The 57,671-nt window shown below is 33.2% G+C and carries 58 protein-coding genes and 2 pseudogenes (1 of these 60 running past the window's edge); 40 read left to right on the forward strand and 20 right to left on the reverse strand.

From position 1 onward, the window contains the following. The 6 genes and pseudogenes from ACQY56_RS08555 to ACQY56_RS08580 all read left to right on the forward strand — a co-directional run. Nucleotides 1-148, forward strand: a pseudogene (locus ACQY56_RS08555) (dTDP-glucose 4,6-dehydratase); the annotation flags it as partial. Further along, nucleotides 148-1,107, forward strand: coding sequence for a glycosyltransferase family 2 protein (locus ACQY56_RS08560; protein WP_428738927.1), 960 nt, complete (start codon nt 148-150; stop codon nt 1,105-1,107). The pseudogene ACQY56_RS08555 and the gene ACQY56_RS08560, both read left to right, overlap by 1 nt. A 6-nt stretch (nt 1,108-1,113) precedes the next feature. Then, entirely contained in the window at nt 1,114-2,052 is a 939-nt protein-coding gene (locus ACQY56_RS08565; RefSeq protein WP_428738926.1) for a hypothetical protein, read from the forward strand. Between the two features lie 58 nt (nt 2,053-2,110). After that, nucleotides 2,111-2,362 carry a ComEA family DNA-binding protein gene (locus tag ACQY56_RS08570; RefSeq protein ID WP_428738925.1) on the forward strand — a complete coding sequence of 84 codons (252 nt, stop codon included), beginning with the start codon at nt 2,111-2,113 and terminating at the stop codon, nt 2,360-2,362. 128 nt (nt 2,363-2,490) lie between these two features. After that, nucleotides 2,491-3,534 carry a hypothetical protein gene (locus tag ACQY56_RS08575; protein WP_428738924.1) on the forward strand — a complete coding sequence of 348 codons (1,044 nt, stop codon included), beginning with the start codon at nt 2,491-2,493 and terminating at the stop codon, nt 3,532-3,534. 2 nt (nt 3,535-3,536) lie between these two features. Then, nucleotides 3,537-4,733 (forward strand): capsule biosynthesis protein, encoded by a 1,197-nt coding sequence (locus ACQY56_RS08580; protein WP_428738923.1) that lies wholly within the window; start codon nt 3,537-3,539, stop codon nt 4,731-4,733. On the opposite strand, the gene recO is transcribed toward ACQY56_RS08580, so the two are convergent. Next, on the reverse strand, nt 4,728-5,345 hold the full coding sequence (recO, locus tag ACQY56_RS08585; RefSeq protein WP_428738922.1) for a recombination protein RecO: 618 nt from the start codon (nt 5,343-5,345) through the stop codon (nt 4,728-4,730). The genes ACQY56_RS08580 and recO overlap by 6 nt on opposite strands. Nucleotides 5,346-5,524: 179 nt before the next feature. Between recO and gltB the strand changes: the two genes are divergently transcribed. The 13 genes from gltB (at nt 5,525) to ACQY56_RS08650 (ending at nt 21,824) form a co-directional block, all read left to right on the forward strand. Continuing rightward, nucleotides 5,525-9,964: a glutamate synthase large subunit gene (gene gltB / locus ACQY56_RS08590; RefSeq protein WP_428738921.1), complete on the forward strand. Its 4,440-nt coding sequence runs from the start codon at nt 5,525-5,527 to the stop codon at nt 9,962-9,964. A 1-nt stretch (nt 9,965) separates the two neighbouring features. Continuing rightward, the gene (locus tag ACQY56_RS08595) at nt 9,966-11,351 is read left to right on the forward strand and encodes a glutamate synthase subunit beta (protein ID WP_428738920.1); all 1,386 of its coding nucleotides are present in this window, start codon (nt 9,966-9,968) and stop codon (nt 11,349-11,351) included. A 113-nt stretch (nt 11,352-11,464) separates the two neighbouring features. Then, the gene (gene accD / locus ACQY56_RS08600) at nt 11,465-12,310 is read left to right on the forward strand and encodes an acetyl-CoA carboxylase, carboxyltransferase subunit beta (protein WP_428738919.1); all 846 of its coding nucleotides are present in this window, start codon (nt 11,465-11,467) and stop codon (nt 12,308-12,310) included. A 9-nt stretch (nt 12,311-12,319) separates the two neighbouring features. Beyond that, entirely contained in the window at nt 12,320-12,883 is a 564-nt protein-coding gene (locus ACQY56_RS08605) for a thiamine phosphate synthase (RefSeq protein WP_428738918.1), read from the forward strand. Continuing rightward, entirely contained in the window at nt 12,880-13,338 is a 459-nt protein-coding gene (locus tag ACQY56_RS08610) for a 23S rRNA (pseudouridine(1915)-N(3))-methyltransferase RlmH (protein ID WP_428738917.1), read from the forward strand. The genes ACQY56_RS08605 and ACQY56_RS08610 overlap by 4 nt, the downstream gene beginning before the upstream one ends. Before the next feature lie 16 nt (nt 13,339-13,354). Then, a complete protein-coding gene (gene dksA / locus ACQY56_RS08615) occupies nt 13,355-13,708 on the forward strand; it encodes an RNA polymerase-binding protein DksA (protein WP_428738916.1) in 354 nt (117 codons plus the stop codon). Nucleotides 13,709-13,718: 10 nt separating this feature from the next. Continuing rightward, nucleotides 13,719-14,741: a hypothetical protein gene (locus ACQY56_RS08620; RefSeq protein WP_428738915.1), complete on the forward strand. Its 1,023-nt coding sequence runs from the start codon at nt 13,719-13,721 to the stop codon at nt 14,739-14,741. 8 nt (nt 14,742-14,749) lie between these two features. After that, nucleotides 14,750-15,703 carry a tRNA dihydrouridine synthase DusB gene (gene dusB / locus ACQY56_RS08625; protein WP_428738914.1) on the forward strand — a complete coding sequence of 318 codons (954 nt, stop codon included), beginning with the start codon at nt 14,750-14,752 and terminating at the stop codon, nt 15,701-15,703. Next, complete coding sequence (locus ACQY56_RS08630; protein ID WP_428738913.1) at nt 15,703-16,842, forward strand: hypothetical protein; 1,140 nt, start codon at nt 15,703-15,705, stop codon at nt 16,840-16,842. The genes dusB and ACQY56_RS08630 overlap by 1 nt, the downstream gene beginning before the upstream one ends. 64 nt (nt 16,843-16,906) lie before the next feature. Beyond that, nucleotides 16,907-17,704 (forward strand): HAD-IIB family hydrolase, encoded by a 798-nt coding sequence (locus tag ACQY56_RS08635; RefSeq protein ID WP_428738912.1) that lies wholly within the window; start codon nt 16,907-16,909, stop codon nt 17,702-17,704. Next, complete coding sequence (locus ACQY56_RS08640) at nt 17,694-18,863, forward strand: glycerate kinase type-2 family protein (RefSeq protein WP_428738911.1); 1,170 nt, start codon at nt 17,694-17,696, stop codon at nt 18,861-18,863. Before ACQY56_RS08635 ends, ACQY56_RS08640 begins: the two co-directional genes overlap by 11 nt. Nucleotides 18,864-18,866: 3 nt before the next feature. Continuing rightward, the gene (locus tag ACQY56_RS08645) at nt 18,867-20,081 is read left to right on the forward strand and encodes a glycosyl transferase (RefSeq protein ID WP_428738910.1); all 1,215 of its coding nucleotides are present in this window, start codon (nt 18,867-18,869) and stop codon (nt 20,079-20,081) included. Between the two features lie 9 nt (nt 20,082-20,090). Continuing rightward, nucleotides 20,091-21,824: an alpha-amylase family glycosyl hydrolase gene (locus ACQY56_RS08650; RefSeq protein ID WP_428738909.1), complete on the forward strand. Its 1,734-nt coding sequence runs from the start codon at nt 20,091-20,093 to the stop codon at nt 21,822-21,824. A 3-nt stretch (nt 21,825-21,827) separates the two neighbouring features. On the opposite strand, the gene ACQY56_RS08655 is transcribed toward ACQY56_RS08650, so the two are convergent. From ACQY56_RS08655 to ACQY56_RS08665, 3 genes are read right to left on the reverse strand one after another with little or no spacing between them, the layout of a single operon-like run. After that, the gene (locus ACQY56_RS08655; protein WP_428738908.1) at nt 21,828-22,754 is read right to left on the reverse strand and encodes a hypothetical protein; all 927 of its coding nucleotides are present in this window, start codon (nt 22,752-22,754) and stop codon (nt 21,828-21,830) included. Next, the gene (gene fliN, locus ACQY56_RS08660) at nt 22,751-23,062 is read right to left on the reverse strand and encodes a flagellar motor switch protein FliN (protein ID WP_428738907.1); all 312 of its coding nucleotides are present in this window, start codon (nt 23,060-23,062) and stop codon (nt 22,751-22,753) included. The genes ACQY56_RS08655 and fliN overlap by 4 nt, the downstream gene beginning before the upstream one ends. Beyond that, a complete protein-coding gene (locus tag ACQY56_RS08665) occupies nt 23,055-23,483 on the reverse strand; it encodes a chemotaxis protein CheX (protein WP_428738906.1) in 429 nt (142 codons plus the stop codon). Before ACQY56_RS08665 ends, fliN begins: the two co-directional genes overlap by 8 nt. A gap of 115 nt (nt 23,484-23,598) precedes the next feature. Here ACQY56_RS08665 and ACQY56_RS08670 point away from each other — a divergent pair, with 115 nt between their 5' ends. Genes ACQY56_RS08670 through ACQY56_RS08690 form a run of 5 tightly spaced genes read left to right on the forward strand, consistent with a single transcriptional unit; the run spans nt 23,599 to nt 30,602 of the window. Further along, entirely contained in the window at nt 23,599-24,336 is a 738-nt protein-coding gene (locus tag ACQY56_RS08670) for a sulfite exporter TauE/SafE family protein (RefSeq protein ID WP_428738905.1), read from the forward strand. Next, nucleotides 24,329-27,154 (forward strand): excinuclease ABC subunit UvrA, encoded by a 2,826-nt coding sequence (gene uvrA / locus ACQY56_RS08675; protein WP_428739656.1) that lies wholly within the window; start codon nt 24,329-24,331, stop codon nt 27,152-27,154. The genes ACQY56_RS08670 and uvrA overlap by 8 nt, the downstream gene beginning before the upstream one ends. Nucleotides 27,155-27,202: 48 nt before the next feature. Continuing rightward, nucleotides 27,203-28,219, forward strand: a complete 1,017-nt coding sequence (locus tag ACQY56_RS08680) for an HD domain-containing phosphohydrolase (RefSeq protein WP_428739549.1) — start codon at nt 27,203-27,205, stop codon at nt 28,217-28,219. Between the two features lies 1 nt (nt 28,220). Beyond that, nucleotides 28,221-29,645, forward strand: coding sequence for an ATP-binding protein (locus ACQY56_RS08685; protein ID WP_428739551.1), 1,425 nt, complete (start codon nt 28,221-28,223; stop codon nt 29,643-29,645). A 27-nt stretch (nt 29,646-29,672) separates the two neighbouring features. Continuing rightward, nucleotides 29,673-30,602, forward strand: coding sequence for a manganese-dependent inorganic pyrophosphatase (locus tag ACQY56_RS08690; RefSeq protein WP_428739548.1), 930 nt, complete (start codon nt 29,673-29,675; stop codon nt 30,600-30,602). 100 nt (nt 30,603-30,702) lie between these two features. On the opposite strand, the gene ACQY56_RS08695 is transcribed toward ACQY56_RS08690, so the two are convergent. Beyond that, a complete protein-coding gene (locus ACQY56_RS08695) occupies nt 30,703-32,373 on the reverse strand; it encodes an AMP-binding protein (protein ID WP_428739655.1) in 1,671 nt (556 codons plus the stop codon). Between the two features lie 64 nt (nt 32,374-32,437). On the opposite strand from ACQY56_RS08695, the gene ACQY56_RS08700 reads away from it, so the two are divergent. Next, the gene (locus ACQY56_RS08700; RefSeq protein WP_428739392.1) at nt 32,438-34,213 is read left to right on the forward strand and encodes a YgiQ family radical SAM protein; all 1,776 of its coding nucleotides are present in this window, start codon (nt 32,438-32,440) and stop codon (nt 34,211-34,213) included. A 247-nt stretch (nt 34,214-34,460) separates the two neighbouring features. Here the strand turns inward: ACQY56_RS08700 and ACQY56_RS08705 are convergent. The 6 genes and pseudogenes from ACQY56_RS08705 to ACQY56_RS08730 form a co-directional block, all read right to left on the reverse strand. Further along, nucleotides 34,461-34,563: pseudogene (locus ACQY56_RS08705) on the reverse strand (hypothetical protein); the annotation flags it as partial. A gap of 142 nt (nt 34,564-34,705) precedes the next feature. Continuing rightward, the gene (locus tag ACQY56_RS08710) at nt 34,706-36,733 is read right to left on the reverse strand and encodes a sensor domain-containing diguanylate cyclase (RefSeq protein WP_428739393.1); all 2,028 of its coding nucleotides are present in this window, start codon (nt 36,731-36,733) and stop codon (nt 34,706-34,708) included. Nucleotides 36,734-36,801: 68 nt separating this feature from the next. Continuing rightward, entirely contained in the window at nt 36,802-37,167 is a 366-nt protein-coding gene (locus ACQY56_RS08715) for a hypothetical protein (protein WP_428739394.1), read from the reverse strand. A gap of 230 nt (nt 37,168-37,397) precedes the next feature. Then, complete coding sequence (locus ACQY56_RS08720) at nt 37,398-38,798, reverse strand: MBL fold metallo-hydrolase RNA specificity domain-containing protein (protein WP_428739395.1); 1,401 nt, start codon at nt 38,796-38,798, stop codon at nt 37,398-37,400. Further along, complete coding sequence (locus ACQY56_RS08725) at nt 38,798-39,706, reverse strand: AraC family transcriptional regulator (RefSeq protein ID WP_428739396.1); 909 nt, start codon at nt 39,704-39,706, stop codon at nt 38,798-38,800. Before ACQY56_RS08725 ends, ACQY56_RS08720 begins: the two co-directional genes overlap by 1 nt. Before the next feature lie 5 nt (nt 39,707-39,711). Next, complete coding sequence (locus tag ACQY56_RS08730) at nt 39,712-40,155, reverse strand: MarR family winged helix-turn-helix transcriptional regulator (RefSeq protein WP_428739397.1); 444 nt, start codon at nt 40,153-40,155, stop codon at nt 39,712-39,714. A gap of 100 nt (nt 40,156-40,255) precedes the next feature. Here ACQY56_RS08730 and ACQY56_RS08735 point away from each other — a divergent pair, with 100 nt between their 5' ends. Together ACQY56_RS08735 and ACQY56_RS08740 are read left to right on the forward strand one after the other, a co-directional pair. Beyond that, nucleotides 40,256-40,861, forward strand: a complete 606-nt coding sequence (locus tag ACQY56_RS08735; protein ID WP_428739398.1) for an FAD-dependent oxidoreductase — start codon at nt 40,256-40,258, stop codon at nt 40,859-40,861. Nucleotides 40,862-40,871: 10 nt separating this feature from the next. Next, nucleotides 40,872-41,615 (forward strand): SDR family NAD(P)-dependent oxidoreductase, encoded by a 744-nt coding sequence (locus ACQY56_RS08740; protein ID WP_428739399.1) that lies wholly within the window; start codon nt 40,872-40,874, stop codon nt 41,613-41,615. Nucleotides 41,616-41,621: 6 nt separating this feature from the next. Here ACQY56_RS08740 and ACQY56_RS08745 read toward each other — a convergent pair whose 3' ends face one another. Further along, nucleotides 41,622-42,644: a methyltransferase domain-containing protein gene (locus ACQY56_RS08745; protein WP_428739400.1), complete on the reverse strand. Its 1,023-nt coding sequence runs from the start codon at nt 42,642-42,644 to the stop codon at nt 41,622-41,624. Between the two features lie 217 nt (nt 42,645-42,861). Between ACQY56_RS08745 and ACQY56_RS08750 the strand changes: the two genes are divergently transcribed. From ACQY56_RS08750 to ACQY56_RS08760, 3 genes are read left to right on the forward strand one after another with little or no spacing between them, the layout of a single operon-like run. Further along, nucleotides 42,862-43,932: an alpha/beta hydrolase gene (locus tag ACQY56_RS08750; RefSeq protein ID WP_428739401.1), complete on the forward strand. Its 1,071-nt coding sequence runs from the start codon at nt 42,862-42,864 to the stop codon at nt 43,930-43,932. 11 nt (nt 43,933-43,943) lie between these two features. After that, nucleotides 43,944-44,384 (forward strand): cupin domain-containing protein, encoded by a 441-nt coding sequence (locus tag ACQY56_RS08755; protein ID WP_428739402.1) that lies wholly within the window; start codon nt 43,944-43,946, stop codon nt 44,382-44,384. 5 nt (nt 44,385-44,389) lie between these two features. Then, nucleotides 44,390-45,538: an iron-containing alcohol dehydrogenase gene (locus ACQY56_RS08760; protein ID WP_428739403.1), complete on the forward strand. Its 1,149-nt coding sequence runs from the start codon at nt 44,390-44,392 to the stop codon at nt 45,536-45,538. Nucleotide 45,539: 1 nt separating this feature from the next. On the opposite strand, the gene ACQY56_RS08765 is transcribed toward ACQY56_RS08760, so the two are convergent. From ACQY56_RS08765 to ACQY56_RS08800, 8 genes are all read right to left on the reverse strand, one after another. Further along, entirely contained in the window at nt 45,540-46,643 is a 1,104-nt protein-coding gene (locus ACQY56_RS08765; protein ID WP_428739653.1) for a metallophosphoesterase, read from the reverse strand. Nucleotide 46,644: 1 nt separating this feature from the next. Beyond that, complete coding sequence (locus tag ACQY56_RS08770; RefSeq protein ID WP_428739405.1) at nt 46,645-47,541, reverse strand: class I SAM-dependent methyltransferase; 897 nt, start codon at nt 47,539-47,541, stop codon at nt 46,645-46,647. Beyond that, nucleotides 47,532-47,801 carry a hypothetical protein gene (locus ACQY56_RS08775; protein ID WP_428739406.1) on the reverse strand — a complete coding sequence of 90 codons (270 nt, stop codon included), beginning with the start codon at nt 47,799-47,801 and terminating at the stop codon, nt 47,532-47,534. The genes ACQY56_RS08770 and ACQY56_RS08775 overlap by 10 nt, the downstream gene beginning before the upstream one ends. A gap of 1 nt (nt 47,802) precedes the next feature. After that, entirely contained in the window at nt 47,803-48,210 is a 408-nt protein-coding gene (locus tag ACQY56_RS08780) for an arsenate reductase ArsC (protein WP_428739652.1), read from the reverse strand. Next, the gene (locus ACQY56_RS08785) at nt 48,203-48,514 is read right to left on the reverse strand and encodes an ArsR/SmtB family transcription factor (RefSeq protein ID WP_428737913.1); all 312 of its coding nucleotides are present in this window, start codon (nt 48,512-48,514) and stop codon (nt 48,203-48,205) included. Before ACQY56_RS08785 ends, ACQY56_RS08780 begins: the two co-directional genes overlap by 8 nt. Before the next feature lie 62 nt (nt 48,515-48,576). Continuing rightward, nucleotides 48,577-49,797, reverse strand: coding sequence for a 1-acyl-sn-glycerol-3-phosphate acyltransferase (locus ACQY56_RS08790; RefSeq protein WP_428737912.1), 1,221 nt, complete (start codon nt 49,795-49,797; stop codon nt 48,577-48,579). Then, nucleotides 49,790-50,173 (reverse strand): hypothetical protein, encoded by a 384-nt coding sequence (locus ACQY56_RS08795; protein ID WP_428737911.1) that lies wholly within the window; start codon nt 50,171-50,173, stop codon nt 49,790-49,792. Before ACQY56_RS08795 ends, ACQY56_RS08790 begins: the two co-directional genes overlap by 8 nt. After that, nucleotides 50,170-50,472 carry a hypothetical protein gene (locus ACQY56_RS08800; RefSeq protein WP_428737910.1) on the reverse strand — a complete coding sequence of 101 codons (303 nt, stop codon included), beginning with the start codon at nt 50,470-50,472 and terminating at the stop codon, nt 50,170-50,172. Before ACQY56_RS08800 ends, ACQY56_RS08795 begins: the two co-directional genes overlap by 4 nt. Before the next feature lie 196 nt (nt 50,473-50,668). On the opposite strand from ACQY56_RS08800, the gene ACQY56_RS08805 reads away from it, so the two are divergent. The 10 genes in view from ACQY56_RS08805 to ACQY56_RS08850 are tightly spaced (at most 48 nt apart) and all read left to right on the forward strand, a layout consistent with a single transcriptional unit that may run on beyond the window. After that, on the forward strand, nt 50,669-50,914 hold the full coding sequence (locus tag ACQY56_RS08805) for an RNA-binding S4 domain-containing protein (RefSeq protein WP_428737909.1): 246 nt from the start codon (nt 50,669-50,671) through the stop codon (nt 50,912-50,914). Further along, nucleotides 50,915-51,901: an anthranilate phosphoribosyltransferase gene (trpD, locus tag ACQY56_RS08810; RefSeq protein ID WP_428737908.1), complete on the forward strand. Its 987-nt coding sequence runs from the start codon at nt 50,915-50,917 to the stop codon at nt 51,899-51,901. Then, nucleotides 51,898-52,317, forward strand: a complete 420-nt coding sequence (tsaE, locus tag ACQY56_RS08815) for a tRNA (adenosine(37)-N6)-threonylcarbamoyltransferase complex ATPase subunit type 1 TsaE (RefSeq protein WP_428737907.1) — start codon at nt 51,898-51,900, stop codon at nt 52,315-52,317. The genes trpD and tsaE overlap by 4 nt, the downstream gene beginning before the upstream one ends. Further along, nucleotides 52,305-53,027 carry an LPS export ABC transporter ATP-binding protein gene (lptB, locus tag ACQY56_RS08820; RefSeq protein WP_428737906.1) on the forward strand — a complete coding sequence of 241 codons (723 nt, stop codon included), beginning with the start codon at nt 52,305-52,307 and terminating at the stop codon, nt 53,025-53,027. The genes tsaE and lptB overlap by 13 nt, the downstream gene beginning before the upstream one ends. Nucleotides 53,028-53,036: 9 nt before the next feature. Next, nucleotides 53,037-54,314 carry an RNA polymerase factor sigma-54 gene (locus tag ACQY56_RS08825; protein WP_428737905.1) on the forward strand — a complete coding sequence of 426 codons (1,278 nt, stop codon included), beginning with the start codon at nt 53,037-53,039 and terminating at the stop codon, nt 54,312-54,314. Continuing rightward, nucleotides 54,311-55,054 carry a TIGR02757 family protein gene (locus tag ACQY56_RS08830; RefSeq protein ID WP_428737904.1) on the forward strand — a complete coding sequence of 248 codons (744 nt, stop codon included), beginning with the start codon at nt 54,311-54,313 and terminating at the stop codon, nt 55,052-55,054. Before ACQY56_RS08825 ends, ACQY56_RS08830 begins: the two co-directional genes overlap by 4 nt. A gap of 9 nt (nt 55,055-55,063) precedes the next feature. Continuing rightward, complete coding sequence (locus ACQY56_RS08835) at nt 55,064-55,510, forward strand: hypothetical protein (protein ID WP_428737903.1); 447 nt, start codon at nt 55,064-55,066, stop codon at nt 55,508-55,510. Between the two features lie 48 nt (nt 55,511-55,558). Next, complete coding sequence (locus ACQY56_RS08840) at nt 55,559-55,990, forward strand: CoA-binding protein (protein ID WP_428737902.1); 432 nt, start codon at nt 55,559-55,561, stop codon at nt 55,988-55,990. Between the two features lie 9 nt (nt 55,991-55,999). Then, on the forward strand, nt 56,000-57,199 hold the full coding sequence (gene ilvA / locus ACQY56_RS08845; RefSeq protein ID WP_428737901.1) for a threonine ammonia-lyase: 1,200 nt from the start codon (nt 56,000-56,002) through the stop codon (nt 57,197-57,199). Nucleotides 57,200-57,201: 2 nt separating this feature from the next. Then, nucleotides 57,202-57,671 carry the 5' portion of a WD40 repeat domain-containing protein gene (locus ACQY56_RS08850; protein WP_428737900.1) on the forward strand. 1,660 nt of this gene lie beyond the right edge of the window, so only the first 470 of its 2,130 coding nucleotides appear in the window; it begins with the start codon at nt 57,202-57,204; its stop codon lies beyond the right edge, outside the window.

Raw genomic sequence — 57,671 nt, forward strand, 5'->3', positions numbered from 1 at the left:
TTTCGTTGAAGATAGAGCTGGACATGACAGACGTTATGCTATTGATGCTACAAAACTGGAAAATGAGCTTGGTTGGAAAGCGGATGAGAACTTTGACAGTGGAATTGTTCTTACTGTTGATTGGTATTTGAAGAAGTATAAAAAGTAATGAATACTGAACCAACTATAGCTGTTTTACTTGCCACATATAATGGGGAGAAATTTTTAAAACAGCAGTTGGATTCTATTTTTGAACAAACATATACAAATATCAAAATATATATTTGTGATGATAATTCAGTAGACACAACCTTTTCAATTTTACAAAAATATCAAAAAGAATATCCAAAGCAAATAATGCTTTTCAAAAATGAGCATAATTTAGGTTATGTAAAAAATTTTGAAAAACTTTTAAACTTTTCTCAGGAAAAATACATAGCGTTTTGTGATCAAGATGATATCTGGTTTAAAAACAAACTTGAACTTCAAATAAAAGAGATGCTTGTATTAGAAAACGCTCATAAAGATACGCCATGTATGGTCCATAGTGATTTAAAAATGATAGATGAGAACAATAATATTTTAGAAAAATCTTATTTTGAATATCGATCATATAAGCTTAAACAGAATAAAGATCTTGGGCATATTTTAGGACCTAATGGAGTGATGGGTAATACAATGTTATTTAATGAGAAATTAAAAGCATTAGTATTACCATTCCCAGAAAAACTTGATTTACATGATTATTGGGTCTCTGTAAATAATGAATTGTTTGGTATACGAAGAACAATATATGATCCACTCGTAAAATATAGAATTCATACATACAATATAAGTAATTCTAAAAAAACTTTACAAAAACAACAATCTATTTTTTTCAATCGAAATATAAAGCTACCAAATATTGAAACAACTAGAAAATTTTTTTTAACTCAACTACTACAAGATGTAGAGAGTAATGATAAAAAGATTCTAGAAACTTATTTAAATTATTTGAATTTTCGTGGAAATAGATTCAACATCTATTTTTCTTTATTAAAATTTTCATTAATTAAAAGAGATATTTTGATAAGGATAAATATATTTTTTAAAATTCTTCTCACAACTAGATATAAAAGTAAAGTATAATCTTGTATGAACTTTAAAAAAATGAATATGTCTGGATATATTTATAATATTATTCAACTTTTTACATCAAAAGATTTTAAAGGTTGGGGGAGAAAAAATACAGGTCTTTTTGCGCAGTGGTGTTACAATAGATTTGGTGGTAGTTTGACATTGCAAGAAGATGGTTTTATTCGCTCACTAGGTTTAGGAGTAGATGATTCGCCTTCTTTTAGTTTTGTGGAAGATAATATTGGAATCTACTATGATGCCACAGTTCCAAGTAAACTTGAAAATATTTTAAACAGCTATGATTTTTCTAGTAATGCTCAGTTGGTAAAAAATGCCACTCTGGCAATAGAACTTATAAAAAAATATAACATTTCTAAATATAATAATGCTACAAAGGTATCTGAAGATTATTTTTCTAAAGAAGATGAACAAAGAGTTCTTGTGATTGCACAAACTGCTGGTGATTCTTCTTTGAAGTATGGGATGTTAGAGCCTTTTACGACAGAAGATATGATTCATACTGCTATCGAAGAAAATCCACAAGCCACTATATACCTTAAGATGCATCCCGATGTATTAAGTGGGAAAAAAAAGTCAGATATAAATGTTGAGAATTTAGACTCCCGTGTACATGTAATCACAGAAAATATAAATTCTATCTCATTGTTAAAACATTTTGATAAAGTCTATACCAAAACATCTGGTATGGGATTTGAAGCATTGTTAGTTGAATGTGAATGTGTTTGTTTTGGAATGCCATTTTATGCAGGGTGGGGTGTTACAGATGATCGAAGTAGTTGTAATCGCAGAAAAAGAGTGTTGAGTGTAGCGGAAATTTTCGCTGCAGCATATATACTCTACACACATTATTACAACCCATACACAAACAAACCAAGCGATATATTTGATACTATAGAAACTATTGTATATCATCAACGAAATCAAAAGATATATTAACTCTTTATTTAACATAAAATACTATAATAATGTTAAATTTTATTTTTAGGAGTTTTATATGAAGTTTTTATGGTCTCTTTGTTTAGTATTTGGTTTGGGTTTTGCAAGTGTGGATATTAACACTGCAAATGCTGACTCTTTAGCATCTTTAAAAGGTGTAGGTGAGAAAAAGGCTAAAGCTATTGTTATGTATAGACAAACACATGGTTGTTTCAAAAATATAGATGCATTGCAAAATGTAAAAGGGATAGGTGAAAAAACTATTGCTGAAAATAAAAGTGATTTAACTGCAAGCGTTTGTAAAAAATAGGCACTGTATTTCCATTCTCTTGTTTGAATTATGTTACAATTTGCATAATTTAAAAGTGAGGGGATACAATTAAAAAAATAGCTACAAAATCTTACTTTTTTGGTTTTTCAAGATGGAAACACAGTTTTATGAGACCTTTTTTTTCTGAATACGAACCACATAACATACATTTTATAAATCCTCTCTGGTCAACACCTTTAAATCTTGCTCGTAAAAAAGGGCTTAAAAATGAGTCACATATATATTTTTGGGGAAGAAAAAGTTTTCCTGAAGTTGAGGAGTTCGCACAAAACAACAATATAAAAATTTTTCGTGTTGAAGATGGATTTATACGCTCAGTAGGACTTGGTTCTGATTTAACACAGCCTTACTCTCAAGTGATTGATACTCGTGGAATATATTTTGACCCAACTGTAGAAAGTGATCTTGAAAACTTACTACAAAACTATGATTTCTCAAGTAACAAAGAGTTGCTAGAACGTGCCAAAAACATGCAAAATGAGATCATTAAAAATAAACTTTCAAAATACAACTTTGATGCTATAAAATCTCTAAATTTTCCAAAAGATAAAACTATAGCACTTGTCACTGGTCAAGTAGAGGATGATGCTTCTATACAATATGGTGCAAATGGAAAGACAAATTTAGAACTTCTACAAGCTGTCAAACAAAAATATCCAGATAGATACATAGTATTTAAACCACACCCAGATGTGTTGAGTGGAAATAGGATAGGGAATATTTCTAATGATGAGGCTTTAAAGTATTGTGATGAGATAGTAAGCGATGTTTCAATGGCTAGTGTGCTTGAAGCCGTTGATGAAGTGCATACTCTAACTTCTTTAACTGGTTTTGAAGGACTAGTCTATGGAAAAAAAGTTTTTACATATGGTCTACCATTTTATGCTGGATGGGGACTTACTATTGATGAACAAAAGTGTGAGCGAAGAACAAAAAAGTTAATGTTAGAGGAGTTGATTGCTACAACATATTTATTATACCCTAGATATATTTCTCCAAAAAACAAAGAGTTATGTGAGGTTGAAGAAGTGATAAAAGAGTTAAAAAAGCAAAAAGATGCACTAAAAAACTCACAATATTTACGCATTAAGTTTACAGTTTATAATTTTTGTAGTAGAATTTTGCAAAAACTTTTATCGATGGTGGCGTAGAATTGCAAATATTTGAAATAATTGGTGATGTAAAAGGAAAGAATATTCTTCTTTTGCAAGGTCCTATGGGAGATTTTTTTAATACTTTAGATCATAAATTTATGGACCATGGAGCTAAAACTTTTCGTATAGGGCTCAATGCTGGTGATGAGTTTTTTGCCGATGTTAATCATTTTACTCCATTTAAAGGGCGTATAGAAGAGTGGGAAAGTTTTATCTCTGAGTTTTATGCTACACATGAAATTGATATGATTTTTGTTTTTGGAGATTGCCGTTTTTACCAAAGTCAAGCAATAAACATAGCTAAAAAAATGAATATAAGAGCTTTTGTTTTTGAAGAAGGGTACATTCGTCCAGATTTTATAACTTTGGAAGAAAATGGTGTGAATGACAATTCTTCAATACCAAGAGAACGACAGTTTTATGATGCTTTAGGTTACAATGAAACAAAAATGTGCAATAAGAAAAATGTGCTACATATCGGTAATACATATTTGAAAATGGCGAAACAAGCGAGTGCATATTATTTTATATCTAATCTTTTCTTTTTTCGTTATCCATATTATCAGCATCATAGAAGTTTTTCAAGTTTTCATGAACATTTATATGGATGGAGAAATTTTTTTAGAAAATATTTGTATAAAGTATTAGAGTGGAATCAAGAACAATTTTATAAGACAACAGTATCTAAAAAATACTATTTTGTTGCACTCCAAACTTTTGAAGATTTTCAAATTATCAAGCATTCTGATTATAACTCTATAGAAGAGTTTATATTAGAAGTTTTAGAGTCATTTGCACATAACGCTCCAAAAGATACTTATTTGGTTGTTAAACATCATCCAATGGATCGTGGGAAGAGAAATTATAAACACTTTGTTATGTTACACGCAGAAACATTAAACTGCGAAAAAAGAGTAAAAGTAGTGTATGACTTACATTTACCAACACTATTACAAAATGCAATAGCTACTATCACTATTAACTCAACTGTAGGTATTTCCTCGCTTTATCATAATACACCAGTGATTTGTATGGGAAGAAGTTTTTATGATATAGAAGGGCTTACTTCAAAAGATATGAAGTTAGATGATTTTTGGGATAATTATAAAGAGATTGATAGGGAGCTTTTTCAAAAGTTTCGATGTTACCTGATAGAAAAGACTCAAATAAATGGAAATTTTTATAAAGCTTTATAACCCCTCTAGTAAAACATTCCAAAGTCTATCTATCTCTTTATCATTTAAAAATAAAGAGTTTTTATTTGTATAAAGTTCTTGAAGCCCTTTTTTATTTATAGTTATTGTTTTATTACAGTGAAAATGTGTAGGTAAAAATGCTCGAATTACAGATGGATCTTCATCGATTTTTTGTGAGCATAAAAAACATATTTGTTGATGATGTAAACGTCCTTCAAATTCAAGTAGCTTTATATAAAGTTCTATAGCAATTCTTTTTGGATTTTGTTTATCCCATGCTAAAGAGGCTTCTTCTAGAAGATCGAAGTAAAAAGAGCTTAGTTCTTCAGCTTCACTGAGATGTTGGTAAAAGAGCGATGTAAACTGTTGCCATAGATGCAATTTTTTGTGATTATTGATCCATTTATAACCTATATGGATAACGTCTTTAAGTCTCGAAATAGTAGATTTGGATGAGCCTTCAACCTCATAATCAATTTTAAAACCAATATTGATAGATCCATGACGTGCACCATAAAATCTATAAAGGGTGTCTAAGCTTGATTTAGATATTATAGTAACTATTAAATCTTCCTCTTTAACACGATTAAGATTTATGATAAAACCTTGCATAAACTGCTTCCTAACGCTACATATTTTTAAAATTATACAAAAATTATTCCATTTATAATAAAATTTTAATCAATAATTCAGTACAATATAAAGCTTAAATCTCTAAATAAGATAATCTTTCTTAAAAAGAGATTAAATTTATACTTTTTTGTGTAAAATTTAAGAATTTTGGAGTAAAAATGGTAAAACATCATGATTTATTACGATCATTTAAAGATAATTGTGGATTTGGTCTTGTTGCGAACATAAAAAACAAACCATCACGTAAAGTTTTAAATGATGCAATTACAGCTTTAGAGCGTATGATGCACCGTGGTGCAGTAGCAGCTGATGGAAAAACTGGAGATGGAAGTGGACTTTTACTTTCTATGCCAGAGGAGTTTATCCGAAAAGAAGCAGATAAAAATGGTGTAGAGTTACCAAAACAGTTTGCAGTAGCATCTGTCTTTACAAAAGATTTAAAACATTTAGATGTAGTAGAAGATGTTTGTTTAGCAAATGATTTAAAAGTTGTTCTTCGTCGTGAAGTACCTGTAAATACACAAGCTTTAGGTGAACAGGCATTAGAGTCATTACCAAATATAGTACAACTTTTTATCGTTCCAAATTCAATAATGGCAACAAATAGATTTGACGCTCTTTTATATCTTTCTCGTAAAGAGGTAGAGCATAAACTCATTGATGATAGAAATTTTTATATAGCATCTATGAGTTCAAAAGTTTTATCATATAAAGGTCTTGTTATGCCGACGCATATCAAAGAGTTTTATAAAGATTTGACAGATGAAGCTTTTAAAATTTCATTTTCACTTTTTCACCAAAGATTTTCTACAAACACACTTCCTGAATGGCGTTTAGCACAACCTTTTCGCGCTGTAGCACATAATGGTGAGATCAACTCTGTAGAAGGAAATCGTATAAATGTTGAAATTAAATCAGAATCTATCACTTCAGAAGTTTTTAGTAATGAAGAGATTCAAAGATTACTCCCTATCTTGCAAAAAGGTTCTTCAGATAGTGCTAGTGCAGATAACTTTTTAGAGTTTTTACTTGTTAATGGTATGGACTTTTTTAAAGCTGTTCGTGCAGTTATCCCATCAGCTTGGCAAAATGCTCCACATATGGACCCTGAACTTCGTGCATTTTATGAGTATCACTCAACTGTATTTGAAGCATGGGATGGTCCTGCGGCATTTTCTGTAACTGATGGTCGCTATATTGGTTGTGCACTTGATCGTAATGGTCTTCGTCCATCAAAATATATCGTTACAAAAGATGACAACTTACTTATCGCTTCAGAATATGGTGTTATTGATATTGCAGAAGAGGAGATCAAGGAGCGTGGTCGTTTACAATCTGGTCAAATGATCGGACTTGATCTTAAATATGGAAAATTACTTAAAAGTGATGATATTGATAACTATCTAAAATCTTCAAATCCATATATGAAATGGCTAAACGAGCATATGATTTATCTTCAAGAACATGTTGAAGATCAATATGCAAATGTTGAAATTATTGAGAGTGAAGAGCTTATTAAAAAACAAAAGTTTTTCAATATCACACAAGAGTTGATTGAGCAAGTAATAGAGCCTATGATGAAAGAGGGTAAAGAAGCTGTTGGTTCTATGGGTGATGATACTCCACTTGCAGCTTTTTCTGAAAAACAGAGAAACTTTACAGACTTTTTCAAACAAAAATTTGCTCAAGTAACAAACCCACCGATTGATCCAATCCGTGAAAAAGTGGTTATGAGTTTAAATACTGGGTTTGGTGAAATTCACAATATCTTAAATGAGATACCATCTCATGCACATAGATTAAAATCTATTTCACCAATTATTACAGCCGAAAAACTTGAAGTATTAAAATCTTTTGGTGATGAAAAATCTCCAAGTTTCCAAAGTTTTTATAAAAATAAAACTTTTTCAACTGCATATACAGGGGCACTCAGAGGTGCTTTACAAACTTTAGTTGATACTATTATAGATTCTGTGAAAAATGAGGGTACTAGAATTGTCATACTTGATGATGCAGAGTTTAATGAAAACAATAAAATCATTCCAATGGCAATGGCAGTAGGGCGTGTAAACTTTGCTCTTTTAAAAGCAAAAATCCGTCATTTAGTTTCAATTGTCGCTGTATCTGGTGAGATTACAGATTCTCACTCATCTGCGGTACTTCTTGGTTATGGTGCAAGTGCTGTATATCCAAACTTACTTTTTGCTACAGTTTCAGATCAATTAACTCGTAATAAAAACAAAGATATTGAACAAGCAGATGCTTTTAAAGCTGTGCATTCAGCACTTAATGGTGGTCTACTTAAAATTATGTCAAAAATGGGTATTGCTACAATTGCATCGTATAGAAACTCTGGGTTATTTGATGTTATGGGGCTTTCAACTGAGATCGTTGAAGAGTGTTTTGAAACTTCAAATGTTGCAATTCCTGGTTTAACGTATGAAGATATTGATGCTAGAGTTGAAAAATTTCATAAATCAGCATTTAAAGATGGTGGTTTCAAGAAAATTTTCCCACTGAACATCGGAGGATTTTACAAGTTTTATACAGGTCAAGAACACCATGATTTTGGTCCAGCAGTTATCCATGCTATACATGCAGCAGTGCATAGTGGAAAAACTGAAGATTTTGAAAAGCTAAAAACACTTGTAAATAAACGTGGTCTGAAATTTATTCGTGATTTCTTTGAATTAAAATCTGATAGAGAAGCGATTGATATCTCTGAAGTTGAGCCAAAAGAGGCAATATTTAAACGTTTCGTTTCAGCTGCAATGAGTCTTGGTTCAATCTCACCAGAAGCTCATGAGACACTTGCACAAGCTATGAACACTATCGGTGGTCAATCTAACTCTGGTGAGGGTGGTGAAGACAAAGCACGATATGGAACAAATAAGGTTTCTAAAATCAAACAAGTTGCATCTGGACGTTTTGGGGTAACTCCTGAGTATTTAAGAAGTGCAGAAGAGATTCAGATCAAAGTTGCGCAGGGTGCAAAACCAGGTGAAGGTGGTCAGTTACCAGGTCATAAAGTAACTGGACTTATCGCCAAACTTCGCCATACTGTTCCTGGTGTTACACTTATTTCACCTCCACCACACCACGATATATACTCGATCGAAGATTTAGCACAGTTGATTTTCGATCTAAAACAAGCAAATCCAAAAGCTAGAATAGCGGTAAAACTTGTTTCAACTATCGGTGTTGGAACAATTGCAGCAGGTGTAGCCAAAGCATATGCGGACAAGATCATTATCTCTGGTGGTGATGGTGGTACAGGGGCAGCTCCACTGACATCAATTAAGTTTGCAGGGAATCCTTGGGAGTTAGGTCTTTCAGAAGCTCATAATGCTTTGAAAGCAAATAATTTACGTGGTTTAGTTGAAGTTCAAACTGATGGTGGACTTAAAACTGGTTTAGATGTTGTAAAAGCTGCACTTCTTGGTGCTGAGTCTTATGCATTTGGTACAGGTGTTTTAGCGATTATTGGTTGTAAAATGCTTCGTATCTGTCATGTAAATAAATGTTCAGTTGGTATTGCAACACAAAACGAAAAACTTCGTTCAGAGTTCTTTAAAGGGAAAGTTGAAGAGGTTATTAATTATTTTACACTTCTTGCTGAGGATATCCGCGCTATTATGGCTGAACTTGGTTTTAAAACTATGGAGGAGATGATTGGTCGTGTAGACTTGCTTAAAGTAAAAGAGGATAAATTTGCACAAAAATTTGACTTCTCAGCAGTACTGCATCAAGAAGAGGGTGTAAATACTTGTCAACAACCAACGAATCCACCATTTGATGATAATAGTTTTGAAAAAGATATCTTAAAACAAGTAAGAGATGCGATCAAACATCCAGAACATCCAATTAAAATAGATACAGAGATAACAAATATCAATAGAAGTTTTGGAACACTCATCTCTGGAGAAATTGCTGAGTATTATGGGGATGAAGGGCTTAAACCTGATACGATTAAACTAAACCTTAACGGTGTTGCTGGTCAAGCGCTTGGAGCATTTTTAAATAATGGTGTGTCTATCTATCTTCAAGGTGTAGCAAATGATTACATTGGTAAAGGGATGCATGGCGGTAAAATCATCATCACTTCTAAAAATGAAGGTGAAGCATTTGGTGCTGGTGGAAATACATGTTTATATGGCGCTACTGGTGGAAAACTTTATATCTCTGGAAGTGTAGGGGAGCGTTTTGCAGTTAGAAATTCTGGGGCTTTAGCTATAGTTGAGGGTACTGGGGATAATGCTTGTGAATATATGACTGGTGGGGTTATCACTATTCTTGGCAAAACTGGTATCAACTTTGGTGCTGGTATGACAGGTGGTGTTGCATTTGTTTATGATGAAGAGCATCAGTTTATAGAAAATGTAAATCATGAACTTGTTGAAGCTGTAAGAATCGATACAGATGAAGGAGATGAGGCAAGACATTACCTTAAACGTTTACTCAAAGATTACGTAGTAGAAACAGCAAGTGAGAAAGCAAAAGCAATTTTAGAAAGTTTTAGAGTTGAAGTGAGAAACTTCTGGTTAGTAAAACCAAAAAACTTAACAAAACTTCCTCTTAACTTAGAGAATGGAGATTAATATGAGAGAATTTTTATCAGTTGAAAGACTTGATCCTACAAAAAGATTAGTAGTTGAGAGAACAAAAGATTTTAAAGAGATTTACGAAGTTTTCAGTACTAATGATGCAACGAGTCAAAGTGATAGATGTATCCAATGTGGTGATCCGTATTGTTTAAATAAATGTCCATTACATAATTACATTCCACAATGGTTAAAAGCTGTAAGTGAAAAAGATTTAGAGTTTGCATTTAAACTTTCAAATGAACCATCTCCATTCCCAGAAGTTATGGGGCGTGTTTGCCCACATGATAGACTTTGTGAGGGTGATTGTACACTGAATGATGGTCATGGTGCAATTACCATCGGTTCTGTTGAAACACATATCAATGAAGAGGGGTTTAAAGCTGGATTTAAACCAGATTTTCCAGGAATCATAACAGATAAAAAAGTAGCAGTTATTGGAAGTGGTCCTGCTGGTCTTTCTGCTGCAACATATCTGCTTCGCTCAGGAATTGCAGTCACTATGTATGAAAAAGCTGATCGTGCTGGTGGACTTTTGACATATGGTATACCGAATTTTAAACTCGATAAAAAGATAGTTGAGCGTCGTGTAAAACTACTTCAAGAAGCTGGTTTAGAATTAGTTTTAAACTGTGAAGTGGGTAAAGATATCACTTTTGAAGAGATCGCTAATAATCATGATGCTATGTTTATAGGGATTGGTGCAACAAAGGCGAAAAATGCAAAGATTGCTGGTGAAAAAGCACCAAATGTATATGCTGCTATGGATTACTTGACAAATATTCAAAAGAAAAACTTTAATGCTGCGTATGATAAAAAGTTTGACTTTAAAGACTTAAATGTTGTGGTAATTGGTGGTGGAGACACTGCAATGGATTGTTTACGTACTGCAAAACGTGAGGGTGCAAAGTCTGTTACATGTTTGTATCGTCGTGATGAGCACAATATGCCAGGAAGTAAAAAAGAGTATAAAAACGCTGTAGAAGAGGGTGTAGATTTTGCATTCCAAGTTTCACCAAAAGAGATCATTGTAAATGATAGTGGCAAAGCTATTGCTGTAGAGGTTATAAAAACTTCTCTTGGTGTAAAAGACGCATCTGGTCGTCAAAGAATGGAAGAGCTAAAAGGGAGCGAATACCGTGTAAATGCAGATGTAATTATCATGTCTTTAGGTTTTGATCCAGTTGTTCCATCATTTTTAGCAGAAAATGGGATCGAAACAAACTCTTGGGGCGGAATCATTATCAATGATGAAACGCATGAAACAACAACATCTGGTGTCTTTGCTGGAGGAGATTGTTTCCGTGGAGCTGATCTTGTTGTAACTGCTGCTTACGATGGTCGTGAAGCAGCACGTAGCATCGTAGAATCTCTTTTAAACTAAATATATCTCCATTTTTGGAGATATACATTTTTGTAAACTTCCTTTATATAAATTTCAGTTATTAAGTATAAATTTGTTATAATTCGCAACTATTATAATTTAAGGATATATTTTTGAATTTATTAAACCTTTTTACTAGATCATCACAGACAAAAGAACCTGAAAAAGTTGAAGCATCTGCTCAATGGATAAAATGTAAATCTTGTCACTCTTTAATGTACTATAAAGAGGTTGAAAATCAAAACTATGTATGTCCTAAATGTGGTTTTCATATCCGTATAGGTGTAAAGGAGCGTATAGCACTTTTAGCTGATGAAGGCACATTTGTAGAACATGATGCTAACCTTGAACCAATCGATCCACTAAAATTTGTTGACTCTAAACCTTATACAAAACGTATAGCTGAAGGTGTTGCAAAAACGGGAAGAAAATCTTCAGTGGTTAGTGGAAGCTGTGAGATGAACGGTGTAGCTGTTGAAGTAATCATATTTGACTTTGCATTTATGGGCGGTTCACTTGGTTCGGTTGAAGGTGAAAAGATTGTTCGTGCAGTAAATCGTGCTATTGAAAACAATCATGGTCTTATCATCTTCTCTGCTTCTGGTGGAGCTAGAATGCAAGAGAGTACATTTTCTCTTTTACAAATGTCAAAAACTTCTGCTGCACTTGCAAAGTTAGGGCAGCATAACCTTCCTTATATTTCAGTTTTAACTGATCCGACAATGGGTGGGGTATCTGCATCGTTTGCAACATTGGGTGATATTATTATCGCTGAGCCTGGTGCACTAGTTGGTTTTGCAGGGCAGAGAGTAATTGAGCAAACTATTGGTTCTGAGCTTCCAGATGGTTTCCAAAGAGCTGAATTTTTACTCGAAAAAGGTTCTATCGATATGATCGTAAATAGAAATGAGCTTAAAAAGACACTCTCAGATTTACTAATACTACTGAAAAAAGATTAGAGGCATCTTTTGCGTTTATATGCACTTTGTGATCAAGAGATGCTCGATAAAGTGGGTATCTCTGTAGAAAAGTTTATAGAGATTGCTAAATCATATAATGCTGAGATCATCCAGTATAGAAATAAATCCGCAGATATCTCCCTTATCAAACAACAACTTATCCAAATCCGTAAACTTTATGATGGCTTTTTAATTGTGAATGATGCGTATGAGCTTATAGAGTTTTGTGATGGTGTACATGTGGGTCAGGAAGATTTACATACAATCGATCTAGATACAAAAAAAGCGGTAAAAATTTTACGTAATGTTATTGGAAAAGATAAAATTTTAGGTATCTCAACACATAATGAAGCAGAAGTATTAGAAGCGAACGAAATGGATTTAAACTATATAGGTTTAGGTGCATATAGAGATACAACGACAAAAAAAGATGTTTGTCATGTTTTAGATGACAAGCTTGATGCTATTGCAAAACTATCAAAACATTATGTTGGAGCTATTGGTGGTGTGAATTTGAATGACAAATTTGACAATGTTACATATCATGTGATTGGAAGTGGATTACTTAAATGAATATAGAGATAGTTTCTATTGCAAAAAAGGAGCGTTCTATCTATGATCCACTTTATAAAGAGCTCACAAAAATGATTTCTCGCTTTGCTAAAGTGAGTGATGTAGAAATTTTTAATAAAGATGTAACAAAAGCACACACTATCTCACCTGAGGCCTCTCAGAGCGCGTATACAAAGGTTTTAGAACCTTTAATGGATAAGGGTTTTACTATTTCATTGCATCCTGATGGCAAAATAATCGATAGTTTTGAATTTAGTAAGCTTTTAAATGATAAAATGTCGATTAAATTTTTCATTGGTGGAGCTTATGGCTTTGAAGATGAATTTTTAAAAAAAAGTGATGCAGTTATAAGTTTAGGTAAAATAACTATGAGTCATAAAATAGCTAAGGCAGTTTTGCTTGAGCAGATTTATAGAGGGTTTAGTATACTCAATAACCATCCATATCACAAGTAAAAGGGAAATAGGTCAAGTGCAAGCAAGTGAGTTAGAATTCTTTAAAGAGATATTACAAAGTCGTAAAGAACAAATCCAAAAAAACATCAATGGTGTAAATAGCGAACTTGATGGATTGAACTCTTTAGAGCTAAATGATGAAGGTGATCACGCTTCAGTTAACAACAATTCAATGGTAGAGAGTGCAATCGTACAACAACAGCAAAAAGAGCTAGGTGAGATAGAGGTTGCTTTAAGAAAGATAGCAAAAGGCGAGTATGGTATCTGTGAAATGTGTGAAGATGACATAGGTTTTCAAAGACTTAAAGTTAAGCCGCATGCTATCTACTGTATAGATTGTAGAGAGATAGTAGAAAAGTCTAAAAAATAAAGGATTAATAATGATGTACATAAAAAGATATACAATAGCCTCTTTAATATGGATGGCATTAGTTGGTTGGTATGTGTATGCATATGTTTCACAGGATAGTTTTTCACTCAACTTCTTTGGAACTACGCTACCAGCTATAGCTATTGCTCTTTTGGTTATTGTCCCTATATTTGTATTGTACATTGCGAGTGCTACACACATGTGGTTTCACTCACTTATCCATACTTTTAGAGATCGTAAGTTTCAAAAAGATAACGATAAGATCATTGATGCGATCTGTGATGCATATTTACAAAAGGAGGAGAGACATAATGAGTATAAAACTCCAAGATATAAACTTCTTGGAATGTTACTAGAAAATACTGCACTTTCTCCTATAAAAGATATTTCAGGAACGACAAACAATGAAAAAATAGATACTATTTTAGATTTATTAAACAAAATTAAAATGGGTGAAACTGTTGATCTAAAACCTTATGGGCTTAAATCCAACAATGAACTTGTTATTGCCAATAAAAGAAACAAATATAAAAAGGGGATAGTAACAGCTGAAACTATCTTAGGCAATACAGCAAAATATGCGGATATATTATGTGAAGAGGTATATGTTGATTTTGTACAAACTGCATCACTAGATGAAATTGAAAAACATAAAAAATTTATGTCTGAAAAAGCATTAAACTTCTTATTTGCTCGTATTAATGCTGATGAGAATAGACTTGAAATTCCAAATGACAAACTGATTGAACTTATGAGTTTGTTAGAACTAGATAAAATAAAACTAATCACTATCTCTAGAACTCTTTCAAAAAGCGGAATGCTTCCAGAGCAAAGAATGAAACTTTTTGAGATATTAAGTGAAAAAAATGAGGCAGCAATGGATGCTTATCTTTACACTCTTTACGATTTAGAGATGTTAGCTCCTGCAAATGATATTTTAAATGTTGCTTCACAAGATGAATATTTAAACTTTAGAGCTTACAGTGCACTAAGAGAGTGTGGTAAAAACTTCCATATTGATATGTTTGTTTAATTAGTAGAATGCCACAAACATTATCTTTTGAAAATCCCCTTTATGTATTGGCCCCTTTAGCGGGGTTTACTGATCTACCCCTTAGAAGTGTAGTGAAAAAATTTGGAGCTGATCTAACTGTAAGTGAAATGTTAAGTTCAAATGCTTTGGCACATGGTTCACAAAAAACGCTTCATATGTTACAAAAATCCCCTTTAGAAGACCCATATTCTGTTCAAATAGCAGGTGCAGATGTAGATATAGTGCGTCAAGCCGTTGAAGTTTTAAATGAGCAAGATGGGATTGATATAATTGACTTAAATTGTGGTTGCCCAGTTCCCAAAGTTGTAGGGCATGGAAGCGGAAGCTCACTTCTTTTAAATTTACCGCTTATGGGTGATATTATAAAAACAATAAAAGATACTTCAAACAAATCTATGACTTCAGTAAAAATTCGTCTTGGCTTTGAAGAAAAAAATCATGTAGATATTGCAAAAATAGTAGAAGATAGCGGAGCTGATTTTTTAGCAGTACATGGACGCACACGTGCTGGAAAGTTTAAAGCTCCAGTTGATTATGATGCGATAGCAGAGATTAAAAAAGTGGTAAAGATTCCTGTTATCGCTAATGGTGATATAGACTCGTATGAAAAAGCAAAATGGGTACTAGAACATACAGGTGCAGATGGTGTAATGATTGGACGTGGTGCTGTGGGTGCACCGTGGATATTTCATCAGCTCAAAACGGGAAGTGAGGATATTGCACTCTCTCTCAAACATGAGATCATTATGGAGCATTTTGACAAGATGATTGAGTTTTATGGTGCTCATGGTGTAGCTATGTTTAGAAAACATACACATACATACTCAAAAGGGTATCGTGGTGCTTCGGCACTTAGAAATCAAGTGAATACTATTGTAGATATTCAAGAGTATCGTAATGTAATTGATGAATTTTTTAAAAACTCAGAGTTGGTGTCTTAATGTTAGAGATTAGTGAATCGATTAGGAACTTAGATAAAGAAGATATCGCTGATAACTTATTGCATTATGATTACAATACTAGACACTTGATCTCTTTAATGGAGCAGGGTGTTGATGAGGATGATCCTTCATATTTGAGTTCATATCGCTCTTTTGAAGGGGAGGTATTTGAAAATTTCATATATGAAAAGCTACTCCGCTATGCTGAAGAGAATGACTATATAACAAAGTTTGTCCTCAAAGGTTTCCATCAAAATAAGTGCAAAGCATATGCCAATACCCTCTCAATCAGTGAAAAAGAGCAAATAGTATATAGAACAAAATCGCGTGAAATTAGCGAGTTTGATGCGATGTTTATCACAAAAGGTAATGAACTTTATTTTGTTGAGATGACATTAGTAAAAAATGTACTTAAATTACGCAAACGCCTTAGAAAGAAAAAAGCGCTTTTAGAAATAGTTTTTCCAAATTATGATATTAAATCTTTAATTATTTTAAATAAGGGTGCAACTGGTTATAAACAGTTCCCATCGTATTGTAAAGTATGGTTTACAAAAGAGTTTTCAGCTAAAGAGGTACTTGATTATATTACTGATCTAAAAAAACAAAAACTGCAACCTAAAGAGAAAATACAATCATCTAAGATGATCGAGGCACATACATTAAAACTGCATCCATTTAGATACTACAATACAATGAGTTGGATCACCAAAACACTTCGAAGTCATAAAAAACATATTTTAGATATGGGATTTTTATACAATCCAAAAATTCAAAGATATCATGACCTTTATAATAAATTTTATATAGGATTTATCTCTGTAGAATCTGCTAAAGAGATACTAGGCATCGAGTCACAAAAATATAAAGATGACCAAAGAGTTGTAGTTGCAATTGAAAAAAAACATTCAGATGAGATCGTTTTAACATACTACATCCAAACAGCAAGAAAAAATTTATATCTTTATAGTTTTAATGATGAGGGTAAAGTAGTTAAAGAGAAAAAAGACCCTTATGGTATTACCGTTACAGAAGTGTTTCATGTAAATAAAATGATGGATGATGGATATAAATTAAGTATAGCTAATATAAATACTATCAAGAAGCTTCTTCATGAAAAATTTATACAAAAAAAATAAACTTTGTTCATTTTTTCAACAGTAAAAACTAGGATATTTAAAAAGATTATACTACACTATAAGTATGAAAAAAATGATTTTTACGGACTTAGATGGTACCTTTTTAAATCACGATGATTACTCATTTGATCCCTCTCAAGAAGCCCTCGCTAAAATAAAACAAACAGATACTCCCCTTATATTTAATACAAGTAAAACAAAAGCTGAAGTTATACTATTACAACAAAAAGTTGGTATAATAGAACCGTTTATAACAGAAAACGGTGCTGCTTTGTTTATTCCAAAAGGCTATCAAGGGTTAAATTTAGATGCTTTAGACGAGTTAGATGGATATAAAGTTGTCTTTTTTGGAAAACAATATAATGAAGTAGTTTCATTTTACAAGAGATATAAAGATCAGTTTGCTTTGAAAGGTTTTTGCGATATGAGTATTGACGAAATTATCTACTATACAAATCTTGCATATGAAAATGCACATCTTGCAAAACAAAGAGATTTTACAGAACCTTTTATGATAAAAGATGATTCAAAAATAGCCAAACTAGCCAAATTAGCAGATCAAAATGGATTGAAGATTACAAAAGGTGGGCGTTTTTTCCATCTTATAGCAAAAAATCAGGATAAAGGGGTTGCAGTTAAACAAACACAGCAACTTTTTCAAGAGCTTTTTCAAGAGAAAATCTTTAGTTTTGGATTTGGGGATGGGGAAAATGATATTCCTATGTTTCAAAATGTAGATCAAGCAATTGTTATACAAAACAACAAAGGCAACTACGCCCCCTGTAGCGTAGAAAATGTAAAAAAGTCTAGCTATCAGGGAAGTGCAGGTTTTAATGAGATGGTGCTTAAATATGTCTTCTAAAAGTTTACTTGAAAATATCTTTTACAAAGCACTTAAAAATATCCAAGCAAATACTATTATTCAAAAAAACATCTCACTTGATAAAAAATATCTTTATATCGCTAATAATCCTATCAAACGTAACTCTTTTAAAAAACTCTATGTTTTTAGTGTAGGAAAAGCTGCTTATGCAATGGCAAAAGAGGCAGAAAATATTTTACAAGAAAATATAGCTGGTGGACTGGTTGTATCTTTAGAAGATAAAAAACTCTCTTATGTAAAAACTTGTCAGTCATCCCATCCCAAAGTTTCCAAAAAATCATTGCAGTGTGCTGATGCACTTTTAGCAGAGATAAAAAAAGTGAAAAAAGATGATCTTTTTTTGTTTTTTTTAAGTGGTGGAGCATCAGCAATGATTGAAAAACCGATGGCTAGTCTCACTTTTGAAGAATTTCAAAAAATATCGGATGCACTGCTTATCTCTGGTGTTGATATAAAAGCTTTAAATAGTGTACGAAAATCTATCTCACTAATTAAAGGTGGAAAATTAGCTAAAGATTTTAAAGCAAAAGGTTTTGTACTCGTTTTAAGTGATGTAATAGGGGATGATTTAAACACTATCGGCTCTGCGCTAATGCAAAATGAAAAGTTTCCTCATTATGTAATAGGAAACAATTCTATAGCATTAGAAGGTGCAAAAAAATATATACAAAGTTATGTTCAAAAAGTTAAGATACTGACAACAACTTTAGACACTACCTCTAAACAAGCAGCACATTATACATGTAAAGAGATCAAAAAATATGATGCTAAATATGAATCGTTTTGTCTTTTGATAGGTGGAGAAACAACTTTAAAAGTAAAAGGTAAGGGTAAAGGTGGACGTAACAGTGAGTTGGCACTGCGTTTAACAGAGTGTAAATCTATAAATAAAGATATAGCTATACTTTGCGCTGGAAGTGATGGTATGGATGGAAATTCAGATATCGCAGGTGCATTTGTGAATGTTAAAACTCTACAAAAAATAGAGCAAAAAAAACTTGATCCAAAAAAGTATTTGTTAGAGAATGATAGTGCAACTTTTTTTAAAAAGCTGGGGTGTGAGTTTCAACCTGGACTAACTGGTACAAATGTTATGGATTTTGTATTTATCTTAAAATTACCACAAAACAAGGAGTAGAAGATGGCAGATTTTTTTCAAAATGGGGTCATAACAACTCTACAAAACGTTTCTCAAAGAACTTTAGAAGAGATAGAGAGTGAACTCGAAAAGTTCTCTAAACGCCGAAATATGGTACTTTTACTACCAGCTTTATATTCAGAATTTGAAACACCAGCTATGAAAACTATTATAGATGAACTCAAAGGGGTAAAATATCTCTATAAGATTATCTTAGGGCTTGATCGTGCTACAAAAGAGGAGTACGAAAAAGTAAAAGAGATTATGTCGGTTTTAGATGTTGAAGTGGACATATTATGGAATGATGGACCAGAGATTCAAAAACTCTATAACGATATAACAGATGTTGGCTTTCAAAGTTTAGATATTAAGGGAAAAGGGAGAAACGTTTGGACAATGATAGGGTATGCACTCTCTGATCCAAATGCCTATGCTTTTGCTTTACATGATTGTGACATAGTAAACTATACACGTGAAATTCCTGCAAAACTATTTTATCCAATTGTGCATCCTGCACTTGATTATGAGTTTAATAAGGGATACTACTCAAGAGTGACAGACAAGCTTCATGGACGTGCTACACGTTTATTTTACTCCCCTTTGATTAAAGCTTTACAACTCACATTTGGGCAAAGTAGATATTTAGAATATATGGATAGTTTTCGTTATGCTCTTTCAGGTGAATTTGCTTTTATTCGTACTTTGGCACGTGGTATTCGTATATCACCTACATGGGGTTTAGAGGTATCAACACTAAGCGAGGTATATGATAACACTTCTGTAAGGCGTATATGTCAAACAGAAATCATGCAAAGTTATGAGCATAAACATCAAGAGTTAAAAGGTGAAGGAAAAAAGGATGAACTTGATGGTGGGATAGCAAAGATGTCTATAGATATTGCGCAAACTATTTTTCGAATCATGTCGCAACAAGGGACAATATTTACAAAAGCATCGCTAAAAACCCTAGAGGCTACTTTTTTTCAAGAAAGTCGAAAAGCAATTGGTAAATTTGATGCACTTTCTAAACTAAATGGTATAAAATATGATAGAAAAAAAGAGATAGAAGTAGTGGAAAATTTTGAGCGTACACTTAACAAAGCATGTGAAGGATTTTTAGATGATCCATTAGGAGTTCCATCACTCTCTGCATGGATTAGTGTAAGATCAGTGCTTCCAGAGATATCAGAAGAGATGATTAAAGGTTTAAAGGAATAAAGTAAAAAGATGTCACCAAAGTTTCATAGCTCAAAAGAAAGACTTCAAATTATTCAAGACTCTTTAAAGTTTGTATATAACGAAGAGGATGCTACAGCTGCATACGAAAAAATTTTGGAGTTGATAGAAAAATATAAAAAAAGGATTGAATCTAAACCCTATGTTCTTACACAAAAAGATATCATACTTATTACCTATGGGGATCAAATCTTTCATGAGGGTGAGACAGCTTTAGCTACACTCAAACGTTTTTTAGATGAGTATGTAGAAGAGTATATCAACACTGTACATATATTGCCGTTTTATCCATTTTCAAGCGATGATGGCTTCTCTATAGTAAATTATAAAGGTGTATGTCCTCAAATTGGCTCATGGAGAGATATTGAAGCGTTACGAAAAGATCATAGACTTATGTTTGATGGAGTTATTAATCACATGAGCCATTTAAGTGAATGGTTTAACAAATACCTTGCCAACAATCCAAACTATTTAGAGTTTTTTATAGAACTTGATCCTTCAACTGATCTCTCAAGTGTTGTAAGACCTCGTACAACTCCACTACTTAGTGAATTTACAGATGATGAAGGGAAGAAAAGAAGTATTTGGACTACATTTAGTCGTGATCAGGTTGATCTGAATTTTGCGAACTATAAAGTACTTTTTAGAATTTTGGATGTACTGCTGTTTTATGTACAAAAAGGGGCATCTCTTTTACGTTTAGATGCGATTGCTTTTATTTGGAAAGAGATTGGAACTTCATGTGTCCATCTGCCTCAAACACATACACTTATACAACTGATGCGTCAAGTAATACATGAAGTTGCTCCAGAAGTACTTATAATTACCGAAACAAATGTACCGCATGATGAGAATGTATCGTATTTTGGTGAAGGAAACGATGAAGCACAAATGGTGTATAACTTTGCATTACCACCACTTCTTGCATTTGCAATTTTAATAGCAAATACGAAAAAGTTAACAAAATGGGCAAAACAATTAACTCTTCCAAGTGATGGGGTATGTTTCTTTAACTTTACTGCAAGTCATGATGGTGTCGGATTACGTGCAGTCAGTGATATCTTAGATCATAACGAGATAAAATTTATGGTTGATTCTTGTATAGATCATGGTGGATTAGTCTCTTATAGAGCTATGGGAAATGGTGAAGAAAAAGCACCTTATGAACTAAATTGCAGTTACATAGATATCCTAACACACCCAGATGAAGATGATACTTTACGAATGAAAAGAATGATGTTATCCCAAGCAGTTACACTTACAATGCCAGGAGTCCCTGGGATATATTTTCACTCTTTAGTTGGTTCGAGAAGTTATTATGAAGGTGCAAAAAAAACACGAAGAAATAGGGCTGTCAATAGAGAAAAACTCAATTTTGATAATATTAAAGAGGAACTCTTAGAAGAAAATAGTTTACGAAACAATATTTTTAAAAGATATAAACAACTTATCTCTATCCGAATTAACGAAAAATCTTTTGATCCCTACTCAACTTTTGAAGTACTAGATTTAGGAAATCAAATATTTTCTATTAAACATCTCTCTTGTGATAAAGAGGAATATGTGATAGTGGTATATAACTTTTCAGATCAACGAAATAGTGTTGATCTTGCAAAATGTAGTGATGATAATCTTTTAGAGATTATTACCCATAAACTCTATACACAAAAGCAATTAGAGATAGAACCATATGGAATGTTATGGTTAAAGAAAGTTCAAGTTTAGAAGCTACTCACCATAAGCTAAACTTGCTGCTCTTTCTTTGTATGATTGAAGGGGTTCATCTAAAGAAGAGTGGTCTTTAAATGATTGCTGTGGATTTTGTAAAAAATCTTCGAGTTCTGAATATCTCTCTTGTAAAATTGTCTCAAACTCTTGCTGAGTCGTTGGTTGATTGTCTACAAATTTATCAAGTAAAATATTTCCATTACCAATGAGAACAAGATAACTTTGATTTAAAAAATCTAACATAACAACACTGTTTTTTTGATCTAAATTTTTTTGAAATCTTATGCTAATTTCATTTGCTAGATTGTTGGTATTAATCTTTTTTTCTTGTTGTACAGATTTTTGTTGCTGTGTTTGTTGTGTAGTATCATGTTCAAATAACCAAGAGTTTTGTTTAGGTTGTTGTGGTTGTTTTGCTTGAATTTTACTTTTGAGATAAAAGAGAATAATAATCCCAATAACTAAAATAGCAACAACAAGATAATAACTTGATGAGAGATCATCACCCTGTTTTGTTGGGAGTGAAGAAAGATCAGGTGATGATGTTGTTTTTGTACCTTGTTTTGCTGCAACTTGATCTGTAAAACGTAAACGTAAACCATAGCCATCAGAGGTTTTAGAAGCTAAGAGTTGGACATTGCTTGGTGTTACAGCTACTATTTGCGTGTAATTTACCAATGGTGTGATAGTTAAAGATTTAAGATACTGTGAATTAACCTTTTTAATTTTGGAAGATTCTATAGAGGTCTCTTCTAGTTTTAAAATGATTTTTGATTTTCCCTTGCTTTGTTTGATCGTCCCCGTAAATGGTGTATCAAATGTGATCATTACATCAGCACGATCAGTTCTCTCATAAATGTTATAGCTTAAAATTTTAGAGGCATATAGGGAAAATGGAAGTAAAAAAAGTAATAAAACTCTAATCATAATCTCTCTTTTGATAGGTAATATAATACAGCAGATGAATCTAAAATTTCATTTATACGAATGGCAAGATTTTTCTCATACACCATTACCTCACCTTTGCCTAAGATACGACCGTTTACATATGATTCTACACTTTCACCAGCAGGTTTTTTAAGGTCAATTATTGAACCTTTTTCAAGTTTTAAAACCTCTTTAAGTGTAAGAGATGTTTCACCTAAGTCAGCGACAAACTCCACTTCCATATCTAAAATACCAGAGTAGTCCATCCATGAAAGATCACTTTGAGGAGGTGAATTTTTTTTAGACATTTAAATCCTTCAGTGCTATAGTAATCTCATCATCCCCCACCATTATAGTCTTTGCATAATCGTAATCAAAGTCAAATTCGCCTATTTTTTCAAAAAATGGGGTGTTAATTGAGTAAGGAGATTCATTTTTTTCTTCAGCAATAACTTTTGCACTTCCTATGATTAAGTTTGCAGTTTCTAATGTCATATCGCTTAAGGTTTCCTCATCACTTTCATCTTCCTCAAGAAAAAGTTTTGAAACGCGTTGCATAAAGCCAGAATCTGAAGCTATATACGCTCTATACTTTTTTCCATCATGAGCATCTAAGTCTATATAAGCAATAAGTGTTCTCTTTTTTGTAACCCCATCTTTAACACTGTGATCTTCACGTATTTGGTGTATGCAAAAATTTATAGTTGCTTCCTCAATAGTATTTAACATTTTTAACCGCCATTATTATGGGCCCTTCTAAAAGACCCCTTATTGTTAGATGATTATACTTTATGAAAACACAAATGAAAATTAAATGGAATTATAATTGGATATAATTCCATTTATGATTGAACTATTGACAGTAGGGGTACTTACCGGCTTCTTATCGGGCTTTTTTGGTATAGGTGGTGGAACAATTTTAGTTCCTCTGCTTTTAATGTTGGGATATGATACGAAAACAGCAATTGGAATCTCTGTTGTGCAGATGGTTTTTGGTTCGATTTTTGGCAGTTATTTGAACCACAAAAAAGGGACACTTGATGTCGCAATGATTGCTATTATAGGAGCTGGTGGATTTGTTGGCGCTTTACTTAGCGGTTATATAACATCTCTATTTAGTAATAGAACTTTAGAAATATTTTTCCTACTTTTTGCTACATTTGCACTCTTTAGACTTTTTATGCCAGTAAAAGAGGATGCAGTTGAAAAAGATGTCAATAAATTGCTTCTTTTTGGCATAGGAATTTTTATAGGAATGATGAGCATCACTATTGGTGTGGGTGGTAGTATTATGCTAGTACCTATATTGGTAGGGTTCTTGCATGTAAAATTAAATAAAGCAATCTCGGCAGGATTGTTTTTTGTAGTGTTTTCCTCTATATCTGGGTTGATATCACACACCTTAGAGGGGCATATAGATTTTAAAAGTGGCATCATAGTAGGGATTGCATCACTTGTAGGTGTATATGTTGGGATATATTTTAAAGATAAAGTTCAAACACCACTACAAAAAAAGTTGATAGTTATATTTTATGTATTTATAGTGATTTATTTAGCAAAGAGAGTATTTATAAATGGTTAAAAAAGATGTTATTAAAATAACTGGTGCGAGGGAAAATAACCTTAAAAATATTGATTTAACAATTCCCAAAAATGAACTCATTGTTATGACGGGTCTGAGTGGTAGTGGGAAATCAACACTTGCTTTTGATACTTTATATGCTGAGGGGCAACGTCGTTATATGGAATCTTTGTCTTCGTATGCAAGACAGTTTTTAGATAGAGTTGGGAAGCCTGATGTAGATAAGATAGAAGGACTTACACCTGCTATTGCAATCGATCAAAAAACAACCTCTAAAAATCCTCGCTCAACAGTTGGAACAATCACTGAAATTTATGACTACTTTAGACTTTTATATGCACGTGTAGGTGTACAACACTGTCACAAATGTGGCAAAGAGATTTCACAAATGTCAGCTTCGGACATTATCAACGAAGTTGCAAAACTTCCAGAAGGGGCAAAACTTGTTCTTCTTGCACCTCTTGTTCGTGAAAACAAAGGCTCATATGCTGATCTGATACAATCACTTGTACATAAAGGGTATGTGCGCGCACAAATCGATGGTGTAATGGTGCGACTCGATGAGGAGATAGAACTCTCAAAAACGAAAAAACATACGATCAAAGTGGTCATAGATCGTGTGGTTGTCAAAGAGGAAAATAAAGAGCGTATAGCATCCTCTGTTGAAAAAGCACTCAAAGAGAGTTATGGGGAGCTAGAGATTGATATACTCAATCATGAAGAGGTAGGTTCAAAAGAGCATATACACTACTCAGAACATAATGCATGTTTTGATTGTAAGATCAGTTTTGATCCACTTGAACCGCTTAGTTTTTCATTTAACTCACCAAAAGGTGCATGTAGTGAGTGTGATGGTTTAGGGCTTCGTTATACACTTGATATTGATAAAATCATAGATCAAGATTTAAGTATCGAAAAGGGTGCTATTAAGATCGTATATGGTTTTAATAAAGGGTACTACTTTACTTTTCTAAAAGGCTTCTGTAAGGTAAATGGTATCGATATAACTATCCCTTACTCAGAACTTGAACGCCATCAACAAAAAGCTATTTTACATGGAAATATAGGTGAAGTTGAGTTTTTATGGAAAAATCATAAGGTAAAACGTATTTGGCCAGGGATTGTCCGAATTGCTTATGATATGTTCAAAGATGAAAAAGAACTGAGCGACTATATGAGTGAAAAAGTATGTGATGTGTGTGGTGGGCATAGACTTAAACCTGAATCCCTTGCTGTAAAGGTAGCAGATAAAAAGATTCCAGAACTTTTAGATATGCCAATTACAAAAACATACGAGTGGTTTGCAGCAGAGGAAAACTTTGCATATATGGATAAGCAAAATGCAATGGTTGCAGCTCCTATTTTAAATGAGATACGTGAGCGACTTTTCTTTTTACATGATGTAGGTCTTGGATATATCACTCTAGGGCGTGATGCACGTACGATTTCAGGTGGAGAAGCTCAACGTATCCGTATCGCTTCACAAATAGGTTCAGGACTTACTGGTGTGATGTATGTTTTAGATGAGCCGAGTATCGGTTTGCATGAACGTGATACATTGAAGCTGATTAAAACACTTCGTAACTTACAAGAAAAAGGTAATAGTGTTATTGTAGTTGAACACGATAAAGAAACTATTGAAAATGCAGATTTTATCGTAGATATTGGTGAAGGTGCTGGAAAATTTGGTGGAAGTGTAGTGTTCGCTGGAACGCTTGAAAAACTTAAAAAAGCAAAAACTTCCACCGCAGACTATCTTTTTGGACGTAAAAAAATAGAGTACTTTCATAGAAGAGAACAGGATAAATTTATCGAGATAAAAAATGTTACATTAAATAATATCAATAACCTAAGTGTAAAAATTCCACTTAACAATTTTGTGTGTATTACAGGAGTGAGTGGGAGTGGAAAGAGTTCACTTATCCTACAAACACTTTTGCCAACAGCACGTGAACTTTTAAATCATGCAAGAAAAGTAAATAAAGTAGCAGGTGTCGAGATCAATGGACTTGAACATGTCGATAAAGTAATTTATCTCGATCAAAGTCCAATTGGGCGAACACCAAGAAGTAATCCTGCTACATATACTGGTGTAATGGATGAAATCAGAAATATTTTTGCACAAACAAAAGAGTCACAAATAAGAGGTTATACAGCTTCAAGATTTTCATTTAACGTTAAAGGTGGTCGTTGTGAAAAGTGTCAGGGTGAGGGTGAGATAAAAATAGAGATGCACTTTTTACCAGATATCATGGTGAAGTGTGATAGCTGTAAAGGGCAGCGATATAACCAACAAACGTTAGAAGTGCACTATAAAGGAAAAACTATTTCAGATGTGCTTAATATGTCTGTCGATGAAGCGTATGAGTTTTTTAAAGCGATTCCAAAAATTCATCAAAAATTAAAAACTTTAGTAGACGTAGGGCTTGGGTATATTACACTTGGTCAAAATGCAGTAACACTTTCAGGTGGGGAAGCACAACGTATTAAGCTTTCAAAAGAGTTAAGCCGCAAAGATACGGGGCAAACGCTATACATCTTAGATGAGCCAACAACGGGGCTTCATTTCGCAGATGTTGATAGACTTACAGGAGTACTACACCAGTTTGTAGAGCTTGGAAACTCTGTACTTATCATTGAGCATAATCTTGATATGATTAAAAATGCAGACTATATAGTAGATATGGGACCAGAAGGTGGCTCTGGTGGTGGAGAGATAATCGATGTTGGTACTCCAGAACAATTAGCAGAAAATCACAAAAAATCTGGTTCTTACACAGGAAAATATTTGCAAAAAGAGTTGCTTTTACACAAGTAGATGGTATAATAGCTTTCATAACATAAAAAAACTGGTTTGGAAGTAATTATGAATACAAGTAAAATTTTGATTATTGACTCTGATATTGAGAATATTAACAAAATTAAAGAAATAGTTAGTGATAAGAGTTATGATATATCGTATGCTCTTAAAATACAAGAGAGTATTGATTTATTAAAAACAAAAAGATTTGATCTGATAATCTTAGCAAAAGATATGTCCAGTGTTGATTCCTTCAAACTATGTAAAAGTATTAAAAATACCCCTTTATTAGAGTCTATTCCTCTTATCGTTTTAGTAGATCATGAAGGTGCAGATAATTTGGAAAAATGGTATGGACTTGGTTGTATAGACCATATACACTGCCCACTAAGAGAAAATGAAGTTCAAGCAAAAATCAAACATAATCTAGAGTTTTATAAGTACAAAAAAACTTTAAAGATATCAAGTTGGCAAAATAAGCTGTTATTGTCTGAAACAGAACTTGCACAAAATGAGATGGTATATATTCTCTCAGCTGTAATAGAGGAAAATAACTTAGAAGCTATGGGGCATATTAAGCGTGTAGCAGATTTTGCGAAACAACTTGCTGTTTTAGAAGGCACACTCACTGAAGAGGATGTAAAGACGATTTATTTGGCTTCTCCTATGTATGATATCGGTAAAGTTTTTATTGACGATTCTATCGTAAAAAAACCAGATAATTTAACTGATGAAGAGTTTTCTGTGATGCAAGATCATCCAAAATTCGGATTAAAAGTTTTTGAAAATTCTACTTCAAAACTACTGAACGCTGCGGCAACCATCGCATATGAACACCATGAAAATTATGATGGAACAGGATATCCAAGAGGTTTAAAAGGTGATGAGATACATATTTTTGCTCGTATTGTAGCTATTGTTAGTGTTTTAGATGCACTTTTGGAGAAAAAAAGTTACAAAGAATCATGGAGTTTTGAAGATGCAGTTCAATATATCCAAGAGGAAAAGGGGAAAAAGTTTGATCCAAGACTTGTAACAATCTTTGAAGAGCATCTTGAGGTTTTTAAAGAACTAGTTGACTGAGATGATAAATCTAGATTTTCCTCTTTTAATGCTTTTAGGCATCTTTGCTGTCTTCTTTGGGATTAGTTTTCTATTTTTTTTAATAAGCAGCTCAAAAAAAGATAAAGAGCTAAGCAAACTTCGACAAGAGATTTCTATCTTAAAAGGGGAAATTCAACAAGATGTTCAACCAAACACATCTACAAAATCACATGCTGGGATGCAAACAAGTTTAATCTCTGAACAACTGAAAAAGATAGAGCATTTGGAAAATGAAGTTCAAAGACAAAAAGATAAAGTCGAAGAAGCAAAATTTGTAGCACAAGAAGCAGTTAAAGTAAAATATGATTTTTTATCTAACATCAAAGAAGACCTTTTATCTCCTATAAAAACTATCATTGCGTATGCAAGTATCTTAAGCAAGAACATACAAAGTGAAAAATTAAATAGATATGCTAAAGATATAATAACTTCAAGTGAAGAACTTTTGAAATCGATTAGTAATATGGTGGCTCTTTCAAAAATCGATGCAGGAAATTATGATATTCAGGAAAATGCTGTAGAATTGGCATTTTTGTTTAATGGAATCGTGGATGAGTACAAACATGTGGTGAGTAGAAAAGGGATAGAATTTACACTTGATATAGATAAATCTTTGCCGGAGTCTTTGATATTTGATGCTCCAAAAGTAAAAGCAATTGTAGAAAATTTGGTTAGTAATAGTATTAAAGCAACAAAAAAAGGGTATATAAATATTTATGTTCGCGCTAACGGAAAAGATATTGCCCATAATACGATGAATCTTCAAGTTATAGTTGAAGATAGTGGAACTGGGATTCAAAAAGAGGATCAATCAAAAATATTTGAGATGTTTGAAACAGAGGGGCTTGGTTTAGCACTCAATAAAAAAGTTGCAAAACTTATGCATGGTGACCTTACGTTTTATAGTGAGTATGGTAAAGGGGCTAGTTTTATATTGTCACTTTCAAATGTTGAGATTGTACTTCCAAGTGCCGAAGATGAGTTTCATGAACTCGATATTAATTTTGCTCAAATTGCTCCAGAGGGTGCAAGTGTAATGGTTATAGAGTCAGATCAAGGGTGTGTAGATACCATTGTAGAATCATTTATGCAAAGTCATGTCCGCGTAGTGCACTTTCAAACACCTAGAGAAGCGATAGAAGAACTAAAAAAAGTCAAATATGACCTTCTCTTTATCAATATAGATATACTCACAACTGATGAAAATGCAATCTCAAAAGTGATTGCAAAAATTAGCAATGCTCCAGTTGTAACTTTAACAAACAGTAATATCAAAGAGTTTGATATCAGTGAAAAAGGTGCAAAAATTGTTGCTCATTTGAAAAAACCACTTTCTCGTCGTGAACTTTTTAAAATCTCTATAAAAGTACTAAATTTTCCAGAAATGCTTAAGAATATTGTATAATTCGAAAAAAAATTAAAGGCTAGAATTATGTCAGTATATGCATTTGGGCACAAAAATCCAGATAGTGACTCTATTGTTGGTGCAATTTCACTATCGTATCTTAAAAATCAGGTAGAGGATGAAGAGTATATCCCAGCTCGTCAAGGTGAAATCTCTGCTGAGACACAATTTATTTTAGACACTTTTGGTTATGCAGACAAAGTTCCTATGTTAAAAACTTCTGTAGCTGGTGAGAAAGTTTTTATTATCGATTCTACAGATAAACCACATTTTCAAGATGATATCGACGAAGCAACTATTGTAGGTATTGCAGATCACCATAAATTAGGGGATTTGATGACAGATGCTCCATTAGAAGCTTGGATCAGACCAATTGGATGTTCAAACACTGTAATTTATGAGATGTACAAATCTTACGGTGTAGAAGTTCCAAAAGATATCGCAGGGATGATGATGTTAGCTATTTTAAGTGATACTGTAATTTTTCGCTCACCAACATGTACAAAAGTAGATACAAAGGCGGTAAAAGAGTTAAGTGAGATTTGTGGTGTAGAAGACTATAAAAAAATGGCTATGGATATGTTTATCGCAAAATCTGCAGTAGACGGTGCTAGTGCACGTAACTTAAATACACGTGATTATAAAGAGTTCGATATGAACGGTACGAAAGTTGGTATCGGACAGCTTGAAATGGTTGACATCTCTGTTTTAGAGCCAAGAGAAGATGAGATTATGGAAGATATGCAAAAGATGAAAGAAGAGGGTGGATTACACACTGTTTTAATCCTTTTAACTGACATCATCAAAGAGGGATCAAAACTTTTCGTAGTATCTGATGATACAAGTAAAATAGAAGCTGCATTTGATGTAAAACTTGAAGATAATAAAGCTTGGTTAGAGGGTGTTTTAAGTAGAAAAAAACAAGTAGTCCCTTTCGTACAACCACAATTTAAATAATAAGTATCAATCTTACACAAAAGTTTTCATCGCCGTAGTTCACTACGATGCAGAAAACTTTTGCATAATCTCAACACTGACTATTCAAATTTAAATCTCATTATTCAGTATATAAATATCTTTTTATCTTTTTAGTAGGTGTTTTTATAAATGGTTCTATCTGTTCTATAAACTTAGTTATTTTAGAAAATGAAGCCATTTTTTCATTTACTTCAATTCTCATCTCTTCTAGATATTCATCAATTTTTTGTTTGACAACATCATCAGGTGTAACATTTGCTTTGAACATTTTATCTATAAGTTCATAGTCTAAGTGGATTCTAGCAACTAATTTGCCATCTTGTTGTAGTACCAAAGAGTCAACGACTGTTTCACTTTTATTGATGATAGATTCGATCTGTTCTGGATAAATATTTTCTCCACTTGGTCCTAAAATGAGGTTTTTACTTCTTCCGCTTATAAAAAGGTATCCATCTTCATCGATGTAACCTAAGTCACCTGTTAAGAAGTAGCCATTTTCATCAAAAACTTCTTTAGTTTTTTCATCATCTTTGTAGTAGCCTATCATAACACTTGGAGATTTTACAGTTATTTCACCTTCTCCTGTGATAGGGTCTTTGTCTTTTATGACTACATCAACCCCAACCATAGCAAACCCAGTAGAGCCAACTTTAATAGGAGCATTTATGTAAGTTCCTGCTATAAGTGGTGCAGTTTCAGTGAGACCATATCCTATAACATAAGGAAAATTCCCTTCATATAAAAACTCTTCAACATAACGCGCGAGTGGAGCACCGCCAATTCCAAAAAAGCGAAGTCTCCCGCCAAAAGTCTCTAAAAGTTTTTTCCCAGCAATTTTGTTGAGTTGTTTTCGCATAAAAGGGAATTGATAAAGAGTACTTGTAAGCTTAGAACCATTGAGTTTTGCCATAATTTTATTTTTATATATTTTTTCGATGATGAGTGGAACTGAGAGCATCATAGTTGGCTTGACAGTTTCAAATGCTTTTAAAAGCACACTTGGTGTTGGTGTTTTATCTACATAAACAACACTTGAACCATGTAAAATAGGAAGTACCATACCAACGGTACACTCAAAAGTATGCGCAAGTGGTAAAATAGATAAAAATATATCTTCTGGTACAACAGTGATGTTTTTAAAAGCACTCAGTGCATTAGTAACTATATTTTTATGTGAGAGCATAACACCTTTAGAGTGTCCAGTAGTACCAGAAGTGTAAAGTATTGCAGCTAAATCATCTTCTTCAACTTGAGAGAGTTCTTTTTTATGGGAAAATTTTTGTTTAAAAACTTCTGCATATGAGCGGTTTGTAAACTCATCGAGAATTTTTAAGTTATCAATTTCTATAACAAACTTCAGTTCTGAATCTTCAATCTCTTCAATGGTTGGTAGTTGTTTTTGAGAAACAAAAACAGCTTTTGCTTCAGAATGTCTGATGATATGGTGCACATCAGCAGTATTAAAATCAACAAGTATAGGAACAACCACTGCGCCAAAATACGTTGTTGCTAGATATGCAACTGCCCAGTTTGGCATATTTTCACTTAAGATGGCTACCTTATCACCTTTGGAAATTCCATTTGCTTTTAAAAGCTCTACCATAGATTTTATTTTTTCATCAAGTTCACGGTATTTTATGGCTTGTTTGCCAACAAAAGACAAAGCATCTTTATTTGCATAAAGGGAAACGGAACGATCAAGCAAAGCTCTAAGTGTAAAGTTTTCTAAATTTTCGTAAGGGTACAACATCTCTAATCTTCTTATATGAGTTTTTTAAGTATTATACAAAAAAACTATACATCTGAGTTAAAACTTGAGTAGACACAATAAAAAACATAATAAAAGTGGTGATACTGTTACTTTTACACGAAAAAATTTCCTTCCGACAACAAAAGAAGATATGCAAGAACGTGGTTGGGAGCAATGTGATGTGATCTTAGTAAGTGGCGATGCGTATATAGACTCGCCATTTATCGGGATAGCTGTTGTTGGGCGTATGTTAGAGCGTATGGGTTACAGAGTTGGGATTATTGGGCAACCTGATGTCAAAAGTGATAAAGATATCAAACGTCTTGGAGAACCTCGTCTTTACTGGGGTGTAAGTGGTGGAAGTGTCGATAGTATGGTTTCAAACTATACAGCAACAAAAAAGTTTCGTAACTCAGATGACTATACCCCAGGTGGAGTGAACAATAAACGCCCCGATCGTGCCGTACTTGTATATACAAATCTAATCAGACAACATTTTAAAGATACAGCTCCGATCGTGCTTGGTGGAATCGAGGCTTCACTTCGTCGCATAACTCACTACGATTACTGGCAAAACAGACTCAAAAAACCAGTACTTTTTGACTCTAAAGCAGATGTGCTTGTGTATGGGATGGGTGAAATTGCAATCGAACAACTTACACATGCCATTGATGAAGGACGTGACTATAAAGATATTCGCGGACTTTGTTACATAGCTAAAGAGCCAAAACATGAGTATATTCAACTTCCTTCCCATCAAGAGTGTTTAGACAATAAAGAAAAATATATAGATATGTTCGATCACTTTTACGACAACAACGATCCGATCTCTGCAAATGGTTTGTGTGAAGAGGTTGACGGCAGATACCTGATCCAAAACCCTCCGTGCGATTACCTAAACGAAGAGGAGATGGATGCCAATGCAAACCTCCCTTTTACGAGAGAACTGCACCCTTACCATGCAAAAGAGGGTAAAGTAAAATGTTTGGAGACGATCAAGTTCTCGATCATGACACATCACGGTTGTTGGGGTGAGTGTAATTTTTGTGCTATTGGAGTGCATCAAGGGCGAACTATACGTACTCGATCCGAGCAAAATATTTTGAGTGAGGTAAAAGATTTTAACAAGTACAAAGAGTATAAAGGGATCATCTCTGATCTAGGTGGACCTACGGCAAATATGTACGGTTATGAGTGTAATAAAAAGCTAAAACTAGGTACATGCGATCATCAAAGATGTGTCGATGCTTCCCATCTTTGTAAATCTATGAAAGTAGATCATAGTCGAAACATTAACCTTTTACGCCAAGTGCGACAAGTTGAAGGGGTGCGTAAAGCATTTGTGGCTTCTGGAGTGCGTTATGATCTGATCAATGCAGATAAAAAACACGGATACTCTTACCTAAAAGAGATGGTAAAACACCATATATCTGGGCAGATGAAAGTAGCTCCTGAGCATACACAACAACATGTCCTTGAACTTATGGGAAAACCAGGTAAACAAGAGCTGATCGACTTTAAAAAGATGTATGACAAGCTAAACAAAGAAGAGGGGAAAAAGCAGTTTTTAACTTACTACCTCATAGCAGCGCACCCCGGATGTAGTGACAAAGATATGCATGAGTTAAAACGCTTTACTCATGACGAATTGCAAATGAACCCAGAACAAGCACAAGTATTTACTCCAACACCTGGAACTTATTCAGCTGTAATGTACTATACTGAGATGGACCCTATAACTAGAAAAAAGATATTTGTTGAAAAAGATATGCGACGAAAAGAGAAGCAAAAAGAGATAGTTATAAAAAAAGATAATTGGAAATCAGGGTTTGCTTCGTAAATAGCTGTTTTATCTGAGTATAATACAGCATGTTCAGTAGATCGGAGTACAAAGTTTTAATGATGATTACCTGATCCCAGATGGGAAGACACCATAAATTTGGTTCGGCAAAAGAGCAGTTTGCAAAGGTAAAAGAGGTGCTTGGCAAGTTTTTTATAGTCAATGTTGACCTGATCTATAATTACCCAAGCCAAAACGAAAAACTGATCGAAGAAAATATAGATAGAGTGTTGGAACTACACTTTGAGGTATCACTAAAATTTCCATCAATTGCTCTTAAAAATCCAAATGAATAAGATAAATCCACCTTGAAAGGTTTGAGCTTTTAATATTTCAAAAATCAAGTTTTGGAATAACTAAATATGAATCTAATGACATAATTGAAACAGTTTTTAAAAAAGTGGATAAAAACCTTTATGAGGCAAAGAACACTGGTAAGAATAAAATAGATTTAGATATTAGGTATAAATATCATACAATATAAATAACAGATTATGATAAATTTGTAACTAAAATATCTCTACCATTTGCTTTTCCAATGTAAAGTAATTTATCTGCTTCTTTATATAAATCATCAACACTTTTAATATAAACTGCATTTTTACAAATAAGTCCTATAGATATAGAAAGCTTACCTTTCTCAGATTTTTTATGTTTAATTTCTAATTTAGAAACATTATCTTTAATCAATTCGGCTAATTGTATAGATTGTTCTTTTGTTTTAGTCTTATACACTATGGCAAACTCTTCACCTCCTAGTCTAAAACAATAATCATCTGCTCTTTTAAGTGTATTTTTCATCACTTTTGCAACTTTTGTTAGTACCATATCACCTTTTTCATGCCCATAAGTATCATTATAAAGTTTAAAATAATCTATATCTATCATTAAAAAAGTAATCAATTCATTTTTTCTTTTTGCAATATTTATTAAATCAGGAACAACTTTTTTAAAGTGCCTTCTATTGTAAATTTCTGTTAAAGGGTCTAAAATAGACAACTCTTCGATTATTTTTTTATCAGTTATATCATGTCTTATAGCTGTATAGCCAATTTTCTTATGAAATTCATTATATATAGGTGAAATAGAAATAGATACCCAATAAAAACCTCCATCTTTTTTTCTATTTTTAAGTTCACCTTTCCAAACCTTATCCTTTTCTAACGAATCCCATATCTCTTCAAAAGTTTTTTTATCAGTATCAGGATGTCTTACTATATTATGTTGCTCTCCTATTAGTTCCTCTTTTGTATATCCACTTATTGTACAGAAAGCTTCTGATGAGTAAGTAATAGTACCATTTAAATCTGTTGATGAAGTTATAACATTGTTATCTACAATCTTAATATACTCACTTATAAACATATCGTGTTTTTTTATACTAGAAATATTTTTTATTGTGACTAAAAATCTCTGTTTATCAGGCATTAATGCTACTGAAATATTTGCAATAATTTTCTTATTATTTTTAGTTATTAATCTTTCTTCAAGATATTCAAAATAACCTTTTTGTCTTGCTTTAGATAAAGATTCTTTTAATAAATTTATATCTTCATTTAATGTTATATCAAAAAGACTTTTCCCCAATAATTCGTCATCATTATAACCAGTCATTTTTAAAAAAGTTTCATTAAAAAATAAAATATCTGCTTCAAAATTGACAATTATTATACCATCTAAAGAAATATCAAATATTGTTTTAAACTCTTCTTTTTGAGCTAAAAGATTTTTCTCTATAATATATTGAGCTGTTATATCGTAGATACTCCCTATAGTTTTTATATATTTACCTTTTTTATCATAAAAATGTTTTCCTCTTTCTTCTGCATATTTTATATTGTTTTTTTTAGTTATAATTGAGTGAATACAATGATATTCTTCTTTATTTTCAATTGATCTATAAAAAGTTGCGGTTAAAAACTTTTGTTCCTCTTTTGGCAAATAAGATAAAAACTTTTTATAATCTATCTTTATATTTTTATCTTCAACTTCAAATATATCATATATTGTATCAGTCCATTTAATTGATTCTGTATTACCATCAAACTCCCAAAAACCTATTTGAGCTATCCTTGAAGCAAAGTTTAATTTCTCATTTGATCTTTTTAGCTCGGTTATATCTCTACTGATACCAAATAAACCCACAACTTTATTGTTTTTGTCATGTATCATTTTTTTACTTGTTGTTATCCAACAAAGTTCACCATTCTTATCATAGTAAGTTTCTTCATGTGAGATTAACTCATTTGCTTTTTCAAGTACAGACTTATCTGCTTTACGATACATCTTTGCATGCTCTTCATCAAAAACATCAAAATCATTTTTTCCAATTAATTCTTTCCATCCTTTAAAATTTAATAAATTAGAAAACTTATTACTTGTAAACGTAAAATTGTAATTTTTATCTTTAAAATAGATAAAATCAGAACTGTTTTCTAAGAAAAAATAAAACAATTCATTAATTTTTTCTGCTGATTTTAATTTTTCTTTTAGTAGTTTATTTTCATTTTGTAAAGTCATTGGCAGTTACACAAGTTTTAATATGTTGTCTTCAATTTTTAAAGTTGCTGTTTGCATAGATTAAGCCGTTATTTTATTTTGCCTTGGTCTCTTAAAAATTTAAGATCGTTTGAGACAGTTTTTTGTGAAGTCATAGTCAATTCAGATATTTTTGTTTGACTCAAACCTTCTTTGTGAAAATGTAAAACTCTTTCTCTTCTCTCATTTAGAGAGTTTGGGTTTTGTACCAACATTTTAGATTCAGAGATGATACCTGGAATATGTTGTTTTTTTATAATAAATTTTTTTTGCCCATCATAGCTGTCTGCATGAAATTCAAAATTTCCATTATTATAATTCATCTTAATATTTCTTAAATTGCCATTAGCTATATATTCTATTGTTTCAAGCACTTCTTGAGGTACTTTAGGCTTGTAACCTTGTAAATTTTGCATTTTAAACTTTTCAATTATTTTTTTGAGAATTATATCAGATAATTTTTAGTATATCAAGTAATTACTAGTAAATTTTTATATGTATTTAAAAATATAATTGCCATTATTTGATCATTTTGTCGTTTAATTGGTAGAAAAAGTGTTAAATGTATATTTTGCATATTTAATTTTTGAGGAGCAAAAATGAAAAAGAAGTTACTTGATATTATAAGGGATAAAATAAGACTTAATTACTTCAGCACTATTTCCTCTTTAAAACTAACTATATGCGCATCTACATTCAGCTCTTTTTTGAGTGTCTCTTTAAATGCAGTTTGACTGTTTGGTTCGCCATGTACTAAAAACACTTTTTTCAACCCTTTTATATCTTTTATCCACTCGATCATTCCGTCTCTGTCTACATGGGCTGAGAAACCGTTTATGGTGTGGATCGAAGCTTTTACGATCATATCTTCACCTAGTATGTTGATCCATTGTGCACCTTCAACGATCTCGCGTCCTAAAGTTTCTTCTGCTTGAAACCCTACAAAGATGACTGCATTGTTTTCATCCCAGATTCTATGTTTGAAGTGGTGCACGATTCTTCCACCGTTACACATACCTGCACCTGCGATGATAATGGCACGGCTTTTAACATCGTTTATACTCTTAGAAGCTTCGGGAGTTTCAGTAAACGACAATAGATCAAACCTAAATACACTTCCGTTTTCTTTTATGTTCTCTTGACATTTATATATAAGCTCATTAGCGTACTTTTTATAAACCTCTGTTGCACGTGTAGCCATAGGGGAGTCTAGAAATATTTTACATTTCGGCAGTTCATCGTTTTCGTACATCTCCCTTAAAAGACACAAAAGCTCTTGTGTACGCTCTAAGGCAAAAGAGGGGATCAGAACATTGCCGTTGTTCTCTAAAGTGTTTAAAAGCGTCTCTTTAAACTCTTTTATAGTTGCATCTATAGGTTGGTGATTTCTCTCTCCGTAAGTTGTCTCTACATAAAGTGCGTCTGCTTTATGACACTTTGCCAGATGTGGTAGGACTAAGTCATTGTTATTACCGATATCTCCCGAAAATACTATGGAATGTGAGTCGTTGTTTTCCATATAAGTGATCTCTATAAAAGCAGAACCTAATATATGCCCCGCATTGCGGTAAACAAAACTGATCCCTTCGCACAGATCGTAGTAGACATCATACTCAGGGTTTACCCACTCGATCATGTTTAATGTCTGTTCAACATCTAGGGGACCGTATAACGGTTTTTGCAATTTTTTCGTTTGTCCTTTTCTTTGCGCTTTTCTATAACGGGTTTGAAAATCTTCGCTCATTATTTTTGCGCTGTCCATTAAGATGATCTCAGCCAAGTCCATAGTAGCAGCAGTTGTATAGACTTTGCCGGTAAAACCCTCTTTAACAAGTTTTGGAATGCGCCCTATATGATCGAGGTGAGCATGGGTAAGTAAAATATAGTCGATAGTTGAAGGCTCAAAGTAAAAAGGTTCTGCATTTTTTTCTTCCTCTTTCCCTTGAAACATCCCGCAGTCGATCATGATCTTTACATCATCAACTTCAAGAACATGACATGATCCAGTAACCTCTTGTGTAGCACCGTATGATCTAACTATTGCCATTATTCATCCTTTGAATAAAATACTTTTATAAAAGCTTTTGGAGATAAGCCAAACATGCGTGAAAACTCTCTGCTAAATTGTGATGGGGACTCATAACCAACCTCAAAAGCTACTTCGCTAATCTCTTTGTTTTGTAGCTGGAGTAATTGTTTTGCCTCTTCAAGTCTAAGTTTTTTTTGAAACTGGATAGGGGAGAGGGTTGTGATAGTTTTGAAATGTTGGTAGAGTGATGACTCGCTCATATCTACACTTTTTGCTAATTTTTTTATGTTTAGTTTTTCGTTGAAGTGATCTTTTATATGTGTAATTACTTGAACTATCTTATTTGAAATTGTTCCCTCCATAGAAAACTTACTTAAAAACACTCCTCCCTTACTTTTAACTAGATTGTAAAGTATCTCTTTTGTAAGTAGTGGAGAGAGAAAATCTCTATCTTCCTCTGGGCGTTGTAGTAGTTTCATGTATCTATAGACCGATTCATAAAGCTGTATATTCATATCATCAAAAAACAGCCCTTTTTCAGCATTTGCATCTAAAGTTAATGTTTGAGAATCAAGAGTTTTTAACACTTCGTAAATATCTTCGAGAGAAAACTTTATTCGCAAAGAGAGGTAAGGGTGTTGCTCTGAGGCTTTGAGTATCTTCATCTTTGCAGGTAGATGAGTTGAGGCAAGAAGGTACATATTTTGATCATAGCCATAAGTATTTTCACCAAAACCTACTGCTTTATTGCCTTGGAGAATTACACATAAAGATGGTTCATACATAATGTTAATTTGTTCGGTTAATTCTTTTGAAAAGAAAAAATCTAAGTTCTTTATTTCACTTTGAACAGTGCCATCTAGTGGGTATCTTTCTTGTACTAACTCGATCATCTCTGAGCGATATTTTTCAAATTTTGTGTCCATAATTGTTATACATTGTCCTCTATACTTAGATGCACTTTATTTAATAGTTTTAGCAATAGTTTTGCTTCATCTTCATTTAAATCTTTTATGATTTGTTGATTTACTTCTTTTGCACAACCTATGATCTCTTGTGTTAGAGATACTCCTGTTTTTGTAAGGAGTAGTTTCTTTTTTCTTTTATCTTGTGTAGACTGTACTCGTTCTATAAACCCTTTAGACTCAAGCCTGTCGATCAACCTTGTAACACTTGCTTCATCTCCATTGATATACTTCAATAACTCTTTTTGTGTAGTCACATTATTTTTATGGAGATTTATAAGTATGCTAAATTGTAAATGGGTAAGACCATAAGGTTTTAGTCGTGCCTCCATCATCCTTTTTATATTAATAAAGATCATATTGAAATGATACCCGTAAGACTCAGCTAAATTAAATTCTTCATTTTTCATAAAAAAATTATAACATAAATAATTAAATACTTGTCTTTAACAAGCTTTAAGAGTTTTGTTAATATACTTGTATAGAACAAGTAAATATAAAGGAAATAAAATGACGAAGTATGATGTAATTATCATAGGTGGTGGTGTGTCTGGATTGTCATGTGCTATAACTTTAGGTTCTGCAGAATCAAAAGTGGAAGAAGCATCACAGAAGAAAACTTTGGTTATAGATGCTGGAAAATCACACCTTAAAATGGCTCAGCTTTATAATGTAGCTGGAGTTGATGAAGGGACTATAGGCATCGAACTTTTAGAATCTCTTAAACAAAGAGCACAAGGGTATAAAAATGTCTCAGTTGAAGATGGTGTTGTAAGCTCTGTAAGTGGAGAGAGTGGTAACTATATTGTCAAAACAGATGCAGACGAAACTTATGAAACAGATATAGTCGTTTTTGCCAACGGTATGCAAACTATAGATGTAGAGGGTATAGGCACACCAGTGGTTGAGCATATAAGGGCACCAAGACCAGGGATGGTAATGATCGATAATGAAGGAGGTGTTATAGCAGATAAAAAGTATGTAACAGGATGTGCAGCAGGAGCTGCTTCGATGTTTAGTAGTGCTGCTGGATATGGGGCACAAACAGCTACGGACATTATCAGCTCATGGGTTGGTAAATGTACAGTTATACACGATGTATGTAAAAAAAATTAAGGAGTTAAAGATGTCAAAAAGAAATGTATTGATCACAGGTGGAGCAAGAGGGATCGGAGCAGCAACTGCAAAACAGTTAGGTAAAAGTGATTATAGGGTTTTTATAAATTATGTAAATAGCATTCAAGTAGCTGTCGAGTTAGCAACTGAGATAAATGCAAATGGTGGAGAAGCCTATCCAATTCAAACTGATGTTAGAGATGATGCACAAGTGGCAACTATGTTTGAGAGTATTACAAAAGATTATGGTGGTGTAGATATTTTAGTATCAAATGCAAACATGAACTTTACTCAAAAACCTTTTGTGGATCAAAGCTGGGAGGAGTTCTCTCGTAAGCTAAACGACGAGATGCATGCATCGTATATATGTGCAAAACATGCAGTATCTTCAATGATTGAAAAAAAGTTTGGTCGTTTAGTTTTTATATCTAGCACATTATCTGAAACTCCAGCACCGAGTTTCATCGCTCACGGAAGTGCAAAAGGTGCACTTGACACTTTTAGTAAGTATTTAGCACAAGAACTAGGAGCATACGGGATTACGTCAAACATTGTAGCACCTGGTTTAGTTTTAACAGATGCAACAAGCCAAGCTCCAGAAGAGTTTAAAGAGTTCATCCGTTCAATGACACCGACACAGACGATCTCAAAACCTGAGGATGTAGCAAATGCGATCAGTTTTCTTGTAAGAGATGAAAGTGCTCAGGTAACTGGAGCATATCTCTCTGTAAGTGGTGGGGCATATATGTCTTAAATCTTATCAAAAAGGCGGTAGTTTTAATATGAAAATTGCCCCTTTTTGACCAGTATTATTTTCCTGTCTTAGTATAACTTCCTCTTTATCTTCAACATCAAACCCAATCTCTTTACACAAAGATTCGATATATTCCACAGTATGAGAAAATCTTCCGCTTTTTGCTAGTTTGTGATCTGATGTATTAATATCTGATGAGAGTTCAATGGAAAATATGAAATAACCATGACTGCTAAGACATTTTTTTACACTAGAAAAGATAACTTGCAAATCGCCAATATATATGAAAACATCTGCAGCCATAACTAGGTCAAATTTTTTTACATTTTTAAAAAGAAAATCTTGAATGTCATCTATATAAAGTGTAGTGTATATATTTTTTTTTCTTGTCTCTTCTATCATATTGGTAGATATGTCTACACCAACTAAATTTGGAAATATATCTATAATTGCTTTTCCTAACAGTCCAGTACCACATCCTAAATCTAAAACTTTTGAATCTCTTGGAGGATTTAAAGATTGTAGTTTTTCTTTTATAATAGTTGGTACCTGATATTTTAGTGAGTTTATAAGATGATTTTCAAAATGATCAGCATATCTGTCAAAAAGATCTTCAGCATACTCTGAAGAGTATTTGCTATTTGTTTCTTGATTTAGTGAAGCTAATAGATGATTTGCCCCTGGATGTTTGGGTAGCTTTTTCAGAGTTTTATGAAGATACTCAACCATTTTATTCTCATTTTGCATTTTTCTATAGCATTGTGCCATTGAAAAAAGTGCATCATAAAAATCAGGATTGAGTTTTATTGCCTTTTGTAAATAAAAAAGAGATTGTTCGTACTTGTTGAGTTTATCATAGACATCAGCCATTTGGTGATAACAAATATAACATTTATTATCTACTTTAATTGCTTTTTTTAAATATAAAAGTGCATTTTTATAATCTTTAGCATTTTTACAAGAGTTAGCTAGTTTAAGATAAGCATTAATCTCACTAGAATTGAGTTCGATAGTTGGTTGTTGTTTCATATAGCAGCTCCAAAGGAATGAGCTGCAGAAAATATTAGTTAATTATTAAGTCAAAGAAGATAAAAATAGGCTCTGTGGAAGTGTATCATAATTATTACAAACTTTTGCCTCTAATAAAAATAACATTTGGAGAATTGTGCATTTGTCATGGAATATTTGTCTATAAGATTTTTTTTAATCATTTTATAATTTAGGTATAAATCTAAATAAAGGACATATGATGAAAACATTAGGTAAAAGAAGTTTTTTAAAAACTGCTACTTTGACTCTTGCTGGAATCACATTATTTGGTGCTACAAACCTTGTAGCTTCACAAACACAAGATGTAAAATTAACAACGTCTTGGGATAAAGTATTTGCCAAGAGTGATAAAGTCAACCATAAAAAAGTGACTTTTAAAAATAGATTTGGAATCACTTTAGTTGGAGATTTGTACACTCCAAAAAATAAAGCAGACAAAAAACTACCTGCACTTGTACTTAGTGGTCCGTATGGTGCGGTAAAAGAGCAAGTTTCTGGTCGTTATGCACAAACTTTAGCAGAGCGTGGATATGTGACTTTAGCTTTTGATCCATCTTTTACAGGGGAGAGTGGTGGAGAGCCTAGAAATGTTTCATCTCCTGATATTAATACAGAAGATATAAGTGCTGGAGTTGATTATGTTGGATTATTACCAAATGTTGATCAAAACAAGATAGGTGTTATGTCTATTTGTGGGTTTGGTGGAATTGGTCTCAATGCTGCAGCTGTCGATAAGCGTATAAAAGCTATAGCAGTTGCAAGTATGTATGATATGTCAAGAGTGATGGCAAAAGGGTATTTTGACTCTATGCCACTTGAGGGCAAAACACAACTTCTTAACCAACTCAGCCAACAACGTTGGGTAGATGCAGCAAACGGTACTCCTTCAATCGCTCCAAATGGGTTACCAAGTAAATTAACTGGGAAAGAGCCTGAGTTTGTTCAAGGGTATTTTGATTTTTACAAAACAAAAAGAGGTTTCCACCCAAGATCGATCAACTCAAATGGTGGATGGACTATCACAAACTCAATCTCTTTTATGAATACACCACTCATGACATATATCAAAGAGATAAGCCCAAGACCAATTCTTTTCATTGCTGGGGAAAAAGCACACTCACTTTATTTTACACAAGATGCTTATAAAGCTGCAAATGAGCCAAAAGAGCTTATGGTTATCCCAGGAGCAGTACATACCGATTTGTATGACAATATGAAAGTTATCCCATTTGATAAAATAGCAGCATTTTTTGCTAAAAATCTTTAAATGGAAACAAAATGAAATACGCAAATAAAGAAGAATTTGAAAAAGCAAATATGTTTGGTACAGGTGCATATAATGAAAACTTTGCACAGTATTTTACTGGAGATTCGTTTTTAAACCTTCTTGTAAATCCAGAGGAAGTAAAGCTTTTTATGTTCAATGTAACGTTTGAGCCAGGGTGTCGTAATGATTGGCACATCCATCACGCCAAAACAGGCGGTGGGCAAATTCTTATTTGTACAGCTGGAGAGGGTTGGTACCAAAAAGATGGAGAGGAACCTATAAGTCTTCAAGAGGGTTCAGTGGCTTATATCCCAACAGGTGTAAAACATTGGCATGGGGCAAAAGCTGATAGTTGGTTTAGCCATATCTCCATAGAGATTCCAGGGACAGATACGAGTAATGAATGGCTTGAGAGAGTTTCAGATGAAGATTATAAAAATTTAAAAGGATAAATAGCATGAAAGATTTTACAAGTTTTAATCCAACAAGAGTAGAGTTTGGAGCAGATAAAGAGAAACAAATAGGTGGCTATATAGCTGAATCAGGTGTAAAAAAAGTTCTTTTAGTTTATGGAAGTGATAGAATTAAAACTGATGGGCTTTTTGATAGTGTTGCGACAAGTTTACAAAATAGTGGCATTGAGTTTATAGAGCTTGGTGGTGTGCAGAGCAATCCTGTACTCTCAAAAGTAAATGAGGGGATTGCCCTAGCAAAAGAGCAAAATGTTGATGGTGTTTTAGCTGTAGGTGGTGGTTCAGTTCTTGATAGCTCAAAAGCGATTGCCGCTGGTGCGCTTTACGATGGAGATGTTTGGGACTTTTTTACATTCTCGGCACCGCTTACACAAGCACTACCGATTTTTGACATTATGACTTTAGCAGCATCTGGAAGTGAGATGAACCCGAGTGCAGTTGTAACAAACGAAGTAACAAAACAAAAGTTTTATATCTACTCTCCAGCAGTTTTTCCAAAAGTTTCAGTGATTAATCCTGAGCTTCAAAAATCTGTTTCAAAAGAGTATTTGGTTTATTCAGCGGTTGATGTTATAGCACACTCTATAGAGGGGTATTTTACAGCTATCTATCATCCAGACCTTACTGCGTCATATGTGGAAGCAAATATAAAAACAGTTATAAAAACAACTGAGACATTACTTAAAAATCCACAAGATTTAGATGCAAGAGGGGAGTTTGCATGGGCTGCAACAAATGCACTTAATGGAACTACTACTTTTGGAGCAGAGGGTGTAGTGTATCCAAACCATATGATCGAACATGCAATCTCAGCACTCCATAATGTGCCACACGGTGCTGGACTTTCAGTGGTTATACCTGCTTGGATGAAGTGGTACTATAAAAACAATGAGGCACAGTTTGAGCGTTTTGCAAAAGAGATTTTTGGTAAAAGTTCTGCATTAGAGGGGATTGAGGCTTTAGAGAACTGGTTTAACAAAGTTGGCTCCCCAACAAGATTTTCACAGTTTGATATTCAAGAGTCTGATTTAGATGCGATTGCCCAAAATGCACATATGAACTCTCATTTCTTTGGATTAAATGAGGTTTACTCAGCTGAGATCATAGAAGATATTTTAACTCTAGCATTATAAGCTAGATAATATATGCGATCTCAGCTTGTGATCCTAAACGCATAGGCGGTCCCCAGAAGCCTATGCCAGAGTTTACATAGATTTTTCCACCATATTTTAGAGTATGTAGACCTTTGAGGTAGGGTTGTTGTAACATTACTAGATGATTAAAAGGCCAGAGTTGTCCTCCATGTGTATGACCACTTAAGATTAGTTCTGGTTTATATACTCCTAGATACTCTATAGATTTTGGTTGGTGTGAGAGTAGTAAAGTAGGGTAGTTTTTGTTTACGTCTGAAAAAGCTTTATCAAAGTCAGGTTCCAACACCCCTATACGATGACCAAATATGTCATTTATCCCAACAATATTTACACTTATTTCTTCGATAATGATAGACTCATTTAAAAGGAGTTTTATCTTGGTTTGTTTTGCTAAAAACTCTATGATTGAGTAAGGATTGTGGAAGTATTCATGATTTCCAAGTACCATGAAAACCCCATATTTTGAGTTGATATTGTTTAATTTTAATATGATTTTATCGATGTGTTCAACCTCAGTATCGATTAAGTCTCCTGTGATGACCACAAGATCAGGTTTGAGCGAGTTTATCTTCTCAACACTATTAGTTACATACTCCTCATCGATCAAACCACCAATGTGTAAGTCACTTATCTGAACGATAGAGAAGTCAAAAATTCCAGTTTTAACGATGTTGATAACTGGCTCTTTACTCCCCTCATAAACACTTGCAGTTACATAAGAAGTTGCAAGTGTAAAGAGTGCTCCATCTCCTAGTTTTTTTATAAACTCCCTTTTTGAGCGTTGTACATTTTTGAGTGACTTATGAAACAGATGGATAACTTCGTGCAGAGCAAGATAAAGTAGTAGTACAAAAGAAATACCAAGTGATACAGATGCTACATATGAGAGATTATAAGGGAGTAGATCACTATAGCGTACAAACATATACACGATGTTAAGTATAAAGTTTAGAGCAAGTAAAGCGGTAAATATCTTTCCCGTTTTATCTTTTACTAAAAGCTTTTTTATAACACGTAAGTAAAAGAGGGCATGTAAAGCAAAAAGCAAAACCAATAAAAGTACAAAAAACAAAGACATATTCATATTATTTCCTGATCGAAGTAGCACTTAAAAAGATATAGTCTTTTCCTGTAATGGTAACACGAAACTTCTTTTGTTGGAGATATTTTTTGCAGTATATAACATCTTTGTAAAGGTTTGACATCTCAGAATAGTTGTAGTTTCGCATCATCGCACCGTAGATCATCTCTCCATCAATCCAGCGACAGTTTGGAAACCCTAAAATTATTGCACCATTTGGGCTTAATTGATTTTGTACGATCGACATAAATACTTCGTTGAAGTTTAGGTTTGAGCTTTGTAGTGTTCCGATGCTAATGATAAGATCAAACTCTCCAAGCTCTAAAGTGTTGAGTTCGTTTATATCTGCTTGTAAAAAGGTTACGTTTTTATGCTCTTGAAACTTCTGCTTTGCATCTTCTATAGCAGAATCACAGTAGTCTATCCCCAAAAGTTCAAGCTCTGTAAAGTTTGATGCAAGTTGCTCTATAACCTCAAACTCATCGCCATTATTTACTCCAAGATTTAAAATTCGTTTTCTTTGACCAACTTTTACATTTTTTAGTGCTTGGGAGTAGTGGTATATAAATGAAGTTTCTTCGTTTTTATTGATCTTGGAAAATATAGACTCATTTCCATATTTTTGCTCTTTATCGGCATCAACTGAATGAAAACTATCAGCTGAGAGTTTTTGAAAACGTATCTCTACAAATTGTTCATCAACTTGTTTTGGAGTAAGCATTTTACATTTTAAAATATGTGCAAGATCAAGCCATGTCTTATAAGAGTGTGTTTGAGCGGTTGTAAGGTCTGGATTTTCTACTATAAAAGAGATACTTTCGTGTTCTAAAAGAGAAGCGATTTCTTTTTGTAGCACCTCTATGATCTCAAGTAGAGGTGTATTGCTAAAGTTTAGCAACATTCCTCTTTATTTAAAACTTTTGATTTTGCCATAGCAGCTTTTATGTCTTCTACCTTGATATCACCATCAATTTTTAACTCTACATCACCATCTTCGCCACTTACTTGCATATCTGTGATCTTTGCTTTTTGAGCATCACTCATACATTCACATTTTCCAGTTGAACAGTTTTGTACCATCGTTACAATGTTTTGTTTTTCAACTGCACCCATAAAGTTAATCTTTACACCAGTATCTGTTTTACTTACATTTTTTTCCATTTTATTTTCCTTCTAAAAATTTTGTTATTTTTGGCAAAAGTATTGCTTTAATTTCATCATATGTTTTTTCAAATGCCTTATACTCTTGACCATCTGGGTCTTTGAAACCTACATGGATTTTTGGAGTGGGGCGAGGAAACATAGGACATGTCTCATATGCATGATCGCATACTGTTACAACTAAATCAAAAGGGATATTTATAACCTCATCAAGATGTTTTGAGTAGTATTTTTCATCCCATGCATGATGCTCTTGGAGCACTTTTTTTGCATTTGGATTTACTTTTCCACTTGGAGCAACGCCACAACTATATGCCTCCACACCTACAAGTTCTTTATTGACAAGTGCTTCACCGATGATTGAGCGACAACTGTTTCCAGTACACATCACTAAAACTTTTTTATTCAATATTACACCCTTTTTTAAGGGGAGGTATCTCTATATCAAGACAACTTATCTCTTTTAAAACGTTTTGGCGAAATTGATCTATCGGGGAGCGAATAGAATAGTATGCCCAACGCCCATCACGTCTAACTTTTAAAAAACCGCCATCTTTGAGTATCTTAAGATGTCTTGATATACGTGATTGGATCATATCAAAAGAGTTTTCTATGTCACAGACACAAACCTCACCATTGTCGTCAATAAATCTAAGTATCTTGATCCGAGTTTCATCGTTGATCGAACCAATTGTTTGTAAAAATATTTCCATAAAAAAAGTATAGCAAAATATGATTAATATATCAAGATATATTGATGTATTGGTTGTTTTTTTTAAGTTCTGAGTGATCCAATCGCTTTTTTTACATCTTCTACTGTTGTTGTCATTGGGAGTGCTTGACCAAATGTTATCGTGATTGTTCTTCTTGGAAAGTGTTTCTTGTGAAATTGAAACTTTTTAGGTGAACGTGAAAATATTGAGCCCCATAGTCCATCGAGATAAACGGGAATGATCTGACTATCATGCACACTAGATAATAGTGTAAAACCTGACTTGAAACCACCAAGTTTTCCTGTTTTACTTATAGAACCTTCAGGAAATATACCAACTATTTGTTTATTGTGTAAAAGTTTTTTCCCTGTGCGAATAGCTTTAGATGCACCTTTTTTAGACATAGTGATACAGCCACCACCATTGACAAAGTATCTAAAAGCAATTTTTTTTGCTACGGTACTGTTTATAAAGTAGTGAATACGTCTTTGTATAGGAAGTTGAATAATAAGCCAGTCCAACCAACTTAGATGATTTGATATCAAGCATATTCCATGGTTTTCATCTAAATTTTCCAAACCTTTGTAAATAACTTTATAGCGTAAACTGATGATAATATCAAAAAAAATCCAGTGTGCTATAACTTTATAAATCCAAAAAAGGTAAGCATTGATAATTATGAAAATGGCTAATAATGTATAAAAAACACTAAAGCTATGTCCTATAAGATAAGTTAAAACATTGAAAATAGCTATTAATAAGAGGAGAGATAAGATGCTAAAAATAGTAGTAAATTTTCTTGAATATGTATGTAAGAGCCTTCCATACAGTGTTGGTAATGTAATACCTAAACTAAACCCAACTAAAAAGAGAAAAGATGGATGTGATACTAAAGAGCGATCGAAGAAAAGTGTTGTCATCAATATAAGTGTGATAAAAGAGCCTAATCCTATTAAACCTTCATGAATATAATACTTTGAGGTTTTGTAAAGGAGAAAAACTCCAAGAGCAACTCCAAAAGCTAGATAGTTTAGATATATATAACTCAATTGTTCTTCAAATAAAATAATTGCATAATAAAGTGTAGTAAAAAAGAAGAATGTGTAAAAAAACAATTCGAAAATCACACTCTTTTGTAACATTTTTTTTGTTATTGGATTGAAGATATTGTAATGTTGTGGTCTTGAATAATGTTTTTTTGAAAAATAGAAATAAAAAACTGTATAAAGAATGACGATACTTCCAACAAAAAGATATATAAATTCAGAAGAATATTCACTCACATCCACCCCTCTTTTTCCTATATCTATAGATTTTATACCAAAAATATGGTTGCATTAGCCATACACCAACAGTTGCACTTAAAGTCGCTGGAATTGCCCATTGTAAAGGAATTTTATGCTTTAAAAGGCATTTGAAAAACGTTATGTGTGGCATAACTATATTATAAGTTCCTGCTTGTCCGACGTTGTTATCATGTTTTTTACAACATAATCCGACATATTCCCCAAAAAATACATCTGCAAAACAACAACAATAGCTTTTCATTACAATATATCCTTCCGGATAATTACGTAATATTTCTTCTGCATCAATCTTCTCTTTTGATGTAAAAGTCTTTATAACCTTGTTTTGAGCGTTTACTACCCAGTATTTCATTGGTCTTCTTTAGCAATGAAATTTAATGCATCAAGTTCTTTTTGTATGCTAAAAAGTTCTTCGTAAATTAAAATAGTTTTGTTTTTAGAATAGATAAACAAAGAGATAAGTAAACTAAAAAAAAGTAGAAAAATAAAAAAAGACACTCCAAAGGTAAACATTTGTAATGCAAATATAACTATTATGGGTAAAAAGACAAATACAAGCATCAACCATGTTGAAGCATATACTTTGTCCCAGAAGATGGCATCATTTAAAACAGTTTGATAATTTGTTTGCAATGTTTCTGTGTTGTTCATAGTGGTTGTATTGTATCTGACACATCATTATAAAAACATGAAAGTTTTATTTGTAACTAGATAACGCAAAAAATGTTCCAACTCTTACTAAACTTTTAGTTTTATTTCTCTACAATAAGGGGAAAATTATGCTTAAGTTTATGAAACGATTTACCTTTATAAACTTGCAAAGTAAAAAGCGGAATTAAGAACGAGAATGCGGATAGATAAATTTTTAAATGCAGTAAATATAACAAAAAGAAGATCAGTTGCTCAAGATATGATCGCAAACGGTGTCGTGCTTATAAATGACTTAGTTGCTAAAGCTAGTAAAAATGTTGAGATTGGAAGTATAATAACTATTAACTATCTAAAAGAGGCAAAAAAGTACAAAGTTTTGCAAATTCCAGTTACAAAATCAACACCAAAATCATTACAACACCAATATATTGAGGAAATTTAGATGAACTACGATGAGGCAAAAGTAAAGTTTACAGAATTATTTGAGCACAAGATGAATGATGCGCAGATGAAAACTTTTTTAGAAACTATGAGACTTGATGAGAGTACATCTGTTGAAGCAATTGCTGCAGCAGCGGAAGTGATGAGAAGTTTTGCAATTCCTCTGCCTATATCTGAAGCAACACGTAATAAAGCGATAGATATTGTAGGAACAGGTGGCGATAAGATTGGAAGTTTTAATATCTCTTCAACGGTAGCTATTTTAGTAGCTGCAGCTGGTTGTATAGTAGCAAAACATGGAAGCCGCTCTATCACTTCAAAAAGTGGTAGTGCAGATATGTTTGAATCACTTGGTGTAAGACTTGATCTAAGCATAGATCAAAATGCAAAACTGTTAGAGGAGTGCGGTTTTGCATTTATGTTTGCACAAAATCATCATCCAGCTATGAAGTTTATAATGCCTGTAAGAAAAACTATACCAGATAAAACTATCTTTAACATCTTAGGTCCACTGACAAATCCAGCAGGTGTCAAAAAATCACTTCTTGGAGTATTTGATAAAGCTTTTGTGCCTAAAATGTTAGAAGCATTGCGAATAAATGGTGCTAATTCAGCTATGGTTGTAAGCTCTAAAGAGAGAATGGATGAGATCAGCATTAGTGACATAACGTATGTAGCTAGACTACATGATGGTGTTGTAAGTGAGTTTGAGATTGACCCGCAAGAGTTTGGGATAAAGAAAGTTCCACTTGAAGCGATTATAGGTGGTGATGCAGAGCAAAATGCACAGATTTTAAGAGATATATTTGAGGGTAATGCTACAGATGCTCAGCGTGACATTGTACTTGTAAATGCTGCAGCTTCATTTATAGTTGAGGGTCTTGCTCGTGATATGCAAGATGGTTTAGAGATAGCACGTGAGACTATCAAAAGTAAAAAAGCGACACAAAAACTACAACAAATTGTAGAGATTTCAAACAAACTATGACAGAAAAAATTTATATAGTTGGTTTGTCAGAACTAAAAAGTTTTGCTTCAGAGTTTTTAGATAATTTTAGTGCTGGAGTAGTTATTTTAAAAGGTGATTTAGCAGCTGGTAAAACAACTTTTGTAAAAACTGTTGCAAAACTCAAAGAAATAACTGATGATGTAACATCACCAACATTTTCACTCCAACAGTGTTATGGGGATGATATTTATCATTATGACATTTACAACAAAGGATTGGAGCATTTTATCTCTTTAGGGATGTTAGAAGAGTTGGAACAAGATGGTTTACACTTTGTTGAATGGGGAAATGACGAACTAGAGAAGATACTTGATGCTGCAGGGTTTGATATGGCAGTTATAGAGATAGAAAAAATTTCAGATGATAAAAGAGAGTATAAAGTATGCATACACTAAAAGCGGTTGAATTAAAAAAGAGCATAAAAGATTTAGAGATTGTAAAAGGGATGAGTCTAGAAGTTAAAAGTGGCGAAGTTGTTGGGTTGTTAGGACCAAACGGTGCTGGGAAAACAACAACATTTTATATGATCTGTGGACTTGTAGCTGCAACTGATGGAAAAGTATTTTTTGATGAAGAGGAACTTACTGGTATGCCACTGCATCAACGTGCTTTAAAGGGGATAGGGTATCTACCGCAAGAGGCTTCCATCTTTAAAGATTTAAGTGTTGAAGACAACCTAATGATTGCTGCACAAGTAGGTATCAAAGATAAAGAAAAACAAGAAGAGCGTATAGTTGAACTACTTGATATGTTCAATATCGAGCCGATTCGTTATCGTAAAGGTATCTCACTTTCTGGTGGGGAGCGTCGTCGTGTTGAGATCGCTCGTGCACTTGTAAATAAACCTAAATTTTTGCTTCTTGATGAACCTTTTGCAGGGGTTGATCCAATCGCCGTTATGGATATTCAAAAAGTTATTCATCAGCTTGTTTCTTACGATATAGGTGTACTTATAACGGATCATAATGTTCGTGAAACACTTGATGTTTGTGACCGTGCATACGTTATCAAATCTGGCGAATTACTTGCAAGTGGAACAAGTGAAGAGATCGGAAAAAATGAAGATGTACGTATACACTACCTTGGTGAAAACTTCAAATTATAGGGTTTTGGATTGGCAGTTCTAAGACAAACCCAAAGTGTTGAAACCAAACATAAACTTTCAAATACTTTAAGAAATTGGCTTCCGATCTTACACTCAAGTCTCTCAGACTTAGGAGAGGCTATGGAGCCTTTTGTAAGTGCAAATCCAGTTGTAGAAGTAAAGTCTGGATATGAAGAGGATTTTGAAAAAAGGATTCCTAAAAAAATTGTATTAGGTAATGGTCTTAGTAATTCTCGAACAGAACAGATTGAAGCACTTACAATCCAGTCAAAAAGTTTATATGATGTCTTAGATGAGCAACTTGAAGCACCACTTTTTCCAACACCAATCTCACAAGAGATTGCACAGTTTGTTGTAGCAAACTTAGATGAAAATGGCTATTATGAGGGAGATACAAATGGGTTTTGTCAAGAGCATGGTATAGATGTTGATGCATTTGAAAAAGTTCGTTTACGTTTTGCATACATCGAGCCTATGGGAATAGGTGCAAAAGATTTGAGTGAGTCTTTTTTATTTCAACTTGATAACTCTGAAATTTCAAATGATGCATACTCTTTAGCTGTAGATATGATAAATGATTTGCAAAATATACACAGTTACTCAAACAGGGAGCATTTCGCAGAAGTAATGCACGTAATCTCTAGTTTTAAAAATCCTCCAAACATTGAGTATCAAGAGGAATCTAGCCATGTAGTACCTGATTTGATGATCTATTTTAACGATGAAAATCAGATCGAAGTTAAACTCAATGATGCCTATTATCCAGCGATAAATATAGATACATCGTATGGAGTTGAACATGAGTATGTATCTCAAAAAATAAAAGAAGCAAAATCATTAGTAGATGCCTTAGAGATGCGAAAAGCAACACTCTATAAAGTGGGGCTTATGATCGTTGAGTATCAATATGATTTTTTTATTGGTGGGCAGATTATGCCACTTACATTGAAAACTTTAGCAGATGAGTTTGGGCATAACCCCTCAACAATCTCTCGTGCCATAGCAAACAAATATATAGCTTGTGATCGTGGTGTCTTTGCTATGAAAGAGTTCTTTACAACTGCAATCGATGAAGATGTTAGTAATGCAGCTATTAAGGACTTTTTACTTGGACTTGTAAAGGTTGAAAGTCGCGAAAAACCTTTAAGTGATATGAAACTCCTTGATCTCATTCAAGAGAAATTCAAAGTGACAATGGTACGCCGTACAATTGCAAAATATAGAAAACAGCTCAATATTGCTGGTTCAAGTGAAAGAAAAAAGCTCTATCAGTTAGGACTTTCTTGAGCATTAAAGAGTTACTCGATCGAGAAGTTACACTTCGAAACTGTGAAGATGAAGTTTGTGAGCAAAAGCCTGACCCTATCATCATTGCAAGAAAATATAATGATGAAGCTATAGCACTTATTTGTGCACTTTTTGCATATGGAAATGTAAAACAGATCGTAAAGTTCTTAGACTCTTTAGATTTTTCACTCTTAGAAAAAAGTGATAAAGAGATAAAAACAGCACTTGGGCAACACTACTACAGATTTCAGACCTCTGAGGATGTAATAACACTCTTTTTAGCGCTTAAAAAATTAAAAAAGATAACTACTTTAGAAAAAATTTTTATGGATGGGTATAGAGATAGTTCAAATGTAATTGATGGGATAAATGCAATCATAAAACAACTTTATGAACTCTATCCATTTAGTTCAAAAGGGTACATATTTTTAATTGGTAAAGTCACAACAAAAACAAAAGGTTCTGGAGCACTAAAGCGTTGGATGATGTGGCTTCGTTGGATGGTACGAGATGATAATATTGATCTTGGACTTTGGAGTAGTGTAAATAAAGCTGATCTTATCATGCCACTTGATACCCATACTTTTAAGGTGGGAAGAAAACTAGGCTTATTAGAGCGAAAGACATATGACCTTCAAGCTGCAATTGAACTTACAAATGCACTTAAAGAGTTTGACAACGAAGATCCGTTAAAATACGATTTCGCTTTGTACCGTTTAGGGCAAGAAAAGATAGTTTAAAGGGCATTTTTGGAGTTTTTAATACACTTTCACCTCATTGCAGCTATGGCTTGGATAGGGGGTTCTATATTTATGTTTGTTTTAGGAGTATCGCTTCGTGATAAAAACAAACAGAAGCAAGTGTATCCAAATATAGGTCCTATTTTTGGATATTTTGAAGTAGCCTCACTGCTTATATTACTTGTTAGTGGTATTTTAATGGCAGGTGATAAAGGGTTGATATATGGACTTTTAGAGGGTGATGAAAGTGCAATAGGTGAGGTGTTTTACAATAAAATGATGCTTGTTTTATTTGTAATATTTTTTACAATACTTCATTTTGTAATCGCTTTTAAAACCAATACAAAAGAGCGAACAAAACTTCAAAATATTCTCTCACGCACTTCATCATTGATGGTACTTCTTTTAAATCTAGTTGTTCTACATTATGCCATTATACTTAGAAGTATGTTGTAATTTTATTTTTTCGATATAATCACATATAAAATCTACCAAAGGACAATCATGGAATGTGAATTTCCGACAGTAAACTCTAATATGCAAGAGGTAAAAGAGATTTTTGATAGTGTAAAGACAATTGCAGTACTTGGTTTATCACCAAACGCGGAGAAAGATTCACATAAAGTTGCAGCATATTTACAAGATCACGGATATAAAATAGTGCCAGTATATCCTAAAGAGGATGAGATACTTGGTGAAAAAGTTTATAGAAGTTTAAAAGAGATTCCTTTTAAAGTGGATATGGTAAATATTTTTAGAAAACCTGATGCACTTGGCGCTATTGCTGATGTTTGCATGGAACGTGGGGATATAGATGTTTTTTGGGCACAAAAGGGTATAGTAAATAATGCTGCTGCACAAAAAGCACAAGATGCTGGTATGAAAGTTGTACAAAACCAGTGTGCGATGGTAGATCATAGAAACCTTTATAACTAGGTAGTAACATTGATAAATTTAGAAAATATAAAACAAGCACAGCAACGTATACAAGAGGTGGTAGCCAAAACACCTTTAGCATATGCACCGTATTTGAGTGAACTCTCATCAGCAAATGTATATTTAAAAAAAGAGAATTTACAAATTACTGGTGCATTTAAAATTCGTGGAGCTTACAATAAGATTGCTTCCCTTTCAGATGCTGAACGCTCTTTAGGTGTAATTGCTGCAAGTGCTGGAAATCATGCACAAGGTGTAGCATTATCTGCAAATCGTTTTGGGATTAAAGCAGTAATTGTTATGCCAGAATCAACACCGCTTACAAAAGTTAATGGTGTGAAATATTACGGTGCCGAGGTTGTTTTGCATGGAAGTAATTATGATGAAGCATATGGATATGCAAAAGAGTATGCACAAAAAAATAATCTTACATTTGTACACCCTTTTGAAGATAAAGAAGTTATCGCAGGGCAGGGAACGCTAGGTTTAGAGATACTAGAAAACTGTGAAAAACTTGATGCTGTTATTATCCCAATTGGCGGTGGTGGATTAATTGCTGGAATGGCAACTGCAATAAAAACACTCAGTCCGAATACTAAAGTGATAGGTGTAAGTGCAAGTGGTGCTCCAGCATTTAAACAATCATATGAATTGAAAAATGCTGTAGATACTACAAAAGTTCGTACAATTGCCGATGGTATAGCCGTTCGAGATACATCGAAAATTACGTTAGAATATGCACTTAAGTATGTTGATGAAGTGATAAGTGTTGATGATGAAGAGATAGCGAGTGCTATTTTATACCTTTTAGAAAAACAAAAACTTGTAGTTGAAGGTGCTGGTGCTGTTAGTGTGGCAGCACTTTTACACAAAAAAGTAAAAGGCTTAGAGGGTAAAAACATAGCAGCAGTGCTTAGTGGTGGTAACATGGATGTTACATTGCTCTCTGTCATAATTGAGAAAGGTTTAATCAAATCACATCGTAAAATGAATTTGACGGTTACATTGATCGATAAACCTGGATCGTTGATGCACTTTACTCAAATATTACAAAGATTAAATGCGAATATTGTTCATATTGCATATGATAGAACTTCTGTATCGTTAGATTATGGCGATGCAAATGTTACTGTGCATATAGAGACAAAAGGTAAAGAGCATCAAGATGAGATATATGAGGCTTTAAAATCTGAAGGATATATTAGGTAAGAATGGAAGTTATAAAAAGTAAGAGTGTATCAAAACCTGTATTATTACTAAAGTTTTATCCTGAAGATAATACAATTTTAGTAATTGATAGTGAAACAACAATTAGATTTTTAGATAATGATACACTCTCGGTTGCTGACGGTTTTAAAGCGGGAATATTACATAAAAACTATAGAACTAATGTAGTAGCTTTTAGCCAAGATAAGTATTATTTAGCAACTATATCTGCGGATGAAAAAGAATCACGTCTTTATAATGCAAAATCAAAAAAACTAGTTGCAAAATTAGATAGACACCATGGTGAGGTTTCTTGTGTAGCAATTGATCCACTCAATAGATTTATGCTCTCAGGTGGGGATGATGGGAAGGTTTTTGCAGTTGATGTAAAAAGTGGGAAGTTGATGTTTACGCTTCCATCACATGTTGATACTATTAATGATATATCTTTTTCTAAAAATGCCAATTGGGTAGC

The organism is Sulfurimonas sp. (assembly GCF_050296975.1).
In the GTDB taxonomy this organism is placed as follows: Bacteria; Campylobacterota; Campylobacteria; order Campylobacterales; family Sulfurimonadaceae; genus Sulfurimonas.

Coding starts and splice junctions, on each gene's coding strand:
- ACQY56_RS08560 (WP_428738927.1), top strand. CDS start 148: ATGAATACTGAACCAACTATAGCTGTTTTACTTGCCACATATAATGGG.
- ACQY56_RS08565 (WP_428738926.1), top strand. CDS start 1,114: ATGAACTTTAAAAAAATGAATATGTCTGGATATATTTATAATATTATT.
- ACQY56_RS08570 (WP_428738925.1), top strand. CDS start 2,111: ATGAAGTTTTTATGGTCTCTTTGTTTAGTATTTGGTTTGGGTTTTGCA.
- ACQY56_RS08575 (WP_428738924.1), top strand. CDS start 2,491: ATGAGACCTTTTTTTTCTGAATACGAACCACATAACATACATTTTATA.
- recO (WP_428738922.1), bottom strand. CDS start 5,345: ATGCAAGGTTTTATCATAAATCTTAATCGTGTTAAAGAGGAAGATTTA.
- gltB (WP_428738921.1), top strand. CDS start 5,525: ATGGTAAAACATCATGATTTATTACGATCATTTAAAGATAATTGTGGA.
- ACQY56_RS08595 (WP_428738920.1), top strand. CDS start 9,966: ATGAGAGAATTTTTATCAGTTGAAAGACTTGATCCTACAAAAAGATTA.
- ACQY56_RS08610 (WP_428738917.1), top strand. CDS start 12,880: ATGAATATAGAGATAGTTTCTATTGCAAAAAAGGAGCGTTCTATCTAT.
- ACQY56_RS08620 (WP_428738915.1), top strand. CDS start 13,719: ATGATGTACATAAAAAGATATACAATAGCCTCTTTAATATGGATGGCA.
- dusB (WP_428738914.1), top strand. CDS start 14,750: ATGCCACAAACATTATCTTTTGAAAATCCCCTTTATGTATTGGCCCCT.
- ACQY56_RS08630 (WP_428738913.1), top strand. CDS start 15,703: ATGTTAGAGATTAGTGAATCGATTAGGAACTTAGATAAAGAAGATATC.
- ACQY56_RS08635 (WP_428738912.1), top strand. CDS start 16,907: ATGAAAAAAATGATTTTTACGGACTTAGATGGTACCTTTTTAAATCAC.
- ACQY56_RS08640 (WP_428738911.1), top strand. CDS start 17,694: ATGTCTTCTAAAAGTTTACTTGAAAATATCTTTTACAAAGCACTTAAA.
- ACQY56_RS08645 (WP_428738910.1), top strand. CDS start 18,867: ATGGCAGATTTTTTTCAAAATGGGGTCATAACAACTCTACAAAACGTT.
- ACQY56_RS08650 (WP_428738909.1), top strand. CDS start 20,091: ATGTCACCAAAGTTTCATAGCTCAAAAGAAAGACTTCAAATTATTCAA.
- ACQY56_RS08655 (WP_428738908.1), bottom strand. CDS start 22,754: ATGATTAGAGTTTTATTACTTTTTTTACTTCCATTTTCCCTATATGCC.
- fliN (WP_428738907.1), bottom strand. CDS start 23,062: ATGTCTAAAAAAAATTCACCTCCTCAAAGTGATCTTTCATGGATGGAC.
- ACQY56_RS08665 (WP_428738906.1), bottom strand. CDS start 23,483: ATGTTAAATACTATTGAGGAAGCAACTATAAATTTTTGCATACACCAA.
- ACQY56_RS08670 (WP_428738905.1), top strand. CDS start 23,599: ATGATTGAACTATTGACAGTAGGGGTACTTACCGGCTTCTTATCGGGC.
- uvrA (WP_428739656.1), top strand. CDS start 24,329: ATGGTTAAAAAAGATGTTATTAAAATAACTGGTGCGAGGGAAAATAAC.
- ACQY56_RS08680 (WP_428739549.1), top strand. CDS start 27,203: ATGAATACAAGTAAAATTTTGATTATTGACTCTGATATTGAGAATATT.
- ACQY56_RS08685 (WP_428739551.1), top strand. CDS start 28,221: ATGATAAATCTAGATTTTCCTCTTTTAATGCTTTTAGGCATCTTTGCT.
- ACQY56_RS08690 (WP_428739548.1), top strand. CDS start 29,673: ATGTCAGTATATGCATTTGGGCACAAAAATCCAGATAGTGACTCTATT.
- ACQY56_RS08695 (WP_428739655.1), bottom strand. CDS start 32,373: ATGTTGTACCCTTACGAAAATTTAGAAAACTTTACACTTAGAGCTTTG.
- ACQY56_RS08710 (WP_428739393.1), bottom strand. CDS start 36,733: ATGACTTTACAAAATGAAAATAAACTACTAAAAGAAAAATTAAAATCA.
- ACQY56_RS08715 (WP_428739394.1), bottom strand. CDS start 37,167: ATGCAAAATTTACAAGGTTACAAGCCTAAAGTACCTCAAGAAGTGCTT.
- ACQY56_RS08720 (WP_428739395.1), bottom strand. CDS start 38,798: ATGGCAATAGTTAGATCATACGGTGCTACACAAGAGGTTACTGGATCA.
- ACQY56_RS08725 (WP_428739396.1), bottom strand. CDS start 39,706: ATGGACACAAAATTTGAAAAATATCGCTCAGAGATGATCGAGTTAGTA.
- ACQY56_RS08730 (WP_428739397.1), bottom strand. CDS start 40,155: ATGAAAAATGAAGAATTTAATTTAGCTGAGTCTTACGGGTATCATTTC.
- ACQY56_RS08735 (WP_428739398.1), top strand. CDS start 40,256: ATGACGAAGTATGATGTAATTATCATAGGTGGTGGTGTGTCTGGATTG.
- ACQY56_RS08740 (WP_428739399.1), top strand. CDS start 40,872: ATGTCAAAAAGAAATGTATTGATCACAGGTGGAGCAAGAGGGATCGGA.
- ACQY56_RS08745 (WP_428739400.1), bottom strand. CDS start 42,644: ATGAAACAACAACCAACTATCGAACTCAATTCTAGTGAGATTAATGCT.
- ACQY56_RS08750 (WP_428739401.1), top strand. CDS start 42,862: ATGATGAAAACATTAGGTAAAAGAAGTTTTTTAAAAACTGCTACTTTG.
- ACQY56_RS08755 (WP_428739402.1), top strand. CDS start 43,944: ATGAAATACGCAAATAAAGAAGAATTTGAAAAAGCAAATATGTTTGGT.
- ACQY56_RS08760 (WP_428739403.1), top strand. CDS start 44,390: ATGAAAGATTTTACAAGTTTTAATCCAACAAGAGTAGAGTTTGGAGCA.
- ACQY56_RS08765 (WP_428739653.1), bottom strand. CDS start 46,643: ATGAATATGTCTTTGTTTTTTGTACTTTTATTGGTTTTGCTTTTTGCT.
- ACQY56_RS08770 (WP_428739405.1), bottom strand. CDS start 47,541: ATGTTGCTAAACTTTAGCAATACACCTCTACTTGAGATCATAGAGGTG.
- ACQY56_RS08775 (WP_428739406.1), bottom strand. CDS start 47,801: ATGGAAAAAAATGTAAGTAAAACAGATACTGGTGTAAAGATTAACTTT.
- ACQY56_RS08785 (WP_428737913.1), bottom strand. CDS start 48,514: ATGGAAATATTTTTACAAACAATTGGTTCGATCAACGATGAAACTCGG.
- ACQY56_RS08795 (WP_428737911.1), bottom strand. CDS start 50,173: ATGAAATACTGGGTAGTAAACGCTCAAAACAAGGTTATAAAGACTTTT.
- ACQY56_RS08800 (WP_428737910.1), bottom strand. CDS start 50,472: ATGAACAACACAGAAACATTGCAAACAAATTATCAAACTGTTTTAAAT.
- ACQY56_RS08805 (WP_428737909.1), top strand. CDS start 50,669: ATGCGGATAGATAAATTTTTAAATGCAGTAAATATAACAAAAAGAAGA.
- trpD (WP_428737908.1), top strand. CDS start 50,915: ATGAACTACGATGAGGCAAAAGTAAAGTTTACAGAATTATTTGAGCAC.
- tsaE (WP_428737907.1), top strand. CDS start 51,898: ATGACAGAAAAAATTTATATAGTTGGTTTGTCAGAACTAAAAAGTTTT.
- lptB (WP_428737906.1), top strand. CDS start 52,305: ATGCATACACTAAAAGCGGTTGAATTAAAAAAGAGCATAAAAGATTTA.
- ACQY56_RS08840 (WP_428737902.1), top strand. CDS start 55,559: ATGGAATGTGAATTTCCGACAGTAAACTCTAATATGCAAGAGGTAAAA.